Source organism: Chryseobacterium carnipullorum (genome assembly GCF_900142785.1).
Classification (GTDB): Bacteria; Bacteroidota; Bacteroidia; order Flavobacteriales; family Weeksellaceae; genus Chryseobacterium; species Chryseobacterium carnipullorum.
Genome location: NZ_FRCD01000026.1, coordinates 1 through 47,141 on the forward strand (window position 1 = coordinate 1; position 47,141 = coordinate 47,141).

Annotated in this window: 46 protein-coding genes and 1 pseudogene; 30 read left to right on the top strand and 17 right to left on the bottom strand. The window is 31.5% G+C overall.

The annotated features are described in order from the left end of the window. Positions 1-315: 315 nt before the first annotated feature. Entirely contained in the window at positions 316-906 is a 591-nt protein-coding gene (locus BUC06_RS21595) for a porin family protein (RefSeq protein ID WP_123962804.1), read from the bottom strand. A gap of 75 nt (positions 907-981) precedes the next feature. Further along, the gene (locus tag BUC06_RS21600) at positions 982-1,533 is read right to left on the bottom strand and encodes a hypothetical protein (protein ID WP_034751588.1); all 552 of its coding nucleotides are present in this window, start codon (positions 1,531-1,533) and stop codon (positions 982-984) included. Between the two features lie 629 nt (positions 1,534-2,162). On the opposite strand from BUC06_RS21600, the gene BUC06_RS21605 reads away from it, so the two are divergent. The 3 genes from BUC06_RS21605 to BUC06_RS21615 all read left to right on the top strand — a co-directional run bounded on the left by BUC06_RS21605 (position 2,163) and on the right by BUC06_RS21615 (position 3,912). Further along, positions 2,163-2,366: a hypothetical protein gene (locus BUC06_RS21605; protein ID WP_228423867.1), complete on the top strand. Its 204-nt coding sequence runs from the start codon at positions 2,163-2,165 to the stop codon at positions 2,364-2,366. Positions 2,367-2,727: 361 nt separating this feature from the next. Further along, on the top strand, positions 2,728-3,288 hold the full coding sequence (locus BUC06_RS21610) for a DUF6904 family protein (protein ID WP_073336435.1): 561 nt from the start codon (positions 2,728-2,730) through the stop codon (positions 3,286-3,288). A gap of 30 nt (positions 3,289-3,318) precedes the next feature. Continuing rightward, positions 3,319-3,912: a hypothetical protein gene (locus BUC06_RS21615; protein ID WP_073336437.1), complete on the top strand. Its 594-nt coding sequence runs from the start codon at positions 3,319-3,321 to the stop codon at positions 3,910-3,912. 29 nt (positions 3,913-3,941) lie between these two features. Here the strand turns inward: BUC06_RS21615 and BUC06_RS21620 are convergent, their stop codons facing one another. Both BUC06_RS21620 and BUC06_RS21625 read right to left on the bottom strand, forming a co-directional pair. Continuing rightward, positions 3,942-4,304 (bottom strand): hypothetical protein, encoded by a 363-nt coding sequence (locus BUC06_RS21620; protein ID WP_073336439.1) that lies wholly within the window; start codon positions 4,302-4,304, stop codon positions 3,942-3,944. Between the two features lies 1 nt (position 4,305). Continuing rightward, positions 4,306-4,929 (bottom strand): SOS response-associated peptidase family protein, encoded by a 624-nt coding sequence (locus tag BUC06_RS21625; protein WP_073336441.1) that lies wholly within the window; start codon positions 4,927-4,929, stop codon positions 4,306-4,308. A 129-nt stretch (positions 4,930-5,058) separates the two neighbouring features. On the opposite strand from BUC06_RS21625, the gene BUC06_RS21630 reads away from it, so the two are divergent. Beyond that, positions 5,059-5,418, top strand: coding sequence for a hypothetical protein (locus BUC06_RS21630; RefSeq protein ID WP_073336443.1), 360 nt, complete (start codon positions 5,059-5,061; stop codon positions 5,416-5,418). A 16-nt stretch (positions 5,419-5,434) separates the two neighbouring features. Here the strand turns inward: BUC06_RS21630 and BUC06_RS21635 are convergent, their stop codons facing one another. From BUC06_RS21635 to BUC06_RS21650, 3 genes and pseudogenes are all read right to left on the bottom strand, one after another. Further along, positions 5,435-6,700, bottom strand: a complete 1,266-nt coding sequence (locus BUC06_RS21635) for a Y-family DNA polymerase (RefSeq protein ID WP_073336445.1) — start codon at positions 6,698-6,700, stop codon at positions 5,435-5,437. Position 6,701: 1 nt separating this feature from the next. Further along, complete coding sequence (locus BUC06_RS21640) at positions 6,702-7,163, bottom strand: LexA family protein (RefSeq protein WP_073336447.1); 462 nt, start codon at positions 7,161-7,163, stop codon at positions 6,702-6,704. Between the two features lie 990 nt (positions 7,164-8,153). Next, positions 8,154-8,809: pseudogene (locus BUC06_RS21650) on the bottom strand (IS982 family transposase). Positions 8,810-9,092: 283 nt separating this feature from the next. Here BUC06_RS21650 and BUC06_RS21655 point away from each other — a divergent pair. The 19 genes from BUC06_RS21655 to BUC06_RS21750 all read left to right on the top strand — a co-directional run bounded on the left by BUC06_RS21655 (position 9,093) and on the right by BUC06_RS21750 (position 23,427). Continuing rightward, positions 9,093-9,326 (top strand): hypothetical protein, encoded by a 234-nt coding sequence (locus BUC06_RS21655; protein ID WP_073336451.1) that lies wholly within the window; start codon positions 9,093-9,095, stop codon positions 9,324-9,326. A gap of 779 nt (positions 9,327-10,105) precedes the next feature. After that, entirely contained in the window at positions 10,106-11,062 is a 957-nt protein-coding gene (locus BUC06_RS21660; RefSeq protein ID WP_073336453.1) for a zincin-like metallopeptidase domain-containing protein, read from the top strand. Between the two features lie 167 nt (positions 11,063-11,229). Then, positions 11,230-11,562, top strand: coding sequence for a single-stranded DNA-binding protein (locus BUC06_RS21665; RefSeq protein WP_073336455.1), 333 nt, complete (start codon positions 11,230-11,232; stop codon positions 11,560-11,562). Between the two features lie 58 nt (positions 11,563-11,620). Then, a complete protein-coding gene (locus BUC06_RS21670) occupies positions 11,621-11,857 on the top strand; it encodes a hypothetical protein (RefSeq protein WP_139263419.1) in 237 nt (78 codons plus the stop codon). A gap of 768 nt (positions 11,858-12,625) precedes the next feature. Further along, positions 12,626-12,931, top strand: coding sequence for a hypothetical protein (locus BUC06_RS21675; RefSeq protein WP_073336459.1), 306 nt, complete (start codon positions 12,626-12,628; stop codon positions 12,929-12,931). Between the two features lie 36 nt (positions 12,932-12,967). Next, positions 12,968-13,234 carry a hypothetical protein gene (locus BUC06_RS21680; RefSeq protein ID WP_073336461.1) on the top strand — a complete coding sequence of 89 codons (267 nt, stop codon included), beginning with the start codon at positions 12,968-12,970 and terminating at the stop codon, positions 13,232-13,234. A gap of 107 nt (positions 13,235-13,341) precedes the next feature. Continuing rightward, the gene (locus BUC06_RS21685) at positions 13,342-13,809 is read left to right on the top strand and encodes a thermonuclease family protein (protein ID WP_073336463.1); all 468 of its coding nucleotides are present in this window, start codon (positions 13,342-13,344) and stop codon (positions 13,807-13,809) included. Between the two features lie 99 nt (positions 13,810-13,908). After that, entirely contained in the window at positions 13,909-14,184 is a 276-nt protein-coding gene (locus BUC06_RS21690) for a guided entry of tail-anchored proteins factor 1 (protein WP_073336465.1), read from the top strand. Next, positions 14,177-14,371: a hypothetical protein gene (locus BUC06_RS21695; RefSeq protein ID WP_073336467.1), complete on the top strand. Its 195-nt coding sequence runs from the start codon at positions 14,177-14,179 to the stop codon at positions 14,369-14,371. The genes BUC06_RS21690 and BUC06_RS21695 overlap by 8 nt, the downstream gene beginning before the upstream one ends. Before the next feature lie 10 nt (positions 14,372-14,381). Beyond that, entirely contained in the window at positions 14,382-14,576 is a 195-nt protein-coding gene (locus BUC06_RS21700) for a hypothetical protein (RefSeq protein WP_073336469.1), read from the top strand. Positions 14,577-14,625: 49 nt separating this feature from the next. Further along, the gene (locus BUC06_RS21705) at positions 14,626-14,916 is read left to right on the top strand and encodes a hypothetical protein (RefSeq protein WP_073336471.1); all 291 of its coding nucleotides are present in this window, start codon (positions 14,626-14,628) and stop codon (positions 14,914-14,916) included. 158 nt (positions 14,917-15,074) lie between these two features. Then, positions 15,075-15,344 (top strand): zinc-ribbon domain-containing protein, encoded by a 270-nt coding sequence (locus BUC06_RS21710; protein ID WP_073336473.1) that lies wholly within the window; start codon positions 15,075-15,077, stop codon positions 15,342-15,344. Further along, on the top strand, positions 15,341-16,090 hold the full coding sequence (locus BUC06_RS21715) for a ParA family protein (protein ID WP_073336475.1): 750 nt from the start codon (positions 15,341-15,343) through the stop codon (positions 16,088-16,090). Before BUC06_RS21710 ends, BUC06_RS21715 begins: the two co-directional genes overlap by 4 nt. Further along, the gene (locus BUC06_RS21720; protein ID WP_073336477.1) at positions 16,090-16,569 is read left to right on the top strand and encodes a hypothetical protein; all 480 of its coding nucleotides are present in this window, start codon (positions 16,090-16,092) and stop codon (positions 16,567-16,569) included. The genes BUC06_RS21715 and BUC06_RS21720 overlap by 1 nt, the downstream gene beginning before the upstream one ends. Positions 16,570-16,651: 82 nt before the next feature. Then, positions 16,652-17,194 (top strand): hypothetical protein, encoded by a 543-nt coding sequence (locus tag BUC06_RS21725; protein ID WP_139263420.1) that lies wholly within the window; start codon positions 16,652-16,654, stop codon positions 17,192-17,194. Positions 17,195-17,300: 106 nt separating this feature from the next. Further along, complete coding sequence (locus BUC06_RS21730) at positions 17,301-18,524, top strand: hypothetical protein (RefSeq protein ID WP_073336481.1); 1,224 nt, start codon at positions 17,301-17,303, stop codon at positions 18,522-18,524. A gap of 994 nt (positions 18,525-19,518) precedes the next feature. After that, the gene (locus BUC06_RS21740) at positions 19,519-19,746 is read left to right on the top strand and encodes a hypothetical protein (RefSeq protein WP_073336485.1); all 228 of its coding nucleotides are present in this window, start codon (positions 19,519-19,521) and stop codon (positions 19,744-19,746) included. 566 nt (positions 19,747-20,312) lie between these two features. Further along, positions 20,313-20,951 carry a hypothetical protein gene (locus BUC06_RS21745; RefSeq protein WP_073336486.1) on the top strand — a complete coding sequence of 213 codons (639 nt, stop codon included), beginning with the start codon at positions 20,313-20,315 and terminating at the stop codon, positions 20,949-20,951. 1 nt (position 20,952) lies between these two features. Beyond that, the gene (locus BUC06_RS21750; RefSeq protein ID WP_073336488.1) at positions 20,953-23,427 is read left to right on the top strand and encodes a DUF5712 family protein; all 2,475 of its coding nucleotides are present in this window, start codon (positions 20,953-20,955) and stop codon (positions 23,425-23,427) included. A 256-nt stretch (positions 23,428-23,683) separates the two neighbouring features. Here the strand turns inward: BUC06_RS21750 and BUC06_RS21755 are convergent, their stop codons facing one another. The 7 genes from BUC06_RS21755 to BUC06_RS21785 form a co-directional block, all read right to left on the bottom strand. Then, positions 23,684-24,604 (bottom strand): lytic transglycosylase domain-containing protein, encoded by a 921-nt coding sequence (locus BUC06_RS21755; protein ID WP_139263421.1) that lies wholly within the window; start codon positions 24,602-24,604, stop codon positions 23,684-23,686. Between the two features lie 160 nt (positions 24,605-24,764). Beyond that, positions 24,765-25,004: a hypothetical protein gene (locus BUC06_RS23425; protein WP_083564157.1), complete on the bottom strand. Its 240-nt coding sequence runs from the start codon at positions 25,002-25,004 to the stop codon at positions 24,765-24,767. Positions 25,005-25,250: 246 nt separating this feature from the next. After that, positions 25,251-27,941 carry a DEAD/DEAH box helicase gene (locus BUC06_RS21765; protein ID WP_073336492.1) on the bottom strand — a complete coding sequence of 897 codons (2,691 nt, stop codon included), beginning with the start codon at positions 27,939-27,941 and terminating at the stop codon, positions 25,251-25,253. Between the two features lie 2 nt (positions 27,942-27,943). Beyond that, positions 27,944-29,608, bottom strand: a complete 1,665-nt coding sequence (locus tag BUC06_RS21770) for a site-specific DNA-methyltransferase (RefSeq protein WP_073336495.1) — start codon at positions 29,606-29,608, stop codon at positions 27,944-27,946. Between the two features lie 124 nt (positions 29,609-29,732). Continuing rightward, positions 29,733-31,403 carry an RNA-binding domain-containing protein gene (locus BUC06_RS21775; RefSeq protein ID WP_073336497.1) on the bottom strand — a complete coding sequence of 557 codons (1,671 nt, stop codon included), beginning with the start codon at positions 31,401-31,403 and terminating at the stop codon, positions 29,733-29,735. 1 nt (position 31,404) lies between these two features. After that, a complete protein-coding gene (locus BUC06_RS21780) occupies positions 31,405-34,317 on the bottom strand; it encodes an SNF2-related protein (RefSeq protein WP_073336502.1) in 2,913 nt (970 codons plus the stop codon). Between the two features lie 426 nt (positions 34,318-34,743). Next, positions 34,744-35,316 (bottom strand): carboxypeptidase-like regulatory domain-containing protein, encoded by a 573-nt coding sequence (locus BUC06_RS21785; RefSeq protein ID WP_228423869.1) that lies wholly within the window; start codon positions 35,314-35,316, stop codon positions 34,744-34,746. Positions 35,317-35,622: 306 nt separating this feature from the next. Here BUC06_RS21785 and BUC06_RS21790 point away from each other — a divergent pair, with 306 nt between their 5' ends. From BUC06_RS21790 to BUC06_RS21820, 7 genes are all read left to right on the top strand, one after another. Then, positions 35,623-36,696: a sensor histidine kinase gene (locus BUC06_RS21790; protein WP_073336506.1), complete on the top strand. Its 1,074-nt coding sequence runs from the start codon at positions 35,623-35,625 to the stop codon at positions 36,694-36,696. After that, positions 36,686-37,420 (top strand): LytR/AlgR family response regulator transcription factor, encoded by a 735-nt coding sequence (locus BUC06_RS21795; protein WP_073336508.1) that lies wholly within the window; start codon positions 36,686-36,688, stop codon positions 37,418-37,420. The genes BUC06_RS21790 and BUC06_RS21795 overlap by 11 nt, the downstream gene beginning before the upstream one ends. Positions 37,421-37,763: 343 nt before the next feature. Continuing rightward, the gene (locus BUC06_RS21800; RefSeq protein ID WP_083564158.1) at positions 37,764-40,226 is read left to right on the top strand and encodes a TonB-dependent receptor domain-containing protein; all 2,463 of its coding nucleotides are present in this window, start codon (positions 37,764-37,766) and stop codon (positions 40,224-40,226) included. 559 nt (positions 40,227-40,785) lie between these two features. Beyond that, the gene (locus BUC06_RS21805) at positions 40,786-41,391 is read left to right on the top strand and encodes a recombinase family protein (RefSeq protein ID WP_073336521.1); all 606 of its coding nucleotides are present in this window, start codon (positions 40,786-40,788) and stop codon (positions 41,389-41,391) included. A 285-nt stretch (positions 41,392-41,676) separates the two neighbouring features. After that, positions 41,677-42,039 (top strand): response regulator transcription factor, encoded by a 363-nt coding sequence (locus BUC06_RS21810; protein WP_073336510.1) that lies wholly within the window; start codon positions 41,677-41,679, stop codon positions 42,037-42,039. 112 nt (positions 42,040-42,151) lie between these two features. Next, positions 42,152-42,949, top strand: coding sequence for an alpha/beta fold hydrolase (locus BUC06_RS21815; protein WP_073336512.1), 798 nt, complete (start codon positions 42,152-42,154; stop codon positions 42,947-42,949). Beyond that, a complete protein-coding gene (locus BUC06_RS21820; RefSeq protein WP_073336514.1) occupies positions 42,942-44,051 on the top strand; it encodes a PAS domain-containing sensor histidine kinase in 1,110 nt (369 codons plus the stop codon). The genes BUC06_RS21815 and BUC06_RS21820 overlap by 8 nt, the downstream gene beginning before the upstream one ends. Before the next feature lie 244 nt (positions 44,052-44,295). On the opposite strand, the gene BUC06_RS24455 is transcribed toward BUC06_RS21820, so the two are convergent. From BUC06_RS24455 to BUC06_RS21835, 3 genes are all read right to left on the bottom strand, one after another. After that, positions 44,296-44,451 (bottom strand): SemiSWEET family transporter, encoded by a 156-nt coding sequence (locus BUC06_RS24455; protein ID WP_083564159.1) that lies wholly within the window; start codon positions 44,449-44,451, stop codon positions 44,296-44,298. Positions 44,452-45,063: 612 nt separating this feature from the next. Continuing rightward, positions 45,064-45,666, bottom strand: a complete 603-nt coding sequence (locus tag BUC06_RS21830) for a YciE/YciF ferroxidase family protein (RefSeq protein ID WP_073336516.1) — start codon at positions 45,664-45,666, stop codon at positions 45,064-45,066. 268 nt (positions 45,667-45,934) lie between these two features. Then, positions 45,935-46,537 (bottom strand): Crp/Fnr family transcriptional regulator, encoded by a 603-nt coding sequence (locus BUC06_RS21835; protein ID WP_073336517.1) that lies wholly within the window; start codon positions 46,535-46,537, stop codon positions 45,935-45,937. Positions 46,538-47,141: the final 604 nt, after the last annotated feature.

Consider the following 47,141-nt stretch of genomic DNA (forward strand, 5'->3'; position numbering starts at 1 on the left):
GTCGTGAAATTTCAGACGCTTTATTATTTGGTGATTAGAATTCTCATTAGATAATGTTACAAAACGACCTTCTAAATGATTTACATAATTCGGATTATATTAAATTCGGATTTACTCTGTCAATTTTAATGAATCAGAACGAAAACAAATGTCACCTTCAGAGTAGCACTTTTTCTCATTTCGGTATTTATTTGTCGGTTTTTTTAACACTTTAAATTTTTAAAAATAAAGATTAAAATTACCATCTTACTTATCTACACTTTTAAAATTTTATTATCAAAGGAAAGTTTAATTGAATTTTTAATTTCGAACGGGCTAAAAATAATAGGCTACGCCCAATCTGTAAACATTTCTTTTGGCATCATAATACGTTAGAATGAGATCATCATACTGTTTAGTAAAGCCTTTAGAAACGGTACCCTCAATAATAAAATGATTTGATATTTTGTAATCTATCCCTAAATCACCACTTATTCCTACTCTTCTCTTAAAATCATATGGCTGACTTATTTCATCGTCTGGAATATAGTTTAATTTTGGACCTGCCAGCAAAGAGAACTTTTTATAAAAATTGTATTTATAATAAAGAGGTAACTCTAAAAAAGTGACTCTATCAGTGTACGAAACCAGAAAACTGGTTTGAATGTATGTTTTTTTTGAAATTTGTTTTTCTAAAGCTATCCCTCCAAATAATTCCCCTCCGTTACTTAGATATCCCGAACGTTCTCCTATTTCATCGATGGCATTTACATTAGAATAGTTCCATCCAGCCTTAATACCAAATTTCAAAGGATAATTTTGAGAATAGCACAGGAAGGATGCAAAGAAGAAGCAAGCACTAAGAAGTAATTTATCGATGCTTTGATATTGCATAAAATATTTCATTTTGATAATAAAAGTTTTCAAAGCTGAAATTTCTAAATACTAATTAAAAAATCAATTATTTAGAAAACATCAGCTTGATTACCTTGTTTTTAATTTTTAAAAGTCATATCCAATTTTAAAACTTAAATCAAATACTGCTTCGGTTACATTGTTATTAGTTGTAAATGCTGTACCAATACCTAATCCTGCTCTAAACTCATAATTAAAGTTATTGGCAAAATTTCTTCTGAATCCATATGTTGGAATCACATTGACTTGGTTTGAAAGACTCACATTGTTAGCATTGGAGATCACAAACCAATCCGGTATGTAACGGATCTGTAATCCGACATAATTAGCAGAATTATTTTTCGTATTTCTTCCATTTTCAGCACGCTTTGAAATATTGTAATAGTATTTTGGCTGTAAAGTAAATGAAGGATAGAATGCAAAGCCCGTTTTTCCATAAAGATCTCCGCCCCAAATCGCAGGAAACAAACTAGCCTCCAGCCGCAAAGTTGTTCTGTTGGCAATCTTTGTCTCATTATAAAAATCTAAACCGAAAAGCCCTATTTGAGCACCGGTAATATTTTTTTCAACATTATTATCTTGTGCCATTCCATAAATAGACAGTAATGCGAATGATATCAAGTAAAGTTGTTTTTTCATAGGTATTATTTTATTTCAGTTTTCAGATTGTATTTTTTCCAACAATAGATCGTAAAGATTCCATTTTCGTAGGATCAAGGCAACAAAACTAAGAAAATAAATCATCAAAAATTTAAATACCTTTATGCTTACTTGCTGAATGTTTGATGAATTTTGTAGATTCAGAATATTGGAAAGTATAAAAAACGATATATTAGCTCAGAAATAGCATAAACTTATAATATGGTTTCACGAAGAATAGAAAAAATTTTATTAGGTGCGTTTACAATGACGGTAATTATATTTCTAATGGAAATTAACTTCTATGATGATACTAACTACACGACAAGTAAATTAAACGAAATATTGTTCTGGTCATTTATAAGAGGTCTAGTAATCTCTGGAAGTGTTAATATAGCAAACCATTATTTTTCAAAATTAAAAGATAAATAATACTGCATTTGCAATCTCAAAAAACGATAAAATATGATGGATTTTAGTTAACTAAATGTTTTTCAAAAACATAAAAATATCAATTAGTTGTTCCAATCTTATTATATTGCTGAATGTTTGGGGTATTATGTAAATTAAGGATATTAAAAATTCCTACAAAGCATTTTTGAAAAAAATATAAAATATTTATACCATTAATGAAATATAAAAATATAAGAGAAGAAGAATTAAAAAATAAAGTTGGAATTGAGTGGTTTAAAAATTTTGACACGACTGAAATAATCGGCAATATAGATTTTTCAGTTTTTCCTTTACAAAATAGTTTATTTGGAAGAACACCTTTACTTTGGGCAGAAGCAAAAACTGGAGACTATGAAGTTACTACAACGAGAAAACAATAATTGGAGGAATCGAAATTTTTAATAGTTAGCAAAATGAAGACTGGCGTTAATCTGCAGAACCAGGAACCGAAACCAAGAAGTTAGCAAAATTTTAAAACTGCAGATCCTTCCGGAGTAATTAATGTTAGCATAATTATTACTTTGGACTTTTTAATACAGTTATTATAGAAATTTTCGGTAATTGCATTCAATAGATTTTTACTACCGAACTTGACAATTTACATTATTTCAAATTTAATTATCGCTAATAATAATTGCTGAATGTATGGTGTGTTTATAACTATAAAGAAATTATATAATTAAAATATATTAGTTATATAATCTATATAATCAAAAAAAACAATATTTTAAAATAAAGATAATGCTTTACACCGTACCAACAAAAAGAGGATTAGGAATAGAGATTTGGGGAACCGATGATGATCTGACATATTTATATAATACAATTGACAAATTTTGGAATAATGAAGATTTTTCCACACAAAAGGGGTATGAAAATAGAGCTAACGTAATAAGTAGTTTTGCACATGAAATTAGAAAAGCTAGTTATGGAAGTAGGCTAAAAAGAAATAGTAGCCATTACACACCTGCAGAAATTCCATATCGAGGATTTCAGATCTCTTGGCCACATATTCTTTTTTGTATGTCTTGTTTAAATTATAATCGATTTTGGGTTGAAACAACTAAATATGATGTATCAATATTTCTTCAACTTGAATATTGGATTGAAAAATCAATGTATGACTATGATAGCTTAGGGGCAAAAAAATTAAGTATCTTTCTTAATGGTGGAATACATAGAAACAATGAATATATATATCAATATTTGAGAAATAATGCTTTCCTTCAAAATATGGTTAATAGAAAACTATTCGTGTTCAGAGAAGGAAGTAATGCAAAAATGGTCTTGCTGCCGAAATAATTAATATCTTTATAATGCTAAATCACAACTATGTTAGACTATCAATTATTGGAAATGTATAGATGCTATTTGCCTTACAATGTCAAAACAGACAAAGGTATACTTTGGGCATTGACAACTGATGGAACAGGAATAATTAAAGCAGAGAGTGGTGAAAAAGTAGAGTATAAATTACTAGATATAAAGCTCCATTTAAATCCAATTGAACGTCTAATTGAAGAAGTGGACGAACCCTATATCTTCAAAACAATTCCACTAATTGAATTAGCCGTAAAATGTGAAGGTAATGTAATTTGGGAGCCTAAAATGAAGGGTTTTTATTCTGAATCAGGCAATTTTATATGCGGTATTAAATATAGGAATGCCGAAGATCAATACAAGGTACTAACATTTTCAGCTGATCAAGGCTTTGCTCTTCAATCAACTGAAAAAGAAGACATTATTGAAAACCGTAAAACACTAATGGTTAGCAATATAGAAAGTGTGTATGAAGAACTTTATAATTTACACATGAATATCTTCGATCACAAAAAAATGGTAAATCCGCTTACTAAAAGCAAATATATAATAAAAGAAAACGTACATACAGAAGAGAGGGAAAAAAGCGTTGGAATTGATTTATAGATATATACCTTTATTATTAAAGAAAGGAGTTAAAATTTAACTCCTTTTTCTCTTAACTCATATATTTCTCTATGTAAAACGTTTTTTGATAAATTTTCATGATGTGTGAGATTGTATATGTATTCTAGACACTCATAAATTTCATCATCAGCTTCTGCAGCTAAAAAAACAAACAGCTCACTTCTATTTTCGTTCTCGAAATACTCTTCGTCAAAAGTCATGGGGTGTTCAGCTTCGATTTCCCATTTTGTTCGAAAATATCCGTCAAATTCAATTTTCTTTTCAACGGCGAAATATTGAATCAATCCAATGCCGTTTTCATATAAATCTAAAAGATCATCAGGATCTTCTGCATTAATATGCAATATTTGTAAAGTATCTTCTTTGGTCATATTAAAAAAGTGTTTGTGGTGTTTTCTCCGGTTCTAAATTTATAAAATCTAAATTTGGAGAGTAGTTAGGAAATTGAAAATCCTCAATTGGTTTTTGGTCAAGAAATTCTTTTCCCATTTTTTCATCAAGGGTAATGATCATTCTATCATGGATGGGAGCCTGAACTTCGTTTGGTTCTGTAGTTAAAAGCCCAAAACCAATATTATCATCTGACCAAAAATCATAAAATGCGGCAATGTAAAATTGTGTTCGTTCTTTCCAAAACATTTCGTGCTTCTGCGAACCTGCTTTATTTGTTGGTAAGATCACTTTTTTACCTTCATAATACGATTTTGCAGGAATTAAACATCTATTTTTTTGAATTTTTTTATAATCTCGATATGTTTTTTCAGAAGTTAAATTTAAGCCAGATGTAGGATATTTTTTTATTTCTTTAATACCCCAATATGTAGGCATTAATATAATTCCATTACGATTTACTATTGCCGGAATTTTTGGTTCCGACTGTTTTTCAAAAGCATTGATTTGTCCTATTCTGAAATTGGTAGTATCAACTTCTTCCGCATTAAAATCTTTTATGGCTTTTTTAAGATCTACACCTTTGGAATTGAAATTATAGCACATTTTTTTAGTATTGGTTCGATAATAATGTGCAAAAATTGTGCTTACTTATATCCGTAAACAAATCGCTCAAAAAATAATTTATTACAATAAATTTCATAATCTTTGTATTTAGATAAAATATACAAAAAAATGAATAAAGATAAACAAAAATCTTTTCAAGAATTAAATGAATTTGTGACATTAAATGAATTAACAAATGATAGCTCAGTTATTCATTTTCATGCTTTTGTAAGTATAAATACTGCTACATCAGAAATTTTTAAACAAAAAATGACAGTAAGAGTTAATAAGAATGTATCTCCTAGAATCGCTGTACTTGAACTTCATGATCACAAGTTAGATCCGTATCAATACCCTGAACAATTCTATCCAGACTACCCAGTATTTACTCATGTAGATAAATTGTATTTAAAAATTGAAGACACTCACAATAGTAACCCAGCAATAGGAAAATATACTGTCAAAATTTTTCCTTTGGAGAAAGTTTAATAATTTAAAATAAAAATTAATTAGCGTTTACTTTTATTAGTTGATTAATATCTGTTGAATGTCTCGGTGAAAGGTTCTTTTGATTCATTTTCCAAGTTTTTTGCACATCCATAGAACCTAATTTGATTTTATCACCTCCCAATCTTCTATTCATTCGGTCAATTACCGTCATAATAGGTTTGTGCTTTTCATGAAAATCTTCATCGAAAAAACTCGTCATTCTTTCAGTATCCGGTACAAATTCCGTTAACATCACCCCTGCTTTTTTGTATTGAAAGTATGGTAGATATATTTTCTCTAAGCCTTTTAAAGCTATTCCTGACAATTCAATTGCCGAACTTGATGGATTTGGAAGTGCTAAGGTGATAGAGTTGCTATACTGCTTTAAATCGGTCTTAAAGCGATCCGTTGTTATAAATACTGTAATGTAATTACAACATGAATTTTGTTTGCGAAGTTTCTCCGAGCATTTAAAAGCGAATGTAGATATTCTTTCTTTTAAAGTCTCCAAATTATCTGTTCTCTTGTCAAAAGTTCGGCTTGTGCCAATACCTTTTTTTGCTTTATGTTCGGAAAGTCCGTATTGTGGTATTCCCCGCAATTCTTTATGCATTCTCAATCCATAAATGCCCATTTCCTTTTGTACATAAGCTTCAGGTAATTGTGTAAAATCCCAAGCTTTTTTTACTCCAATTCGAGAAAATCTTTCCGCATATCTTCTGCCAATGCCCCAAACATCTTCTAATGGAAGCCATTTTAAAGCCTTTTCAATCTTACTTTGAGAATCAATAACATAAGTATGTCCTAATTCGTCTGAATGTTTTTTTACTATTTTATTAGCAACTTTAGCCAACGTTTTAGTTGGTGCAAGACCAATACTGCAAGGTATATCTAAGCCGTTAAAAACAGTATTTCTAAGGTCATTACAATGGTCTTTTAAATTTAAGTATTCGTAGCCGTGAAAATCAAGAAAAGATTCATCAACAGAATATATTTCAATATCTCTACAATATCTACGGCTTATATTTACAATTCTGTTGGATATGTCACCGTAAAGCACAAAGTTTGCTGAAAACACAGCTACATTATGTTTTTTGATAATATCTTCTATCTGAAATGCAGGTGCGCCCATTTTAATGCCCAACGCTTTTGCTTCTGGACTTCTGGCAATCGCACAGCCATCATTATTGGAAAGTACAATAACAGGTTTGTCCCGAAGATCGGGACGAAAAATTCGTTCGCAACTTGCGTAAAAATTGTTTCCGTCAATTAATCCAAACATTTTATAAGCGATGTAAGTTCCACGTAGCTTTACCCCAATATGTAAAATCTGAATCTGAAGAAATATATAAATCCGAATAATCAGGATTTTCAGATTTTAGGGTGATACTTTCAAGATTGGATGAATTTTGTATGAAACTTGGTCTGTATTTTTTTACAAAAAATTCTCCATCTAAGAAAACAATTATTACATCATTTTCTTTTGGTAACATTCCTTTTTGAATTATTAAAATATCTCCATCAAATACACCAATTCCGTTTAAAGAATCACCTGTTACAAAAGCAAAAAAAACGGTTTCTTTATCTTTTATAAGAAGTTTTAAAAGGTCGATTGTATCTTCTGGAAAATCAAGTGCAGGGCTTTCAAAACTACCGTAACCACCTGCTTTTACTTTAGCTGGCAGAACAGGAATAATGAAAGTTTCATCTTCTGTAAATTTTAATAGTTGAATTGGACTTTTCACATTACAAAATTAGATAGATTTTTATTAGATAATTTATGATTTGTTGTTAAAATTTCATACGCCAAATCAAAATGCCCACTACGACAGAACTTGTCGCATTTTATTTATTTTTATAGAATAATGTTTAATTGAGATTTAATCACACAAAATAATTTTTAAGTTTTTCTAAAAAAAATTTTGTACTTTTGTATGACAAAATAAGAAACCCAGCAATTTGGTAATCACTGAGTTTCATTTTGAACTTTAAATATTGATTTGTATTTATACAATCATTAAACATCATTAAAGTGCGTTCCGTACACGATGTTTGCCAAAAGTGGAACTTTTGATTTATTTCATTTGATTCTACATTTTAAAAGTTTAAAAACTACCTTGGGAATTGGCGTTTCAGATGGTAGTTTTTTTTTATTCCTATAACCGGCGCTCCGGATATCTATTTTTAATCTTCTGTTTCTACACTAAATTCGAAAAGCTTACTTTTAAGAGTACTTTTAAACTTTTTTTTCTTTAGTGAAAGCAAGCAGATTGCGACGATACATATAAATAAAAGTACCGCTACAATCCAAATTGTTATCATTTCCATTTGGTAATCACTGATTTTTTTAACCCTTAATTGAGTATATATACTGCGACGTACAGCATCATTAAAGTGCGTTCCCTGCACGATGCTTTTGAATACAAAAAGTGGAACCTACGATTTATTTCATATGTTTTCTACATTTTAAAAGTTTGACTGTCTTGGAAAATTGGCGTTTCAGATGACAGTATTTATAAATACAAAGATACTAAAAATTCTCTCTGGCTGTTTTAGGCTGACTTTTCAGACTACAAAGATACGAAGCGTTTTTTCGGATTACAAAAAGGTAAAATTTTTTCAACGGTTGGTATCATAACCTAAAGGGTTGTTTCATCTTTCTGTTATTATACCCCGACCAACCTCAAAAAGTATCAACTGTATAATAATATATATAAAATACCCGTAGTGCATTATCATACTAATGCAGTTTTAATGATATTCATTTTTCTATTGAAAACAAAAACATTTACAAACTGGATGAATGTTAATGCTGCTATTTTGCTTAAAATCCTTGTTTTAAAGCCATTCAACGACTTTGCATAGTTGTTCCTGATTTTAAATTGATCACAAAGTTGAGAAAACAAAGTCTCAATCCTCTTTCTCGATTTTCTGAAAATATATTTTTGTTTTATGTAATTTCTTTGATTGATTCTCATTGGTGTATCCAGTTTTATATTTGCATAAGTAAACAAGTCAGTTTGTACTTGAGCAGACAAATAACCTCGATCTCCGATCAATGTACAGTTATTCATTTGATGTTTTATATCTTGTAAAAAATGAATGTCGTGAATGCTTGCTGTAGAAATATCAAAACTTTGAAAAACCCCTGAAATAGAACAGATTGCATGAAGTCACTTCTTTCAATCATTCCATTTAATTTTGAATTTGATAGATATCTAAATAGCTGATATTCTGAGTCTATCGATAAATATTCCGCAGAAATATTAAGAGCAATAATCTGTAAATCAGATAGTTTTGGCTCTATTGGTTTGAAATAAAAGTTCTCATCTGGGATTAATTTCTTTAATTCATTTAAAATAAAATTGTAAATTGCATCTAGGTTATTCATAATGTATTTGATTGGTAGTCAATACAATATACGAATTTTTCGTATTATGAATAGCCTTTTTTATAATGCACTACGGGTATAAAATATTTGATAATACAAAATTATTACTATTAGTTGAAATTTGCAAAAGGGTTGATGCTCAGATTAAGAATCTCTGAAAAGCCTTTCAATTAGAAGGATTGGAGAGAAAGGTAAAATTATTTTTAATCAAAATTTTCTATAAAAACAACCTATTTACGGCTTACCGTATTTCAATTTTAGTGATCTGTAGTAATTTTATTAAATGGATATTAGAAAGAAAATTATTACGTTGCTGAAAGAAGGATATACTCAAAAAGAGATTTCCGATATTTTTAAAGAACAAGAAATCAAACCTAATAGTTTAAGTATTATTGAGAAGTATTTGAAAGAAATTAGAGAAATTTATAAGGCTAAAACGATGTTTCATTTGGCATTTATTCTGATTGATGAAGAATATTTTTTTGAAGAAGAAGAAAAATTTGAAGATCATATTTAATTCAGAGATTTACTTTTTTATTTTGGCGTTACCATAAAGGTCGGGCTTTCGTTAGTCAATCTTTTTTAAATTATTTCTTTGGACTTTTTTAATTTATATATTTTTAAAAAAGGATTTCCAACAGACCACTCAATCCCTAACGCAGACCGGATTACCGGTTTCAATCCGTGAGAACATTTCCCTTTCCTGATCATTCCCATTGCCCAGGGAAAACTTCCCCCGGTTCCAATCGGACAAAACCCAAAAACCACCCCTGCCCTACCCTTCCTGTTTTTAAGTTTTGATTTTTTTTATGTGATGGAAGTCATAATTAAAAAGCAAAATGCAGGTATTTTGGCATTCATTCCCGTTGATAAAGAACTTGGCAGACCCTTAAATTCGCTTCTCTGAGTTACTGAAGGACATACGATTTTCTTAGTGCAAATTTGAAAAATTCTATTGAGAAAAATTCTTTGCTAATCGCTTTTTTGGGAATCCGTTTTCTGCGAAAACAAACCCACCACAAAAAAGCGACCCCGACACCCAGCGGTAGAACCACCCCATTTTTATCACTATAATTTTTCATCGTCAATTGGCACAGAAAAGCGAATCCTCAGTAACGAAGCAAATTTAACGATCAGCGTTCTTTGACATCAACGGAAACAAACACCAAAACACAGCATTTATTATGCTTTTTAATAACAACTACCATCTTCGAGAGAAGCAGATTTTCCTCGAAAACAAAGCAAATTTTTATTAATTAAATTAGTTATTTAACCATTATATTTAAAATAATCATTATGAAAACAACAGCAACAAAAAACAGAAAATATACAGCATCTAACGAGACTAAACAAGATAAATTCATTATCAAAATTTTAGAAAACATAGATAAGGTTAGCGCAAAAGACTGGGAGAAATACACAAGCTTAGAAGCGGCTTACCCGTCTAATCTTTTCACAGGAAAACACTATAAAGGATTTAACATTTTAGCATTGTTTTTTGACACAATGGCAAACGGATTCAGTACCGCCAAATATGCAACTTTTAACAGTATAGCCAAAGCAGGAGGAAAATTAAAAAAAGGGGCTAAAGGATGCATAATTGAATTTTTCAGCTTTATTTATAAGGATAAAGAGACTAAAAAAACATACACAATTGAACAGGTTATGAATATGACACCTGAACAAAGTAAGCGGATTGAAAAGCTACCATGTATTAAAAATTACGTGGTTTTTAATTCCGAATTTATCGAGAATATCCAAGAACTTAATCTAAATATTGATATTGACGAACTGCCACAGGAAAAAGATATTCAAGAAATAGAAAACTGCGAAAATTTTGTTTCTAAAATCATTGTTAACGGGAATTTAGATTTAAAATTCAGCAAATCCGCTGTTGCTTTTTATTCGCCTTCTAAAGATTTTGTTTCGATGCCTGAAAGACAATATTTTGTTTCTACCTCAAAATACTATTCTGTATTGTTTCATGAAATTATTCATTGGACAGGTCACACAGATAGACTTAACAGAGATTTGAAAGGAAGTCAAGACCAAGAAAGCTACTCTTTTGAGGAATTAATCGCCGAAATGGGTGCAATGCTCAATTGCTTACAATTTGGAATTTTAGAAGAGTTTATAAACTCAGTTCGTTACTTAAAAAGTTGGAGCGACCGTAATAGTCAGGATAGAGAAATAGCAATTAGAAAAGCGTTTTCAGATTCTAAAAAAGCAAAAAAATTCTTAGAAAACCTTTAAAATTTTTAATATGAAATACACAGTAAAACCACACAAAGACAAAATTAGTTCCGCTTACGGAGCTTTAATAATAATCGCTGTGATCTTAGTAGGATTATTCGTTGATAGTATAAATTTTTAATTAGTTATATAACTAAAATAACTTTAATAATTAAATATTCAAAATCATGGCAAATTTATTCTATTGCGTATTAGACGGACATTTAACCGCAGATGCTACATTTAAAAAATTAGGAGAAGATAAAGGAGTTGTAAATTTTACAATCGCTCATAACTTCCCAACTGCAAAGAAAGATGAAAATCAAAAAACGATCTATGAGCCTCAATTTTATAGTTGTGTAAAGTGGGTTAATTCGGGAGAAGTTCCGGAGGGGTTAATGACAAATTTAAAAAAGGGTTCAAAGACAACTTTAGAAATTCAAAAAATTGAAATTACTACGGTTGAAAATGCAGATAAAAAATACACAAATATAAATTTTATAGTCAGCAACATTGTTTAATCAAAAGCCCCAAAAAGGGGCTTTATTTCATTTTCTAAATCTTTTAATATCAATCATTATGAAAAAGTATATTTTAATTTTAATAGGAATAATTGTAACGACAATTTTACTAACTGCAGAATTTTATATTGGTTATGAAATGGGCTATCAAAAGCATAAAGATGAAGCTAATGACAGAGCAAGGGAAATGATCAGGAATGACGAAATTCCTAATTATTATATTGTTGTTGGAACATTAGATTTTATAATCGATAACAAATCCGGAGAACTTCAAGATAAGGTTATTTCAAAATAATAATAATGCCCCTTCGGGGGCTTTATTCGGATTGCCTTCGGCAGAGTTAAAATTTAACCGAAAATTTCGGTACAATCGGTTTGCATTCTGTCATGATTTTTTTTCCAAAAATTCCGCCAGATTGCAGATTTTTTTTTGCAGTTCCTTGCAATTTTCCGTGAGAAAATTTCCCTTTCCCGATAAGTTCCATCGCCCAGGGAAAACTTCCCCCGGTTCCAATCGGACAAAACCCAAAACCACCCCTGCTCTACCCTTCCTGTTTTTAAGTTTTGATTTTTTTATGTGATGGAAGTCGTAATTAAAAAGCAAAATGCAAGTATTTTGGCATTCATTCCCGTTGATAAAGAACATGGCAGAACATTAAATTCTCTTCTCTGAGTTACTGAAGGACATACGATTTTCTTAGTGCAAATTTGAAAAATTCTATTGAGAAAAATTCTTTGCTAATCGCTTTTTTGGGAATCCGTTTTCTGCGAAAACAAACCCACCACAAAAAAGCGATCCCGACACCTAGCGGTAGAACCGCCCCATTTTTATCACTATAATTTTTCATCGTCAATTGGCACAGAAAAGCGAATCCTCAGTAACGAAGCAAATTTAACGATCAGCGTTCTTTGACATCAACGGAAACAAACACCAAAACACAGCATTTATTATGCTTTTTAATAACAACTACCATCTTCGAGAGAAAGCAGATTTTCCTCGAAAACAAAGCAAATTTTTATTAATTAAATTAGTTATTTAACCATTATATTTAAAATAATCATTATGAAAACAACAGTTTTTGAAACAGGTCAATTATGTACTACAATAGGCATTTACAACGCAATGAAAGATTATCCGCAATTTGCTATTTTTTGTCAAAACGCATTGAACAAACATAAAAGTCAGGATTGGGGAGATTTGGGAGAAGAAGATAAAGAAATCAATAACGAATCTTTAAAAAATGATGAAAGAATTTTAAGCAGATACGATCTTCCCAATAACTCTAATTTTCCCGATCAGGAAAAGATTTATATAATTACTGAATGGAATAGAAGTCTCACAACTATTTTATTTCCTTCCGAATATTAAATTAGTTATATAACTAATATATTTAAAATAATCATTATGGATAACACAGTTTTAAACTTACAAGATTATAAAGGTTTAGTTTGCCATCACAAGGCGACAGAATCTTTTATGATTGTGCAAAGTGCAACTATTTGCAATGAATCACTACTTTTGAATTGCTTGGTACAGGTAAAAGAAGAGAAAGAAATTTATTTCGCCAATGCTTCTTATTCTCTTAATGAAGTAATACTTACGGATGTATATATTCAAGATGAAATAAGAAAAAGGCAGGAAATAATAGGTGTACAATTAGAACTCTTTTAAAATAAAAATGGTATGATTAATTTCATACCATTTACACCAAATCACAATATAGTATATCTCTAATTGAACAACATATATATTAAATTTATAATAACAAAAATGACATCATGAAATTTAAAAAATCATTTTATTTAATTGCATTATTATTCTCTAATACTTTTTTTTCACAGATTACCTCTAAGGTTGTAGGAATTAAAGACGGAGATACAATTGTCGTTCTGGACGACAACAATAATCAAATTACTTTAAGACTTGCAGAAGTTGATTGCCCTGAAAGCGGTCAACCATTCGGGAAGAATGCCAAACAGTTTACAAGCTCACAAGTTTTTGGTAAAACTGTAAAATATTATCCAACCAATTCAGACCGATACGGCAGAATCGTTGCAAAGGTTTATTATGACGGGAAGTATTTATCTGAGGAAATAATTAAAGCAGGTTTAGGTTGGTGGTACTATCGCTATTCTGATAATAAAAATCTTGGAAAGCTTCAAGACATTGCAAAAAATAAAAAGCTTGGTTTATGGTCACATACTCAGGTAATACCACCGTGGGAATTTAGGAGATCAGAGAAATAGGTGTCAAAGCCTATTACAATAAAATATTCATTAAATTAGTTATATAATGAATATAATTAAAATAATTTATTTAACTTTAACCCATTAAAATCACACAGAATGGAGGGGACAATTTTTATTCGAGGTAATCAGATTACAGAACTTGAAGAAGAGATATTGACAAAGTTTAAAGAAGAAAAATCAATTTCTGCAAATACTAAAGCAATTCAATCTATCATTACAGAGTATGATAAATTGAAAAAAGAGAATATCAGCATGAGATCCAATAATCTTAAACTTAATGAAAAAAATATAGAGCTTGAAGAACAAATAGAGGAATACAAAGAATTCTTTACAACTTTCAATAAATTTCTAAAACCAAAAAAACATGAATGATTCATATCTTGTAATTTTTGAGGTTTTGGTTTTTGAAGAAGTTACAGAAATTTCAGAAATTCAAATTGGAGAAAGATATGTTGGAAATTATTTTCCGCAAGAAAATGAGATTAAATACATCACTAATGAAGATCGGGAACTAATATTTATTCCCGAGGCTGATTGTAAAATTATAGAACGATTCTAAAAACACCTATATGAATGCACCAAAATATGTAAATTTTGAAATCCTGAAATTAGAGGATATAAGAAAAACAGGCTCAACCGTAGCCATCGGAAAGGTTTTAAGAGGTCTTTATTATGAAAGTAGTAATACCGCTTTCTTTTCTGATCAAAATGGTCAGGATTGGACGTTTTATGTTAACGATACCTGCCGAATTATTGAACAATAACAACAAACTCAAAAGTATTAATATGTAAAATCTAACAGGGGAAGAAATAATGCACTTTACAGCACTATTTTGTTACAATTGGGAAAGATCGGATTTTGAGAACGCATTTAAAGACTCACGTTTAGGATGGGATTATTATTGGAATAAGCTACAAGGTAAAATTGAAGACGGAGCAGACCCAGCAGATGCAATTTTATCTACTGTTTTAAATATGGATAATACTCATAAACCGATGCTCTTTGATTATCTTTTTAATAAAAAATATCCCAAAGAAATTGAACAAAAAAGAGAGTGGAAAGAAATTGTAAAGAAACATACTGAAAAGCACAGTAAAAAATAATAAAATTAATATCGGTTTAGTTGCTAACAGATTTTAATCCTGGAGAGCTGAACCGGTTTCAATTTAGTTAGCAAAAGCATGACCTAAAAAGATCTGCAGTTGCAAGATCCGGATTCCGGAAGTTAGCAAAATGGTGTTAAATCACAAATATTAATATAATGGCTTTAATTTCATGTCCTGAATGTCAGAAAAAAATTTCAGATCAATCAACAAGTTGTCCTAATTGTGGATTTCCTTTAAACGAATCTAAAATTATTGTTAAGCGTCCGCAAGGTTGTTTTATGCAAACTTTGAACATTGGCTGTATGATTATACTTATAATAGGAGCAGTCCTTTTTGTGGTAATGGCAATAGGAGCATACGGAGTTAATAAACAAAAGCAAAAAAAAAATGAAATAAATAACGAAAAAATAGAAACTGAAAAATGAAAATAATTAGTATAATCACAGAAAAAGGCGGTGTAGGTAAAACTACAACATCCATACATTTAGGGGCTTCTTTTGCCGAATTGGGGAAGAAGGTTCTTTTAGTAGATTTTGATGAGCAAAGAAACCTTTCTAAAGGTTATAAAATAGAAAAATCGTTTCCGTACAATGTAAAAAACTTTCTTGATAAAACAGGTCAGTTCAGATTAACCCAAAAAATGGAAAGTCTGTATATCCTTTCAGGAAGCAGAGAAATTGTAGCCGATGATTATCAGAGAACAGAATTAAGAGAAAGACTGAATTATTTGAACGAAAAATTTTCGTTTGATATTGTAATTATTGATTGCCCACCCAGTCCATTGAGCGGAAAAATAAAATTAGGTGAAATAGCTTTATCAAGTAGCGACTATGTTATTTCTCCTATCGAGGCAGAAGAATATTCTATTGATGGAATTAATGAATTACTTCCTGAAATATTGAGAATCAAAAAAAATTACAATCCTGATCTTAATTTTTTAGGTTTTTTCTTTAATAAGGTGAATACATGGAGTAGAAGATTTAAGAAATATTCACCATTAGCACACGAAGAAGGGAAAGGCTATTTTCTTAATACAATAGTTAGAATTGACGAGAGTGTTGAAACTGCTAAAAGTGAAGGAAAAACAGTTTTTCAGGTCGCCCCAAAATCAAGAGCAAGTGAAGATTATAAGAACTTGGCAAACGAAATTAATACTAAAATAAATTTATAATGAACGGAAATACATTTCAATTAGACGGATTCGATGATGAATTGAAGAATATCAAAACTGATGAACCTAAAAAACAGGTTTCAGAAGATAGTGAGATTCAAAAAATTTCATTGAATATGTACAAAGATGATTGGGAAGATCTTCTTAGATATCGTACACATGTTATTACCGATCAGAAAAAAGATTTTTCTCAAGCAGAAGCATTTATCTACGGTCTAAAATTACTTGATAAAAAATATAAAATTGAAAGAGGACAGGAAAAAGTTTCTTTGGACAGAGGAAGAAGAGACGTTGACGGTGAAAAACGAGAAAAAAAGTCAAGTTCTATAGATTTACCTTCCGAGTGGTTAGATTTTATTAATGATTTTCTTTATCACAAAAAAATGGTAAAAGGATTTATCAAATATTCGAGATTAGATATGATTTCGGAAATGATCAGCCTGATCAAAAAAGATAATAAAGAAATTCATTGGAATTAAATGTTAGCAAAATAAAGTCCGGTGATTGTCTGCAGAACCCAGAACCGAACTCAATAAGTTAGCAAAATATAAAACAAATAACATGGCTAATAAAAATTACAGATATGAAGCCGTTATAAAGCTTATAGATGGACCTGCAGTCCAATATCACAATATTAATACAGGTCTTAAAAAATTTCATGTTTTTGTAAAAGATAAATATAAAAACGAGTGGATTTTTTGGAAAGCAAGGAGAATTACTACTAAAGAGATTGTAGGCACTTTTACCAACGATACAGACATTCAAATAAAAGCCGTTAGAGTTTATCTTTCAAAACAGAGAAATAAGGGAAATTCTGGTTTTTTTGTGCGTGTCCCATTTTCAAGACATAATGCGACAATAAATAGAAATTTATTTTTTTCCGACAAAATAATTGTTGAAACGACCGATGATTATTTAGTAATAAATGAAGTTATTTTTAATAAAGCTGTAGAAAACGCCATCGTAGAATTAACCGCATACTTCGTTGAAAAAGGTCATAAAGTCGCTTACGGAGAAATTCAGATTTCAGAAATTAGAATTGAAAAGGTATTGATTTCAAAAGGTAAAAATAACGGTACAGAACCAACAGTAGACTATCCATAAAAAAACCCAATCACAATAAATTATGATTAGGCTTTTTGTTGAGATTATTATCTCTTTGCATTACAAATATATGAAAAATTATTAAAATAGATCACAATTTAAAAAAATGAAGAAGAACTTTTTAGATAAAATAAAAGCAATAGAAAATATAGACAGTAAAGAACATAAAATTTCTGCAGATAAAAATATTATCTATTACGATGGGAACAAGCCCAAAAACGTCATTAAAACATTTGAAGCAGGTAAAGACAAGCCGGAATATGTAAACCTGTCTAATTTGCTTTATAATGATATATTTAAGGATTCTTTAGACTTAATTAATGCACCTATTGAAGCTATCAGAGTTATTTTTATTCTGATTCATCAATCAAAGTCCGTAAGCTTCAATCAACCTCGTGCGCCTTATACACCTTCTTTGTTTGAAGAAGAGTTTTTAACAAAAGATAATACTTTTGCCAGCTTTGACATTCCGACAGGGCTTATTTCGCCTTCAAGAGATACAAAGAGAATAGAAAAAGCTTTACTTCTACTAATGCAAAATACTATCAGATCTGTTGTCTCAAAAAACTCAAAAAATGAAGATGTTAAAAGTTTAATATCATTTATAGAAAAACCAAAATTTACAAGGGGTAGAGTATATTTAGAAGTTAGTAGTTATTGGTTAGAAAAGATGGCTAATATAGAGCATTACAACCCTATAATTTTTGACTTAGCATATAATATTCCTAATACTCAGCATATATTTTTCGCTATTTGGCTTCGTTCTATTCCTATGTATCAAGAAGCTGTTTTTAAAAAGGAAACTTACAAAAGTTGGACACAAATTAATATTGACACCTTACGTCAAAAATTTGGTTTGGATGGGAAGGATAGAGATTATATAAGTGAAAAGTTTTTAAAACCTATTCAGGCAAAACTTTTTGAGTTTAATGATAGAAGCTTTGCGTTTCAATATGATAAAGGTAGCTATTATATTACTGCCTTAGACGTTAAATCAAATAAAGTAATAGGGAATTTAAAACCTGAAAACACCTATAAAGTCAAAGTAAAATATTCGATTAATTATTTACAGCGTAGGCATAAAGTTGACAAAGATAGTTTGGAACATATTGAGACAATTTATTTAAACAGCGTTTTAGATAAAGAGTTAATGGAGGATGCCTATAATAACTTGAAAAAAGTTATAAAAAAGGAAGAAATGAAAATGACTGACATTACAGGGCTTAAATTTTTAGCAAGATGGCAGGAAGAAATTCAAAAGAGTTATGAAAAAACCTCCAATTTCAAGAATTTTCCGAAAGGATATCCTAAAGTTATTACCTCAGAATAATGCTGAATGTTTGGTGTGTTTTATTAAAATCATGTTTTTTTACAGAATACTTTGCTGAATGTTTGAAGTTTTTTTGCTGAATGTTTGGTGTGCAATTGCTGAATGTTTGGTGTAAAGTATAACTTTTTCTTAAAATGTGTTAAAATATTTAATAGTTTGCTGAATGTTTGAGGTATAACTCAATATTTTTAGAAGCTTTCCAATGCTATGAATACAAAAGGCTTACAGCTTCCCGTAAAAGTGATTTTTTTGTGCTGAATGTTTGGTGTGATAATTAGCCTTTTTTGCTGAATGTTTGAAGTGTATTTGCTGAATGTATGGAGTTTATTTGCTGAATGTATGGTGTCAAAAAACCTGTGAAGCCCCACAAATAAAGGCTTTGCGGTACTCCTAAAAGTTATATATAAAGACATTTTAAAGTTTAATATAAAAGGAAAATTAGTGTATAGATATAAAAAGTCATAGATAATTTAAAAAGTCCAAAGAGATAATAAACTTTATCTTAAATCGAGAGATTTTTTTAATTAGCAAAATTTCAAAGTGAAAACATCTGCAGCTGCAAGAACCAAATAATATAAGTTAGCAAAGTTGCTATCTGTGATTTCATTTTAGAATTAGTTTTGTTAGCAAAACAAAACAAAATTTAATATTTTAAACTTTTTTTTATCTATTTGGAATTTTAGTGGCTGTTTATCCGTTTAATTTTTTAAATTTGAATACAATTATGTTTAAACTTTTTAATACTTTTTCTTCGTCAATTTTGAAAGAGTTTGTAGAGCTGTTACTTGATTATGTTAAGAGAACTAAGGAGAAAAATAATACCAAAAAAAGACAACAAAAGTCTGGATGATTTTTTAGAAAAAAAGTCACGAAAATTTTACCTTGAAAATCATTTTGAAAAAAATCCGCTCTTTAAATATCTTTATTTTTTAAGATTAAAAGGAGCCGATCTTAATACTTTTTTTGATGAAATAATATCACAAAATAAAAACAAATGAAAAAAATAATAATGTTATCAGTATTGACACTATTTATCATATATACAATAGTATCATTATTTGTAGAAATACCTAAAGTGTTTAATAATATTTTCTATGCAATCGTAACTGTTTTTGCTGTTTATTTTGCAATATTTTATTCTGAAATTGGAAGAGGCATTAAAGAAAAATTTCAAGAAAATAACAATAAAATTAATGCTCAAAATTCTGATAAAACCAATTAGAGATTATTAAAAAAAATACTATAATTTTATTAAATTCACAACACTTAAATTTTATTATTTAAGTGTTTTTTTTTGCTGAATGCTTGGTGTGTTTTAAAAGCATATCAATTTTTAATTTTCAGAATTTTAGATTTTAAAGTAAAGCCAAAATCTATTTTACTTAGATTTCAATAGTTTTAATCTATCGAACTCAGAGCGTAGAAATAAGTTCTATTGGTAGCTATTATTCACTTTCGACAATTAAAATATTTTTAATTTCCGGGAGAATTTTTTTTAATCTCTTTGGACTTTTTTAATTATTTATCCTCGAGAAATCGGGTATCGCATGGCGAAGCCATGCTCGAAATATCACACGCGAAGCGGATGCATATTAGAGAAGCAAGAGGAAACCACGATTTAAAAAATAGTGGTTTATATCTGATTGGTTTATAGTGTATTATATTTATTTGTCTTTTAATCAGTATACTTTTAGTATACTATGGTATATTTTATTTTGTTAAAAATGTTATAAACTTCTATATTTTAGCATTTTAAAAGTATATTTGTAGTAGTAAAATATTTCTACCATGCTCAAAAACACTATCAAATTATCTGATGATACTAAAGATCTTTTAGATGAAATTCAAGCTAAATTCAGCCTAAAAACTTATGATACAACCGTTAAAGCCTGTTCACAATTTATAATCAGAAATGAAATTAATTTACGGGAAGATTATTTTGGAGATTATAGAAAAGGATTAGTTGATCTTGAAAATAGAATATTCGCAAAGTTTAAAGAGCATCAGGATAAAATAATAGATGATAATAAATCAGTCCGTAAATGGATGGGTGGAATTGAAAAAGATTATTTAAAACCATTAAAGGATAAAATAGGAACTTTAGATAGGATTAACGATTTTGAAATTAATAAAATTATTGAAGATAAAAACAATAATACTAAAATAGAAAATCCTTTAAATTCACATTTAAACATTCCTTCTAACCCTGTAATGAGCGAACAGGGAAATACCGAAAAACTGAAAAATGAACTGTCTCAAAAAGATGAAAAATTTAGAGAGCTTTATAATAGATCAGAAGTACAAAAACAAGCACTGTTTAAGATTTTTAACAACGCAAAAATTGAAACCGGAGGGATGCTTTCAAAGGAAAGAATTATCATTAATTTGACTGCCGAAGAGTGGGAAGAACTAAAAAAAGCACAGTAAAATGCACGTTAAAATTGTTTCTCATGATGCTAAAAAGTCTCATTCTGCATCTAATATTATGCAGTATTTAGATAAAGAAAATGAGAAAGAAAAATTAAAAAATGAGCATCTAATTTTAGATGGAAAAGAAGAGGAAATCAACCCAAATTCTGTCGAATATTTTTTCAATCAAGATTATAATCCACTTGATTTAAATGATCCAAATTCTAAAATAAATGTATTTGAAGCTGCGGAAAACTTAGACAAAAATAGAGGCACTCAAAGTCTAAATTCCAGCAATTTTTATATGTTGAATATTAGCCCAAGTCAGCAGGAATTGGAACACATGGAGAAGATAGCCATTGACGAGCTAACAAATCGGGGTTTGGTCTTTGACGATATCCAAAATGATGAAACTGCGTTAGAGTTTTACAACGAGCAAAAAGACCAATTAATGAAGCTTCAATTAAAGCTTTTTACTCAGGAAGTAATGGAAAAATATGCTTTGCAAATGGATAGAGAGATTTATGCAAATCAAGATGCAATCCCTTCCGATGCAGAAAGAAAATTGATGAAACCTGAAATTGAAAAGAGGTTTGAAATGTTTTTGGAAGAAAAAGGGATTAAGAGTGAAGTTCTGCAACCGGAGATCAGTTATCAAGAAATAAGCAAGTTTAATTTAAAACAAGAATATCCACACGGTAAAATTTTCACATTTTATTCTTCTGAAATAGATAAACAGGTAGACTTATTCGTTCCGGAGGGAAAATATAAAATTGAAAATGATCAGCTTTTTATTAATGAAGAATATTATTCTGATAAGTATAATACAATTGTTGAAAGAGAAAATTTTAGAAATGAGAAAATAGAAATAAAGGGCACATCATCTAAAAGTTCTGATTATTTTACAGATTATATAAAAGAAGATAAAGTAAATATTACGCATCAATGGGATGAGTTTGATAAGGAACTTAAACTTTATTTTGAAAATAACGAAATACAAATGCGTGACGGAGTTTGCTTCATTCCTGAAAGTACCTATAACAATAAGCTTTACGATGCAAAAAGTCAATTTTTAAGTAAAGAGTTTGCTGATATAAAAAAATCCATTCAGGAGAAAAATTTAAATAAAGCAGGATTTGATATTGCAAAAGGTGTTGATGAAAACGGAAAAGAATATTATTTAAATCCCGATAAAATTCCATCAAAGGATGATCTGAGAAAAATCAATATTAAGACTTCTGTAGATTTTAATAATTACCTCGTTGAGAACAAATATCTACCGAAGAAAGAGAGTTTTAAAATTTCAGATTGGGACACTAAAAAATCTATAGATGCAGAAGTTCTGGCAGAAAGTGAGAAAGCCAAATTATTAAAGATTAATGATGAAAGATTGTCGGAACCGGTTCAGGTTTGGGTTGGTAATTTTGCCATCGTTGATAAAGAATCTAAAGAACTTTTAAAAGATGAAAACGGAAAAATAACAATTTTAGCAGATTTCTACGAACATAAAATTGAGGAAATTTTAAAATTAGAAACTGAAAACAAATTAGAATTCATTGATTTTAGAGAGATTGAAAGTCAAAAATCAAAATTTGTTAAAAATGAAGAAAGTATCTCGTTTACTTTTAATGATAAAGGCTTAAAAGACCCTTTACAATTTAATGTACGTTCCGAAGAACTCACAATTTCAGAAAATGGCGGCTATACAATGGAAAGGCATCTTTTTGAGCATAAATATGAAAAACATTTAGTAGATCAGGCACAGAAGCAATTTTCTAAGGAATTTGAAAAAATATCAGATTCAGTTAATAAAGAAATGTTGGATTCTAAAGATTTCCAAAAAGATAAAGAAATAGAACAACGTTTCAAGAATTTTTTAGTAGAAAAAAATATTCTTCAGGAGCAATATAAGGACGATAATTTTAAAGTTGATGCAAAGGTATTGGAGACAAAAGATAAGTCTACCTACATAGCCTATAAGTCTGAAAAAAGCCCCGAAGAAATAAGGCTTTGGGTAAATAATAATACAATCAGTAAATCAGATAAAGACGTTGTTCATTTTAAAAACGAAGCTGAGATTACTAAAATTTTAGAAAAAGCAGTACAGAGAGATACTGATCGTAAACAGCTTGTTGAAATTAGTTATTCAAAATTAGAGACTGAGGATAAAAAACATAAAGAAGAAACATATAAAAATTTCAATTTTTATAAAGAAGTTACAGGCTTAAATGAGCCTGTGAAGATTTCCTTTAAAGAATCAGATCTAAAACAGGATGGAGATAAATTTTTTATTGAGAAGCATAAGCTTGATTATAAAATGGAAAATGCCGTAAAATTTGGGATTACAAAAGAGTTCGGCAATGTAAAGGATGATATTAAAAATGAAGTTTGGAAGGAAAAAGGTTTTGACACGACAAAAAGAAAGATTACAGGAAAAGACTTATTGTATTACGCTAAAATAACACCAACTTACAATTTTACAATGGGATTGTAATACAGAATTATTAACTTTTGTAACTTTAAGTTAATATTTTTACTATTCTAATTTGAAAGGCTGGTTAATTAACCAGCCTTTCTTTTTTTATAAATAAAATAAAAAGTCCAAAGAAATAATAAGTCTTAATTGTTAGCAAAATGAGCATCAAAAAAGATCTGCAGCTGCAAGATCTGAACTCAGTAAGTTAGCAAAATGATTTCCCTGGTTTTCTTTCCGGAGTTGTTTTTGTTAGCTAAACTATTAATTTGGTAAATCATTTTTTCACATATACTATTGAACCTTTCGGCACAAGCGAGGTTGTGAATTGAGGATTTGCAAATTTTAATAATTCGTAGTTAAAATTCTTTCCTAAAGCTTCTAACGTTGTAGTTTCATTTACTTTAATAATCTGCATATCATGAAAAGAATATCGGAAATAGGAAGGTGTGATATTATGGTATTTATAGAAATTAAAAAGATAATTAACAGCAATGAATGAAGGAACATAAGCTTGTGTTTCTTTCGGTAAAAATGGTCTGACTTTCCAATAATTTTTACTTCCTGCTTTTTTAATAGCTTTTCTTACATTACCTGCGCCACAGTTATAAGCCGAAATAGCAAGATTCCAATCTCCTAATTGAAGATATAAATCTTTCAAATATCGTACTGCAGAATCGGTATTTCCAACAGGATCATAAAAAATATTTACATAATCGTTTTTCCTGATTCCATATTCAGAACCCGTTGCTGGCATAAACTGCCATAGCCCTTTTGCTCCTGCCCATGACCCGGCTCTGGGATTTAATGCACTTTCTACAACAGCCAAATATTTCAATTCTAAAGGCATCCCGTATTGTGCCAATTTTTTTTCAAACAAAGGAAAATAATAAGCTGAGAGGCCTATTATTTTTCCATACCATCTATAGGATAAATATTTTCTAACGTAAGTGTAGGTTACGTCATTGTAGTCGATAGGAAGAGGTGTATTAACATTCAAGTATTGGAATCTTTCTTTAAATGTAGATTCTTCTAAAGTCTCGTTTATTTCATTATCATGCCCTAAACTATTTATATAATCTTCATTATATTTTATGAATGTTTCTTGTGCTTTAGAGGCAATAGGAATCATTAATAAGCAGAGTATGATTTTAAATTGTATCATACACAAATTTAATAATTTAAGCTGTTTTTCCAAGACAAAAAGTTTAAAATATTAAACTTTTTAAAACTAAAAATCCCCGTTATATACGAGGATTAAAAACTAATAACCATGAAACGCAAGTCTCCTTGCCTACCATATATTGTGAAATTCTGCATTTAAAACAGAAATAGTAGTATTTATTTCAGTGAAATTATTAATAGTCATTAATAAAATCTTTATAATTTTTTACGTCAGTCCAAAACTCATGACATTCATCTATAATTCTTTTTTCAAAACTTTTGTCTTTCTTTAAGCTTTCCCAATTATCACCATAAATTTCCTCACATAATTTATAAAAGCCGTCACCTTGCTCCTTATCATTTGCTTTATGGATAACCAAAGCACTTATTAAAGGTCTTTCGTTATCATATTCATGTAATGAAATATCTCCCAACCACTCACCAATAAGTTTTCTATCTAAACTGTTGTCAAAATTTAAATTTAACTGTAATTGATTATTTAATTCAGTATAGGTACAGGTTCATCTTGTTCTTGCAACCTCGATCAGCTGTTTTCTAATTTCGTGTAACATTATATTGAATTGTGTTTAATTTAGTTTTAAAATCAGTACTTAAAATTGATATGCTGCAAGAACTTGAAAAGAAATTTTAATTCCAAAAATGTTCATTATTATTCATGGTTAAGAGTTTTTAAATTTACTGATTAGGCTTGCCAAGCTCGTCGTTCTATTGATTTCATCGTGAGGAATAAGTAAATAGAACCAAGGCTTTTTATCATTTTCAAGATTGTAGTCTGAGGCATATTTGCAGTAGATAACTGCAGCATCTGCTTTTTGTTTTACATCGGTATCCTGCATTTTGTCTTTGCTCTTTGGCTCAATCATATAAATCGCATCCTCGGTTTCTACAACAAAATCGGGCTCGTAACGTTTGGAGTTATTGTCCCAATAAATGTGAAATTGGTTTGCTGCAGGGCGTAACCACTTTACAACTTTGGAATCATTTTCTAAAATGTAGGCTAGATCTTTTTCTGTATTTGAATCGAATTTATACTCAAAATGACAGGCTTTTTCAAAACCTGAGTACGCATATTTAGGAACTAGACTAACTGGACTTACAACATCTCTGTAATCTTTAACACCATTGCTTGCTAAAACGGAAAAATTATGAGAAAGTATCTTAGTGAAAGGTAAAACATTTGGCTTTTCATAATTGCTGTATTCTATTTTGAAATGCTTTTTCATTTGGAGATAGATACGTTCGGCAATCGTTCTCTTAAACTGAAAAATTGCTTTCTTAACTTCTTTTTCTTCCGTATTACTTCCTTCTATTGCAGTGTATGCTTGCGTTGCTAATTTATTTAGAAGTTCTGCATTATCATCATAATCGACATCTGAAAAATTGAGCAGTTCTACGATAATCATATTCGTAGGATTGCCATAATTACCACTTGAAGTCGCACGTAAAGTCTCAACTTCTTTTTGATTGGCTAAACTTACGCGGATAATTTCTTCTTCTAACGCTTTGAATTGGAATCCTGATAATTCTAAATCAAAATCTTCGAAGTAAGCGTGTGCATCTCCCTGCACCAAATCCATACGAGGAATTTCGATGATCTGCGATTTATAACCCGAGACTACTTTTTCATAAATTGCTTCGGCTTCTTTAACGATTTCGTCTGCAAATAAATTTCCTTGCCCTTGATTAAAATTTGCTCTAATCTTCTCTATAACCACTGCCTTGGCTGCTGGTTTATCAAAATCTTCAACTTTTTTGATTTCGGGCACAGTATTTAATGTAGGTAGAACCGAGATAATGGCTTTCTTGGCATCTACTTGATTTTGTGCTGTTTGTTTTTCCTGTACATCAACAATCGCATTTACCTTCGTTTGTTCTTGTTCTATTTCTTTATCCGTTTTGGATACTGAAGTTGTTGCAACCGTTTTTTCTTTTACTTCGTTTTCATCAAATTCTACATAAGAAAGTTTGTTTAAAATAGAGTCCGGATTTTGTGCTTCCGCTATCACAGAATCAAAATTGTCGTGTGCAATTACAGTCAATTTATCGATATTGGGTTCTCCTGTTCTTTTACCACCGAAAGGCAAACGTAAACCACGACCAATGGTTTGTTCGATTAAAACACTGGCGTTGGCTGCACGCAATGGTACAATGGTATATAAATTCGAAACATCCCAACCTTCTTTGAGCATATTGACGTGAATAACAATTTCAATCTCATTGTCAGTACTTTCCAGTGAAACAAATAGTTGCTCAATTTCTTCATCCTTTTTGGTTGAACTGTCTATTTGCAATACTTTTCCAATGAATTGCCCACTGTAAAATGATGTGGAATTGATTAAATCAAACACGGCTTTAGCGTGCGTAATATCTTTACACACAACTAAAACAAAAGGCTTCACTAATTTCTGCTCATTGTTTAAAGCATATATTTCTAAATCTGTCTTTGTCTGCTGATGAATAGAAATAGCATCTTCCAGTTTTACATGCTCTACTTCTTCAGCACTTTTTCCTTTGGGATCATAGTTTTTCCTTTTCGCTATGTTCGGATTTTTCACATATAAACCGTCGGCTAACGCTTTGGCTAAAGTATATTCATACACAATATTCTTAAACGACTTTCCTTTTTCGTCGGTTGGTGTAGCAGTCAATTCGATACCTAAAACAGGATTTAGCTCATCAATTGCTTTTTTGGAAGCATCCGCGTGGTAACGGTGCGCTTCATCCATTAATACTACCAAATCATCTAAATTTGATAAAAATTTCCAGTATGATTCTCCCAAATATTCTGACAGACGTTTCATTTTTGGAGCTAGTGCAACCCCACCAGATCTTGAACCTTTGTTATCTGAATTGAATTTTGAAATATTGAAAATATTGATTCTGATTTCAGATTCCATGTACAATGCACCTTGCTGCGCATAGTTGTCTCCGGTAATAATTACAGGACGATTATGTACAAATTCTGAAATACCATTGAATACATATTTTGAATATGCAGGATCTCCAAAATCTTTGATCAACTTTTCGTAAATCGTTAAGTTGGGAGCCAGAATAAAGAAATTTTTAACACCTTTTGCTAAATACAAATATGAAATAATTGCTCCCATCAAACGTGTTTTTCCTACACCGGTTGCGATGTTGTGAGTAACCGATGGAAAGGCTCTCTGGAAATCGGTGCAAGAAGGGTAAACTGCGTTAATCTTTTGTAAATCCTCTTCTACAGTAGTATCTTTTTTGTTCTTATTGAGGGGAATTTGATCTGCAATATTCGCTGTGATTTCTAAAGCTTCTGCCAATGGCAAACGAAGTGACAGTCTCTGTTTAATCTGATTGAGTATATTTTGATTCATGGTTAATCAAATAATGTTTTTTTGTTTTGGTCTTCTGGTTGAGTATTGGTGTCTTCAGCTTCATCACTCCAGTCTTCTTCATCGTTATTTTGTGATTCGTCTTGTGGTAGGTTGACGATATTTAAACTATAATCGTCTTTGCCAAACTCGCAACGGTCTAACAGAAGCTGCGGGATTTTTTTGATAGTAATATTGCTATACTTAGTTTTGCACTCTGCTTGAAAGGCTTTGCAGCAAATTAAAAGACTTTCGCCCTCCTGCATATCTTCGGCAATAGCTTCCAACTGTTGCACCGTCATAAACTGCGTAGTGGTGAAAATAAAATCTTGCTCCGAGGAAAATCCTTGCTTCCAGAATTGTGTTTCACTGGGGTTGTAAGTAAAACCTTCCTGTTTTGCCATTGCTGCTGCTAACATATCGGGATTGTATTCATCAGACATTATCCAATGATCGAATCTATCTTTTTTCAGAAGGCTTGGTGCTAAGTTATAAAACTTAAAACCGCCACCTCCTTGCCAATTCACATCATCACTTATGCCTATTCTGTCTGAATTATCCACAACCATTTTTAATCTTGGTAAAGTGTGAGTGATAGAATGTTCACCAAGTTCAACCCCAATCCATCTTCTATTCATTTTGTGAGCTACAGCAGCAGTAGTACCAGACCCCAAGAAAGAATCTAAAATCAAATCATCTTCCTCTGTAGCAATTTGCAGTATTTTCTTGATGAGTTTTTCAGGCTTAGGAGTGCCAAACCATTCCGCTTTTGACATATCCGGGAAAAGTTTCTTTTGCTCATATTTCGCTTGTCTATTGTGACCTGTTTCTTCAAGATCCGCCCATAAAGAAGAGGGAGGCAATCCTCTACTATCGGACAAATAAGTACGCCTTTTAATATTCGTAAAATCTTTATTAAAATAAATTTCGCCAGATTGCATTTTTTCCTTTAAAGTTTCTTTACTCCATCGCCAGCCATTTTTTGGAGGTTTTATTTTTGTTCCTATTGGTGTTTCGATTTCAAATACAAGATTCTCTCTGTATGCAGGTGATGAAATAGGATTTCCGTCAAACCAAGGACCTCTGGGGTCATTATCTGGATTTTTAAAATGTTTTGATTGAGATTCTTTTGGAAGTAGCTTTTTTGAAAGCCAGTTAGGACTTTTACTATATACTAAAATTGTGTTATGATCTATCGAAAACTGTTTTGCATCATTATTAGAATTATCACTAGATTTCCAAATTATTCCTTGAACAAAATTTTGCCTTCCAAATATTTCATCACACAAAACTTTGCAGTAGTGAACTTCGTTATCATCTAAAGTAATCCAAATTGTACCATCTTTAGACAACAACTTATATAACATTTTTAGTCTGGAGCTCATCAAACTTAACCACAAAGAATGTTCTATTCCATCATCATAATGTTCAAAGGCATTACCTGTATTATAAGGAGGATCAATATAAATACACTTTACTTTGCCTGCATAATCTTGCTCCAAAGCTTTTAAAGCTAAAAGATTGTCGCCATATATAAGCATATTTTCCGTGTTGGAGTCGCCGTAAGAATACTCAGGATTTTCTATGAGAATACGTGGTTCCAGCTTGGGTTCTTCGCCTTTGCCAATCCAGGTTAATTCTAATTTTTGTAAGTTTTTATTTTGAGCCATGTTTGTTATGGTATTTTGCTTTTTCTAATAATTATTTTACTGCTAAGGATTAAGTCATTCTTTCCTAAGTTTGTCTAAAGTTTGTCTAAAATGAATAAAGTTTATCTAAAATTGCACGTATATATTATTTAGATAAAAACAATATCCAGATTGGCTTTCTAGTGGAACCCTTATTAGCAATAGATTTGTCCTTATTGTGCATTGCGTAAATTAAATTTCTCAATTTATTTTTCTTTTGGGATTCATCTAAAACCTGAGAAAGTTTATCTAAAATCAGTTTATCTATATCTTCTTTAGTTGCTTTACCGTATTCTTTTATAAAATCAAGTATCAATTTTTTATAATACGCATCATCAAAGCCTCTGTTCTTAATATAATCTGCTTTAGAATTGGTTGCTTCGGCAATATGAGAAGCGATGTACATATTGGGAAATCTCCCCTCAACCAAATTATTTCGTTTCAAAAGCCTTGCAGCATCTTGAGAAATGGGTTGTTTCTTTTGTACCTTATCCAGAAGAATGATTTCTGTTGTCGTTAAGTCATTTTTCTTTTCTATAAGTAGTTTAGAATAATTTTCATCAATTGAATTTCCATAAATCTCCAATATAACTTCTGAATTTGTAGAATTAATATAATCTGGTAATGGGAAGTATCTTTCTTTTTGGCTTTTCAGCATTCTATAGATACCATAACCCATAGAATCGATCATATTCAGATTGACCATTGCTTCCACGAGCCACTTATTACGATAATGCTTTGGTGTTTTCTCCCCTAAAAAATAATCTTCTGCATTGCCTTCAAAAAATCTTCCAGCATTTTCAAAAATAAGCTTGTTGATTTTTTCTGTGACAATAATTCTGGAGTTTAAACTATAATCCTGGTGGGCGATACAGTTGTTGAGCGCCTCCAAAATACTTTCGTTATCATATTTAGGTACTTCAACAGAAATGAGTTGATTGGTAGGAAAGAATTTATAATTTACATTCCTTATTTTGGCTAAAACTTCATTTACTGACAAAAATAAAGGCATAGAAAAATGCTCATAAGCTTTTTCTTCCGTGTCCAGTTTCCAAGTAATCTGCGCCACCTTAGGAGATAATAAATGAGCTGCTTCAGTTTTTCCCAATAAAATTAAAGCAGTATTGGTTACTTTACCATGGATGGTTACTTTAAGCTTATCCAGAAATACAGCATCCGACCAATTGTCTATATCTGCATAAAATGGTTTGTTTTTATTTTTTTCTTTATAAATGGAGCGAGCTTTTTGAAGGGCAAATTCATCTAAGTCATCAATAGTTGCATCCTTTACAATTTCTGATGACCAGTCTTTATGAGAATTTAAAATATAGCGTAAATGATCAGGATATTTTTTTAGCTCTACCAAACTTGATGAGATTCTAATCCATGCTTCATTTTCAAATGAAACAGGTACATTAAGTGCTGCGGGAATTTTGAAAATCTCCAATGTTTTACCGTAGTAATCACAGATGAAATGTTCGAAATTGATGGATGGATTTAAGCTTCTGCGAATGTAAAAGTCCAATTCGCCGCCTTTTTCTTTTCTTGAATTGTATTTGAAATTTGTACCTAGTATATTTAATGTATCGTCCTCCACCCCGAAAACGAGATATGAAAACTGTACATTACAAAAATTAGCAGCATTGGAAAGACCAGAAATGTACCTTCCTAATCTTTGATTATCGGTTGCATCTCCTTTCTTGAATTCGAGCCACTCCAACTCCTTACCTTGCTGCAGCAAGTCGTCGAGCAACAAAATTAAATCATCATTTGACATCCTAAATAATTTTCCAATTTATAGTAAATAATTCTTTTTCCGTGATCTTTTGATTTAGTCTTTCCTCAATATCTGAAAGTAAATTTTCTTTTCTTGAATCAATTTCATCCTGAGCGGCAAAAAGTCTTTGTCTTTTGTTACTTCTCTTTTTTTCTAAATCTTTCACATCGCGCTGTAATCTGATTTTAGCTTCTAACTGCATTGTTCGCTTCGATTCTCCTTTTTTCAATTTTATTTCAGCATCCAAGTCTTTGATTTCTTTCTCCAGACTGATTTTCATATCATCAGCCCATTGATCCAGCTTGTCCATTTCGGTATCAAAAAACTGAAAATTTCTAGCAGCATTTTCATTGATGACTTCTTGTTTGTTAGCAAACGCTATTTCGTTTAATTTTACAGCGATCTCTTCGTGTACAAACGTATCATTAATAACCTGAGCATCAATAGAAAAAAACCTTTTTGCCATATCTGAACTGATTGCTACACCATCGTCTGTGAAACAAGAGAACACCAAATATTCTTCATTTTCAAAAGAATCAACGTTAAGGTATTGCAATGACATCCAACCAGATTTTCCAATGAATTGTTCTAAATATGAAATTTTGGTAGCCGTATTATTATAGTCAAAGTATACTACTGAGGGTTTTGTTTCTCTATTCTTACATTCGGAAATAATTTTTTGAGCCAAAGTATGGCCAATCCGGTAAATATTGGTGTCATCCGGAATGGTCTTATCCAATTTTCTACCCCTGTCATCGGATTTTAACACCATATAAGGACCCGAGTGAATATGCTCTTTTGGGAATGGGTTTTCGAGGAGTCTGAAAGTATAGTTTTCATCAAATACTGCCTTTCCCTGAAGAAAATATTGGGTTAATTTCCATAATTTTTCTTCGAAAATGGATAAATTCTGAGTAGTCTCGTATAAATCCTGTTTCAGTTTCTCCCGAACTTCTTCGTCAAAGTTTTCCAGCAAAGTAGTTTTTGCTTCTTGGATTCTCTCTGAAATTTGAAGTCTTAAGTCATCTTGTAAATCATCAAATGCTTGCTTTATTTCTTCATTGGTCCTGCAATTTTGATAAATGGTGGCGATTCGCTTTTCAAAATCAACACCATTTCCAATGGAGCCTAAAACTTCATCGCTTGCTCCAAAAACACCATCAAATAATTGGAATTTTTGGTCAAGTAATTCATACACACGTACATCTGCTTGATTTTTTCGATTGAGGAAGTTAATAACAACCACATCATGTTTTTGACCATAACGATGACAACGTCCGATTCTCTGTTCAATTCTTTGCGGATTCCAAGGTAAATCGAAATTGACCACAAGCGAACAAAATTGAAGATTAATACCTTCAGCAGCAGCTTCAGTAGCAATCATAATTGTTGATTTGTTTTTAAAATCCTCTACGAGTGCGGCTCGCTTATCTGCTGTTGGAGAACCAGTAATCTTATCAGAATCCTTATTTACTTCTAGCCATTTTTTATATATTTCTTTTGACTTCGCATCATTGTTCACACCGTTGAATAATACCACTTCATCTCGATATCCTCTAGCTTCCAAAACTTGATATAAAAAGTCTTGTGTACGTCGGCTTTCTGTAAAAATCAAAGCTTTTTTGTTAGCACCTAACCTCTCTAATTCTTTGAACCCTTTTTCTAAAGCAACAAACAACTGTTCGGCTTTAGAGTTCTTTTTGATTTTATGTGCTAATGACCTATAGCTTTTTAGATCTTCAATTTCTTCCTCTATATTTGATAAATCTTCAGGAGAATACAATATTTGGTTGCTCTCATCTTCATGTTCATTATCTTCGTCATTATCAATCCACTCTTCAGCGATTTCATCGGCAATTTCGAAATCTTCATCAATTTCTGAAAAAAGATCTTTTCTCTGTTCTTTATTTAAAATAGCTTCTAGTTTTTTCACCAAAGAATCTAAGGTTCCATATATAGCAAATGAAGAAGATGCCAATAATTTCCGTAAAATCAAAGTCATCAATTGTCTTTGACTATTGGGTAAAGCGTATAATTTTGGACGCTGTAAATAAGAAGAAACATCTTCATACAATTGATGCTCTTCATCAGAAGGTATAAATTCTTCACAGATAGGAACACGGTCGGTATAGTTTATATATTCTAAAACTTGTCTACGCAAAGTTCTGTGACATATAGGTGCTATACGATTTCGTAAGGACAAATAATCATTTTCATCTACAATTCTTGAATATTGCGCTTTAAAACTTTTTAAATCGCCAAATATATAGTCATCAATAATAGATACCAAACCGTATAATTCCAATATTGAATTTTGAAGCGGAGTTGCTGTCAGTAAAACTTTTTTATAAGGATATAAAGCATCCTTGATAGCATTAGAGGTTTTATTACTTGGTTTGTAAACATTTCTTAATCGATGAGCTTCATCAATGATTACCAAATCCCATTTAGTTTGGTTGATATAAGCTGCTTTTGTTTTTGCAAACTGGTAGGAGCAAATAATAATTTGGTCTTTCTGAATAAAAGGATTTAAATTTCCATTCTTAATCTCATTGTTAAAAGATTTACTTTCTAATATTACTGATGGAAGAAAAAATTTGTCAATAAGTTCTTGATTCCACTGCTTTCGAAGATTTGAAGGTGCAATAATCAACAAATTTCTACTGTGTTCAGCCCACTGTTGCGACAATATTATACCAGCCTCTATCGTTTTACCAAGCCCAACTTCGTCAGCTAGGATAGCTCCTTTTGAAAGCGGAGATTTGAAAGCAAATAGTGCAGCATCCACCTGATGTGGATTTAAATCTACTTGAGCATCTTGTAGTGAAGCAGTAAATTTTCCTAAACTATTCGAAGGCTGTTTTCTAGTTAAATCGTACGCAATATACTTTGCATGGAAATCTGTGAAGCTCATTAGTTAGTCTAAACATTAGTAATCGATAAATATAATAAAAGCAAACAGAGGAAAAAAACGGTAAACCGCATATTGCCATATATTTTAGTCTTTTTCTTATATTTTCTTTTGACTGGAAAAGCATCTAAATGAGAAAAGCTATAAATAAGATAGTTTCGTAAAACGGTCATATTTTGTCTGACTAAACTAAGAACTTTGTTATCAAAATATAAAAAGTGAATGTTCTAAACCTGAATAAATTCAAAATACGATCTGCTTTCATTAAGTCTTTATTTGTTGTAGATGCAGAAGATCCTGCAGCCACGACATTGAAGATTAATGAAGAATTATTTTTTCAAAAGCTTGGTGCTTTCCTGCCTTTTTTTGAGTGGGAAAAAGACTTAAATAATCTCTTGTGCATTTATCTGGAATCGAATGCGGATGTGGTTAATTTAAGACTTTCGATAAATGAACGTTCAAAATACCCTGAGCACCTCCCGAGCTACCCTGAGTTTGGAAATGGTTCAGGACAGGAATTTCTATTCCATCCAAATAATACACATTCTCATTTGGAGCGCCTCCTCTTATGATGATATCATTCCGCTCGCCTACACCATTGCTTAGACCAACTCCGGGCAACGTTTGTACCACTTTTGAAACATCAAAATTGCCTCCTGGATTTGATTTGATTTCCTGCGAAGTCAATTTTTGAACAGAAATAGGAGTAATCATATCGGTTCCACTTGCAGATGCGCTTCTATTTACTGTGATTGTAACGCCTTCAAGTTGTGCAGTTTCAGGTTGCAATTCAAAGTGCATAATCCTGTCATTGCCTGAGCTTACTTCGATATTATATTGTGTAAACTTTTGATACCCCATTGAGGAAGCATTAATTGAATAGACGCCAACAGGAAGGTTAAGCATAAAAGTCCCCGTACTGTCAGTAAGCGTAGCAAACGAAGTTCCGTCCACTTTAATGCTAACCCCCATAAGTCGTTCGTGGGTGTCCATATCTTCCACTGTACCGATAACATTCCCTGTTTTTTGAGCAGTAGCAGGTGTTGATAATAAAAAAACACACTTAAATAGATTAGTACTTTGATATTTTCTTTCATTACGTCTTGTTTAAAAAGCAAAGGAAGAGTTTTTATATCTTTGAATGAATTTTAATAGACCAACCTTTCAGTTTTTAGCATGAAGGTGCTTTTTTGAATCGTGAGTATCTGGAACTTGTTCACCTCACAAAACAATATACTCACTCATAAAATCAATGGGTTTGTCGATAAATTTTGCAAAATATTAGTAGAAAATGGAATTTAGCATCCTATGAAAATCATAACAAAAAATCAAAATACAGTTACAACCTTAGTGGGCATAACCCTCTTGGCGGTATTACTGTTTCTTATGATTCCGCATTCTTATGGAATAGCATTACCTTTTGTTTATTGGGTCAATCAATTTCTATTTTTCATTTTGATGCTTGGTCTTACTTACTTCAATACAAAATGGTTAGCTCCTAAATTACTTTTCCAAAGAAAATATTTTCAATACTATCTCACTTTACTTCTTTCGTGTGTATTGGTTATCATAGTTGTCAGTAAGCTGGATGAGCTACTCAATGTTTCAGAGGAAATCAGAAGAACGGCTGGCTTGCATAATGCCCCACAAAAAGAAGGACATGGCAAGCTTTCCGTATATTTCTATATTTTCTTGATTGAAATATTGGTGCTTGGTGTCAATATTATTGGCATATTGATTAAAAAATGGCAAGATGAAAAGAATAAACGCCTACAAGTAGAAAAAGACAAGGTAGAAATGGAACTTTCGTTCTTAAAATCACAAATTAACCCTCATTTCTTCTTTAACAGTCTCAATACGGTAAATGCTTTGACTTATACAGATGTTGACCAATCTAGAAATGCTCTTAAAAAATTAGGGAAAATAATGCGGCACGTTTTATATAACACATCCAATCAATCTTCTACTATTGCATCAGAAATAGAGTTTATTTCCAATTATTTGGAATTGATGAAAATGCGATCTGCCCAGAAGGTTTCAATTGATTTTTCGGTGGATATCGTCTCTCCTGATCAAAAAATTGCTTCGATGCTGTTTTTGCCTTTTATAGAAAACGCATTCAAATATGGCATCAGCACACAGACACATAGTCCGATTACCATTAGGATTACAGAAAAAGATCAATCATTGGTGTTCTATACAAAGAATAAAGTTTTTGAAAAAATCGTGGACAACAAGTTGGATGATGATCAAAACCATGGTATCGGAATACAGAATACGGAAAGACGGCTGGAACTAATTTATCCTGGCAGGTATTCCTTGGCAATAAATAAGGTTGATGGCTTTGAGGTGCAACTTAAAATTGATTTAAATGAAAATTAGATGTATAACCGTAGATGACGAGCCCTTAGCATTGAATATGATTAGCTCCTTTGTCAGACAAACACCTTTTCTGGAACTTGTTGCTGAATTTGACAATGCGATCGATGCTCTTAATTATATTCAATCCAATCCTGTTCAATTGCTACTGCTCGACATTCAAATGGCAGATCTTACCGGTATGGAACTTGCCAGGGTTTTGGCAGCAGATGTCAGTAATCAAAAACCGTTTATCATCTTTACGACAGCTTATAGTGAATTTGCATTAGAAGGATATCGCGTGGATGCTATTGACTACGTACTTAAACCGTTTGATTATGAAGATTTTATAACTTCAATTTCAAAAGTGAGAAAACGAATCGAACAAGGAAACGAGTCTGCTGATATTGTATCATATGATAACCAACAATTTATATTTATAAAGGTTGATTCACAGGTTATTCGATTGGAAATCAATAGTATTTTATATATTGAGGGACTCAAGGATTATATCAGAATTCATCTGGTCAATGGTGCTAAACCTATGCTTTCGTTGATGAGCTTAAAAAAGTTGGAAGAGAAACTCACCAAAAGTGGATTTCTCCGAATTCATCGTTCCTATATTATTTCTTTTGCCCGTGTGGATGCACTTTTAAAAAACAGCGTTAAAATCGGGGATAAAATAATCCCCGTAGGTGCTACCTATAAAGATAAATATGACCAATTTGTGGATCTATGGATTAAGTAACCAAAGTCTATATTAAAGATAAAAATCAAAGAAATTAATCAATTTACTGCCAGGTATTTGTCGGTTTCATACTTACCTCAATAATTTCTTTTTCACTCAGAATTGTTAGAAAAAAAACGTACTACTTAATGTTTTATCTTCTTACAAATCCTCCTTTTTTTGGATGATACCTCTCTTTTTTTCATCCACTCAAATTATATAAGGTCGTAAAATACAAGTTCACGATCAAAAGTAGCTCCTTCGTCTATAATTTTTGTGAGCGAACACAGGCTTTCGGAAGTTTGTGGCATAAAAAAACAATATGCCCTTAAGGCTTAGTTTGCAAAACTAAATATAGATCAATATGAAATTAAAACAATTTATTACACTAATTTTATTTACAACTCTTACTCATAGTGTATGGGCTCAAAACCCTAAAGCTATAATAAAAGGAACCGTAGTAGATTCAATAAGTAAAGAAGGAATTTATTATTCCACCATTTCCGTACATCCGATTACTGATGCTAAAAATTTAACCGGCACTATTGCTGATGAGAAAGGAAAGTTTTCTTTGGAAAACTTAGAACCGGGGACATACAATATTACAATTGGTTTTATAGGGTACATTCCAAAAGTATTTTCAAACTACACATTAAAGCCTGGTGACAACAATTTGGGAACGATAATGATGAGCATCAACGCAAACGTGCTTGATGAGATTGTAATTACTGGCGAGCGACCTATAATCGAAAACAAAATTGACCGATTAGTTTTCAATGCCGAGCGTGATGTAACTTCTGCAGGTGGCAATGCGACAGATGTTTTGCGTAAAGTCCCGATGCTTTCAGTGGATATAGACGGTAATGTTTCGATGCGTGGAGATCAAAATATCAGAATCTTGATCAACGGAAAGCCCTCTGGAATGATGGCTAATAATATGGGTGATGCACTGAAAATGATTCCAGCAGATCAGATAAAAAGTGTAGAGGTCATTACAAGCCCCTCTGCAAAATATGACGCTGAAGGCACCTCCGGCATTATCAATATCATCACTAAAAAGAAAGACATTCCTGGTATAAATGGCTCTGTTTCGGGAGGAATCGGAACGAGACATAATAATGGGAATGCAAGCTTGAACGTGAGAAAAGGAAAAATTGGCATAGTTGCTAATTTAGGAGGAAATTTAATGTGGCCTCAAATTATTACCAATGAGTTTGAACAGTACACAGCTTCTAGAGAACCGACTTTGAAACAAGTGGGAGAAAACAGAACCACTCGTACCGGACTACGTGGATCTTTGGGAATAGATTATGACCTAACGGACAAAGACCTATTTACAACAACTATTTCTGCTAATACATTTGAAATGAATATGGATGGAAATACTACTTCACAATATTTCTCACCAAACAATACAGTTGCTACTTTACTATCAAACCGCGATCAAGAAACTGCGTTTAATGGTTTTGATTGGTCGGCAGATTATACTCGAAAATTTGCAAAACCTAAACAAGAATTAACGCTTTCAGGTCAATATTCGAGAAATAATAACAATACAGATTATCTGACTCTTTTTGAACAAGGTACACGCCTGAATGAAATGGGAGAAAATAGGAGTAAAAATGACGAGTTAACTTTTCAGATAGATTATGTACAGCCAATTGGCAATACGACCCTCGAGTTAGGTGCAAAAAGCATTTTGAGGGATATTACTAGCAAGTCTTTATTAAAAGAGGATTTCAATGGAGAATACCAACTGGTTGATAATCGCTCTTATGAGTTTGATTATAACCAGGATGTGGTAGCAGGATATATGACCTATGGTTTTGATTTTGCCAAACATTACCAAGTAAAAGCTGGAATGCGGATAGAACATACCAAGTTAGATGGAGAATCGGTAGGTGACATCAATGCCTTTAGCAATAATTATACTAATGTATTACCAAGTGCTGTTGTGTCGAGAAAATTAGGCAAATCATCAAGTTTAAAATTAAGTTACAACCAACGCATTCAAAGACCAAGTTTGTCTTTTTTGAACCCTTTTAGAAATACAGCCGATCCTATTGTTCAGCAGCAGGGAAATCCAGAGTTAAAACCCGAACTCTCACATAATATTGAGTTAGGTTATTCTACTTTTATAAAACGTTCGATGATCAACGTAGCTGTTTTTTACCGCAAAACAAATGATGTTATTGAAAGCGTAAATGAAATAGACAATACAACAACTCCCGGACAAAATATTTCGTTAACCACATTTGACAATATCGGGACGAGTGAATCATTCGGAACCAATTTGTTTGTTTCTTTCTCACCTATAAAAAACTTGACTTTGAGAAGCAACATCAGCTTGTTTACTTATGAAGCAAAAGGCAATCCGTTTAATACCGGAATCAGCACCGAAACCGATAAAATACATTTTATGTACCGAGCGTTTATAAATGGTAGTTATAAAATAGGAGATGGATTTACTGCCGAAACGTTTCTAATGATGAACTCCGCAAGACGTACTTTTCAAGGAGCCTCGCCTTCGTTCAGTATGTGGACCATTGGCCTGAAAAAAGAAATTATGGATAAAAAAGCCAGTATAGGGTTGAATATTACAGATCCTTTTACTGAAAACAAGCATTTTAAATCAGAAGTGTTAACACCAAGCTATACACAAAAAAACAATATGAAGCTCCCGTTCCGCTCCTTTGGGCTAACCTTTAGTTACAATTTTGGCAAGATGGATTCTAAAAATAAAACCCGCAAAGAAAGAGGTATTAAAAATGATGATCAGAAACAGGAAGAATCCAATCAGGGTACTCAAATGAATAACGGAAAATAAATGATTTTCTTGTTCTATGAATTAACAGAAAACTGCGGACTGAAAACTCAATTAATGCCTGTTGTATAGAAGTAATTAAAAAATAGAGGTTCCCTCATACTTCTCATCTGATTACCACACTTAGGAAGGAAAGTAATTTTTTCTTCCTAGGTTAAATTCAATTAATTCAGTCGGAATACCACTTTTCAATGTGATTTGTTGTAAGATCTGAAAAGGCAATATAAACATATTAAAATTTAAACAAATTTACGAAACGAACCTAAACAGGCTAAAGAATAATGAAAAAATCATCGGAATAAAGTTGCTATTTGGATAGGCTTCGGAATAAACGCTTTAGCATTGTTAAATTAAATACTCTTTTGTATCAAAATGATTGTGAATGTCTCATCAAATTTAAACAGAAACTGAATGGAACATTATTTCAATAAATCGGTGGTATTTTGAGATTTTACAATTTGGTATTTTAAAATCATATTTTTTTCAGTTAACTTTCTCAAAATCTCGTATCATTAAACAAAGTTTCATAAATTTACGAAGTATGAGTTTTATGTACAAAATTATGAAAATAGGATATGCCCGAGTTTCAACCAAAGATCAAAATTTAGATTTGCAAATTGAAGCTTTAGAAAAAGCCGGTTGTCAGAAAATTTATCAGGAGAAAATTTCGGGTGCAACAAAGAATCGCCCTGAGCTTGACAAGATGATTGAACAATTCCGGGAAGATGATGAATTGTATGTTTGGAGATTAGACCGGTTAGGGAGAAGTTTGAAAAATATTATTGATCTTGTCTTAAGTTTGAGTGATAAAGGAATTATCATAAAAGGTCTTGTAGATGGTGTAGATACTTCGACTATTAATGGCAGGCTATTTTTAAATTTAATGGCTTCTCTTGCTGAGTACGAAAGGGAGTTGATAAGAGAAAGAACCAATGCAGGATTGCAATCTGCAAGAGCAAGAGGAAGAACAGGAGGAAGGCCAAAAGGTTATACTGCGGAAACAATTTCTAAACTTTTACTTCTGCGCAATATATACAAAGATGTCACGAAACGTCCCGAAGATATTTATAAGCCTTTTGGATTGACTAGGGCTACCTTTTATCGGTATGCTAAAATTCTGGACAATTATAGTGATGAAGAAATTAAAAAAATGGGTATTAAAAAGTAAAAGTTCGCTAATCCTAAGATAGATTTGACCGAAACAAAACTGTATGAAACTAATAATGATATATGCTGAATGTATGGTGTGTTATAAATTTTTTAGAAAATAAAAATCAAAAAAAGATGTTGCCTCAAAAAAAATATAGTGTTTACTGGTGATAAAGTTGTGAGTATAAAATCAATCGAACGACCTATCAATCTCAAAAAAGAAGGTTCGCTCAGTCTAAAGTATACACCCGCATAATCATTACAAAATAACTTTTTTTTGGTTTAATTGTTGCTAACTAACGATATGAGAAAGATTTTTTTGGTCGAAGACGATCAGGCCATTCGAGAAATACTTGAGATAGTTCTATCTTCGGAAAATTACGAAGTTCAGTCTTTTTCGACTGCCCGAACTTTTAAACAAAGAAATTTATTAATAAATCCTGATCTCTATTTATTTGATGTAATGCTTCCTGACGGTTCAGGAATTGATCTCTGCAAGCAAATCAAAAATGATAAATACAATGACGGCGTTCCGGTAATTATAATGAGTGCTCATGCTCACTTACAAAATTTCAAAGAAATTTGTCAACCTGACGATTTTATTTCCAAACCTTTCGATATTGATCATTTACTTTTGAAGATTAGAGAAAGTATAATGAAGAACTAAGTTTCGATTTAATTTCCTTAAAAAAAATAAAATTTTCTTAATCACTTTATCCTTCCCATATTCAATGATTTTTGATCAAATTAATTCTTAAATTTGTAAAAATAATCTTTCAATGAGTGGTATCCTTAAAAGGAATAATGTTACAATTAATGGAAGTGGTAAAGACGTTATTTTCTTTGCTCACGGCTTTGGTTGTGACCAAAATATGTGGTGTTACGTTTCACCTGCATTTGAAGAAAAGTATACTACTGTACTTTTCGATCATGTAGGTGCCGGCAATTCAGATCTTAACTCATATTCTTTTAAAAAATATAGCCAACTTGAAGGTTATGCTGAAGATATTGTAGAAATTGCCAGAGAATTAAACATATCAAATGCAGTTTTTGTTGGGCATTCAGTTAGTGCGATAATGGGAATTATTGCAGCAAAAATGGCTCCTGATCTATTCGCAAAATTAGTATTGGTGGCACCATCACCATCTTATATTAATGATGAAAATTATGTTGGAGGTTTTAGCAGACCTGAAATTGATGAATTACTTGATTCCTTAAATGATAATCATTTAGGATGGTCGGCAACAATGGCTCCTGTAATTATGGGCAATTCTGACCGACAAGAACTTGAAAAAGAATTAACTAACAGTTTTTGTAAAACTGATCCTGATATCGCAAAACATTTTGCACGTACCACTTTTTTAACAGATAAGCGTGATATTTTAACAGATTCTGACCTTCCTGTTCTTATTCTCCAATGTAGGAATGATATTATTGCTCCGGTTGAAGTAGGGCATTTTATGCAAACACAAATGAAAGGAAGTCAATTGGTTATAATGAACGCAACAGGACATTGTCCTAATCTAAGTGCACCCGAAGAAACCATTGAAATGATAAGAGTTTTTTTAAATGACTAATGACCCATTGAATAACCTATCAGAAGATTTTGATGACTTTTTCGAATCTTCATTATGTGGATTTGTAATATCTGATGGAAACGGAAATATTACTAGAGTCAATAAGTGTGCAGCCAACTGGCTCAACAGCAGCCCGAATCAGCTTAGAGGGAAACGTATTTCTGACTTACTTTCGGTAGGTGGGAAAATATATTTTGAAACGCATCTTTGGCCATTACTTCGCATTCAAGGTCACTTTGACGAAGTTTCAATTGAACTGACTGATACAGGAAATGGTAAGGTTCCTGTTTATATTAATGGATATGAAAGAAAAGACGAAAACAACAAGCCCCTTTTTTTACGGTTTACTATATTTCAGGCAACTCATAGACGGTTGTACGAGGAAAACCTTCAGATTTCTAAGAAATTAGCCGAAAAAAGACTAAATATTGAACAGAAGCAGGCCGTTCTTCGTGAGCAGTTCATTGCAGTACTTGGTCACGACCTTCGAAATCCTCTTGGAGGGATAATGAGCGCAGCTCAATTGCTGACAAGATCTGAATTGAGTGAAAGAGATAAAAAGTTGATGAATATAGTGCATTCCAGTTCGAAAAGAATGTATGAAATGATTAACAATATTATGGATTTAACTCGTGGCAGGCTTGGCGGTGGTATTTCTATAACTCCGGTTACTGTTGATTTACAACAGCTGCTCATTGAGGTAAGCAATGAATTAAAAGTTTCCTGGCCTGAACGGGTTATTGAATCAAATTTTACTATAAATAATACGGTTAAATGTGATCCCGGTCGTATTTCGCAATTGATTTCTAATCTTTTGGCCAATGCAATAACCCATGGGTCATCTGATACTCCCATCATACTTAATGCCGAAACTAATCATAAGTTCTGGGAGATTTCTGTTATCAACAGAGGTCGGAAAATACCTGATGAAGCAATTGAAAATCTTTTTGATCCTTTCCAGCGTGAAGGCACTGAATCGAATGAAAATGGCTTAGGATTGGGACTATATATTTCTTCTGAAATAGCAAAAGCTCATAATGGTGATTTATCTGTAAGTTCGGATGAGAATAAAACTTGTTTTACATTTACTGTTAAAATCTAGGATGTATTTTATATGTTGAAAAAAAGTAATCTTCGCATAATTATCTAAGTTTAATATTAAAAAGAAGAAGAAGGACTACTTGAATTTACTGGAATTTCCATAACGATAATGCTAACAATATTTTATTAATAATTATTACACGAAGTATAATTTAATCATTCGATAAAGACCATTTGAATATGACTTAAAACATAAATATGTGAAACTGATTTCATATGTTTTTTTCTTAATAGGAGCATTTTTTTTATCGAATATATTTAGCCTTGTATTTCCACAAGCTGATTAATAAACAAACATCTACGATAACGGCAAAGCCATTAGAAATAATAATCGGCCACTCCTTTTTAAGGATTCCATACCAAACCCAAAATGAGAGACCTATAATCAAGATTATTAGCATTAAAGCAGATAAATCTTCGACATTATTTCCTTCAGAACTTTGATCAATTGAGGCAGCATCGAAATTGATGTTAATATTCCTGCGATGGTTCCTAAAATATTTTCAGTCATTTTGATTCATTTTTTGACCCAGACAGATACTGTCCGGACACATGGATAGCCTTATGTAGATAGAAGAATAATTGAATAAGCAATCGGCTTGAACCAATTTTTACCTGATGATTCCAACACCTGAAATGGTTGCATGTCACGATTTATCAACAGGAGAAACTTAAAAGATCGGTTATCTGTCAAAGAAGCTATCCTTAAAAACGTTTTTGAGATCATAATCTTACTTCTTCTGAGGCTCTTAAGAAATTATAATGCAGAGGCACTTCAAAACAGGAGATTAAATCATTTCTCTGCATCATCTTTCCAAAACTCTCCCAGTATATAATACTCTGAATTAATTTCTGTTTTAGTAACTGATATATCTTATTAATGGCTATGACTTAGGTCAGATAAATATTTAGCTTTAATTTTAATTGCTGATAAAAACTAGAGCGATTGTTTAGAAATAAAAAAAACAACCATCTGGTTGCTTTTTTTGTATTTATTTATTTTCTGTGAACTTCTATTTTTCTTCGTCAGCAGCATCAAGGTTAATTTCAGAAATTGCCAGACCTGTTAATAACGAATCACAAGATTTTTCTTCATCCAATGTTTGTTGAAGAATTTTCATTGCCTCCTCTTCTTCCAAAAGTTGGCAGTAAGCAACTAAAGTTCCATATGAAGCAATCTCATAATGTTCAACTTTTTGTACAGCTGCAATAATAGCTGCATCACGAACAGCACCAGCCTCAGTTTCCTCCATAATGCCTTCTCCTTCTTTGATTAAGCCTTCCATGGCATCACATTTTTCTGCTTTGGCTTTTTCATCCAAGATTCCAAAAACTTCTTCAAGACGGGTAATTTGTACATCAGTCTCAGATTTGTGATTATTGATTGCATCCTTTAATTTTGGAGAGGTAGCGTTTTTCTCCATCTTGACCAGTGCTTTAGATAAATGCTTTTCTGCCCAATAAAGATCTTTAAGACCATCTACTAAAAATTCTCTTAAATTTTCAGCGGCGTCACTTTTCGCTTTAATTTTTCCGTCTGTTGTACTTTTCTTTGTAGCTGTCCCTGATTTTACAGGAGTACGTGTAGTTGTTTTAGGTTCTGCGGACTTTGCCATAATAATATTAATTTGGTTTCAATTTTCATATCTAAAACTAAGCCAATTTGGATTAATAATTAATTCTTCTGTTTGGATAGCCTCTAGAAAAAAATAATGAAGGTCTTAATATCAGTTTGGCAAAATGGCGGGTTTAGTGCTAATTTCAAGTTTAATTCTTCGTTTCAAATTTTATGCAAAATGGAAGTTTTGTTCTTTGATTTCTGCTACTTAGCCAAGCTGAAAACCGTTATAATTTATAATAATCTCAAAAAGCAATAGTGATAAATTAAATCAGGATCTTACGGTTTCTAATACAAAGTATATTTTGTCGTTCCATTTTTTTTATGGTTCTGATAGTTGTTTCAAGACATAATCCTGTAAGTGATGCCAGTTGCTGTCTGGTTACAGGAACCTCAAATGTGAAAGGCTTCACGTTATTATGATGCTGTTCTTTTTTCATTAGCTCGATAACTTCTTTTAATCTTTCTGCTGCATTGGGACTCGATATTTTCTGCATCAAAAGAAACTTATGATTAAGTCGTTCTGCAAGCGATTTACAAATATTTAGATAAATTTCAGGGTTTTTTGTCAAGTAATTGAGTATTGTAGTCTTAGGAACTTTAATGGTGGTACAACGAGTCAAAGCAATCGCATTTATTGGATATGCCTTTTCTGTAAAAAGCATCGATTCACCCAAAGCGTCTTTACAGGTCAGGATATTTTGAATAAATTCTTTTCCATCACTATTGTAATTGCTCAGTTTTACCTCGCCAGTTATTATCTGATAATAAAACTGCGGGATGGAGTTTTCACGGAAAATATAATCGCCAGGATTATAATCTTCTTCTGTTGCTCCCATAGTGTGTAGAAGTTCTATTTGAATAGACATTTAATATTTTTTTATAGTTGGTGTAAGTGATATTATAAATTTCCTGATAGACACTACTGCAACACTTAACTACTACTGTGTAGTATGTTGCCGGATATTTAAGTTGATGACAACATCTTGGAGAAAAAATAAAGCCAGTAATAAAGATCATGTGTACAGTCCTCTTTCATTATATGTACTAGACAACTTCATAAGTAATGTTGCCATTGCTCTAAGTTAGATAGGAGACGATATGTGAAATCGATAACAATAAATATTCCATAATCCTACAAAACTGATTAAATTTATGTTTTGAATTATAGTTTAATTATTTGAGTATTTAACAATTTTAATAGTTTTGTGTTTATCTAGAGCCGTAATAATTTCAAGTATATAATCGACATTATGTTAAATTAGCACAGAGTAAGTCTCACAAAACGATTATTTTTATTTTTCAATTAATAATGAATTAATTTCTTAGTTTTATAGCATTAAAATTGATGCTGGAAAATACAAAACTGTGACTTTCCAGAAATCAAAATTATTAAATTTAAGATAAACAAACATAACTATGAGAAGACAAATCTATTTAGCAGCTCTTTTTGCTATACCTTTTTTTGGGAAT

Coding starts and splice junctions, on each gene's coding strand:
- BUC06_RS21600 (WP_034751588.1), bottom strand. CDS start 1,533: ATGAAAAAACAACTTTACTTGATATCATTCGCATTACTGTCTATTTAT.
- BUC06_RS21605 (WP_228423867.1), top strand. CDS start 2,163: ATGAAATATAAAAATATAAGAGAAGAAGAATTAAAAAATAAAGTTGGA.
- BUC06_RS21610 (WP_073336435.1), top strand. CDS start 2,728: ATGCTTTACACCGTACCAACAAAAAGAGGATTAGGAATAGAGATTTGG.
- BUC06_RS21615 (WP_073336437.1), top strand. CDS start 3,319: ATGTTAGACTATCAATTATTGGAAATGTATAGATGCTATTTGCCTTAC.
- BUC06_RS21620 (WP_073336439.1), bottom strand. CDS start 4,304: ATGACCAAAGAAGATACTTTACAAATATTGCATATTAATGCAGAAGAT.
- BUC06_RS21625 (WP_073336441.1), bottom strand. CDS start 4,929: ATGTGCTATAATTTCAATTCCAAAGGTGTAGATCTTAAAAAAGCCATA.
- BUC06_RS21630 (WP_073336443.1), top strand. CDS start 5,059: ATGAATAAAGATAAACAAAAATCTTTTCAAGAATTAAATGAATTTGTG.
- BUC06_RS21635 (WP_073336445.1), bottom strand. CDS start 6,700: ATGTTTGGATTAATTGACGGAAACAATTTTTACGCAAGTTGCGAACGA.
- BUC06_RS21655 (WP_073336451.1), top strand. CDS start 9,093: ATGGATATTAGAAAGAAAATTATTACGTTGCTGAAAGAAGGATATACT.
- BUC06_RS21660 (WP_073336453.1), top strand. CDS start 10,106: ATGAAAACAACAGCAACAAAAAACAGAAAATATACAGCATCTAACGAG.
- BUC06_RS21665 (WP_073336455.1), top strand. CDS start 11,230: ATGGCAAATTTATTCTATTGCGTATTAGACGGACATTTAACCGCAGAT.
- BUC06_RS21670 (WP_139263419.1), top strand. CDS start 11,621: ATGAAAAAGTATATTTTAATTTTAATAGGAATAATTGTAACGACAATT.
- BUC06_RS21675 (WP_073336459.1), top strand. CDS start 12,626: ATGAAAACAACAGTTTTTGAAACAGGTCAATTATGTACTACAATAGGC.
- BUC06_RS21680 (WP_073336461.1), top strand. CDS start 12,968: ATGGATAACACAGTTTTAAACTTACAAGATTATAAAGGTTTAGTTTGC.
- BUC06_RS21685 (WP_073336463.1), top strand. CDS start 13,342: ATGAAATTTAAAAAATCATTTTATTTAATTGCATTATTATTCTCTAAT.
- BUC06_RS21690 (WP_073336465.1), top strand. CDS start 13,909: ATGGAGGGGACAATTTTTATTCGAGGTAATCAGATTACAGAACTTGAA.
- BUC06_RS21695 (WP_073336467.1), top strand. CDS start 14,177: ATGAATGATTCATATCTTGTAATTTTTGAGGTTTTGGTTTTTGAAGAA.
- BUC06_RS21700 (WP_073336469.1), top strand. CDS start 14,382: ATGAATGCACCAAAATATGTAAATTTTGAAATCCTGAAATTAGAGGAT.
- BUC06_RS21705 (WP_073336471.1), top strand. CDS start 14,626: ATGCACTTTACAGCACTATTTTGTTACAATTGGGAAAGATCGGATTTT.
- BUC06_RS21710 (WP_073336473.1), top strand. CDS start 15,075: ATGGCTTTAATTTCATGTCCTGAATGTCAGAAAAAAATTTCAGATCAA.
- BUC06_RS21715 (WP_073336475.1), top strand. CDS start 15,341: ATGAAAATAATTAGTATAATCACAGAAAAAGGCGGTGTAGGTAAAACT.
- BUC06_RS21720 (WP_073336477.1), top strand. CDS start 16,090: ATGAACGGAAATACATTTCAATTAGACGGATTCGATGATGAATTGAAG.
- BUC06_RS21725 (WP_139263420.1), top strand. CDS start 16,652: ATGGCTAATAAAAATTACAGATATGAAGCCGTTATAAAGCTTATAGAT.
- BUC06_RS21730 (WP_073336481.1), top strand. CDS start 17,301: ATGAAGAAGAACTTTTTAGATAAAATAAAAGCAATAGAAAATATAGAC.
- BUC06_RS21740 (WP_073336485.1), top strand. CDS start 19,519: ATGAAAAAAATAATAATGTTATCAGTATTGACACTATTTATCATATAT.
- BUC06_RS21745 (WP_073336486.1), top strand. CDS start 20,313: ATGCTCAAAAACACTATCAAATTATCTGATGATACTAAAGATCTTTTA.
- BUC06_RS21750 (WP_073336488.1), top strand. CDS start 20,953: ATGCACGTTAAAATTGTTTCTCATGATGCTAAAAAGTCTCATTCTGCA.
- BUC06_RS21765 (WP_073336492.1), bottom strand. CDS start 27,941: ATGAATCAAAATATACTCAATCAGATTAAACAGAGACTGTCACTTCGT.
- BUC06_RS21770 (WP_073336495.1), bottom strand. CDS start 29,608: ATGGCTCAAAATAAAAACTTACAAAAATTAGAATTAACCTGGATTGGC.
- BUC06_RS21775 (WP_073336497.1), bottom strand. CDS start 31,403: ATGTCAAATGATGATTTAATTTTGTTGCTCGACGACTTGCTGCAGCAA.
- BUC06_RS21780 (WP_073336502.1), bottom strand. CDS start 34,317: ATGAGCTTCACAGATTTCCATGCAAAGTATATTGCGTACGATTTAACT.
- BUC06_RS21790 (WP_073336506.1), top strand. CDS start 35,623: ATGAAAATCATAACAAAAAATCAAAATACAGTTACAACCTTAGTGGGC.
- BUC06_RS21795 (WP_073336508.1), top strand. CDS start 36,686: ATGAAAATTAGATGTATAACCGTAGATGACGAGCCCTTAGCATTGAAT.
- BUC06_RS21800 (WP_083564158.1), top strand. CDS start 37,764: ATGAAATTAAAACAATTTATTACACTAATTTTATTTACAACTCTTACT.
- BUC06_RS21805 (WP_073336521.1), top strand. CDS start 40,786: ATGAAAATAGGATATGCCCGAGTTTCAACCAAAGATCAAAATTTAGAT.
- BUC06_RS21810 (WP_073336510.1), top strand. CDS start 41,677: ATGAGAAAGATTTTTTTGGTCGAAGACGATCAGGCCATTCGAGAAATA.
- BUC06_RS21815 (WP_073336512.1), top strand. CDS start 42,152: ATGAGTGGTATCCTTAAAAGGAATAATGTTACAATTAATGGAAGTGGT.
- BUC06_RS21820 (WP_073336514.1), top strand. CDS start 42,942: ATGACTAATGACCCATTGAATAACCTATCAGAAGATTTTGATGACTTT.
- BUC06_RS24455 (WP_083564159.1), bottom strand. CDS start 44,451: ATGCTAATAATCTTGATTATAGGTCTCTCATTTTGGGTTTGGTATGGA.
- BUC06_RS21830 (WP_073336516.1), bottom strand. CDS start 45,666: ATGGCAAAGTCCGCAGAACCTAAAACAACTACACGTACTCCTGTAAAA.
- BUC06_RS21835 (WP_073336517.1), bottom strand. CDS start 46,537: ATGTCTATTCAAATAGAACTTCTACACACTATGGGAGCAACAGAAGAA.